The sequence below is a fragment of the Frisingicoccus sp. genome, assembly GCF_048388605.1.
GTDB lineage: Bacteria > Bacillota > Clostridia > Lachnospirales > Lachnospiraceae > Frisingicoccus.
In genome coordinates, this window is the sequence record NZ_DBGCTU010000040.1 from 57,672 (window position 1) to 98,069 (window position 40,398).

Here is a 40,398-nt window from a genome sequence, read left to right on the forward strand (position 1 = left end):
GTCACCATCTTGGGAAGGAGATTGCCGTGCTGAATCAGTATGGATATTCGGGCTTTCTCGGACAGGAAATTACCGATGGGCGTTATTATGAGGATCCAGCGGCTGCGGATTTCAGGAATATGAAAAATTTTGAACGATATATCAATGAATGACAGGAGGCACATTATGGACGCAAAAAGTGTGATCAAACAGGTGAAGGAACAGAAAAATGAGATCCGCCAGGTTTACTGGGTAGCCTGCGGGGGCAGTTTGGTGGATTTATATCCGGCCCATTGCATGCTCATGGCTGAAAGTACTCTGGTGGAATCCGGCATTTATACAAGTAAGGAATTTATTCTTGCCACACCGAAAAAATTGGGTGAGCATAGTCTGGCGATTCTCTGCAGCCATTCCGGCGGCACGAAGGAAACGCTGGATGCGGCGGAGCTTGCCCTGTCCAGAGGGGCTGCGGTCGTTATGATGACGAATCATCCGGGCAGTGCGGCGGACAGCGACAAATGGATTTCCTGGATCTATCCGTGGGGAGAAAATTTAAAAACTTCTGAGATTCCGAGCGGGATCAGCCTTTCCCTTGCGGCGGAGCTTATGGCGGCCCAGGAGACTTTTGCGGCTTATGATGCGTTGATGAAAGGCATTGAAAAGATGGATGAAATTGTGGCGAAGGCGAAGGTGCGCGTCCGCGAAGAGCTTTGCGGCAGATTTGCCGAAATGTGCAGACAGCACGAATTTTTATACATTCTCGGAAGCGGCGCCAGTTTTAGCCAGACTTACGGTTTTGCCATCTGCAGCCTGATGGAAATGCAGTGGCAGCATTGTGCCTATATTCACAGCGGCGAATATTTCCATGGCCCGTTTGAAGTGACAGAAAATGGCGTATTTTATTTCCTGCAGAAGAGTTCGGGAAAATGCCGTCCGATGGATGAGCGGGCTGAGGATTTCTTAAAGACCCATACGGATTGCCTGATGATATTGGATGCGCTGGATTATGGCATGGACGTCATCGACCCGGCAGTGCGGGATTATCTGGACCCGGTACTCTTTTATCCGATGAATTGTGAACTTCGTTCGGCCCGCGGCAAGGTTTTTGATCATGATGTGGATTATCGGAGATATATGGGTAAGGTTTCCTATTAAAAAGAGAGGTGCGTTATGATATATCCGGTAAAAGTATTGGGCTTCGGCGATAATGTTGTTGATAAATATGAACATATAAAAATGATGTATCCCGGTGGAAATGCGGTCAATTTTGCGGTATATGCAAAGCAGTTCGGCGCGGAGAGAAGCGCCTATATGGGTATTTTCGGCAGTGATAAGGAGGCTGAGCATGTCATTGCATCGTTGGAAGCGGAGCAGATCGAGCTGGTGAAATGTCTCCAGGTGATCGGGGAAAATGGCTGCTCGAAAAATACGGTGATTAACGGCGACAGGGTGTTTCTTGAAAGCAACGAGGGCGGAATCCGCGGGGATATGCGCTATGCGCTGAATCGATTTGATCTGGCGTATATCCGTCAGTTTGATGTGGTTCATACGGGAAATTACTGTTTTACGGAAAGGGAACTGCCGAAAATCAAGGCGGCCGGCGTGCCGGTCAGTTTTGATTTTTCTGATGATTCAGAGGACGCTTATTTTGAAGCGGTGGCCCCTTGGGTCACTTACGCCTTTCTTTCCTGCAGTGATCTGGAGGAGGAAGAAATCCGGGAAAAGCTGAAATGGATCGCATCTTTGGGGCCGGCCTTTGTCTGCGCCTCCCGGGGAGCGGAGGGATGCGTTGCCTTTGACGGAGATCAATATTATGTGCAGCCGGCGATGCCGGTGGAAAAAATGGCGGATACGATGGGCGCCGGGGACAGTCTTTTGACGTCCTTTTTGGTGGGCTATCTGTCGGCTAAAAAAGCAGGTCAGCCGAATGATACGGCAATCGCGGCATCCCTGAAAGCGGCGGCGGCCTTTGCCGCCCGGGTTTGCGGGATCGACGGCGCCTGGGGATATGGGGTGCATTATGATGACTGAGAAAAAAGTTGCGGCAGTGGGATTTTGCTGCGTGGATGTTTATGAAAATATAAATGAATGGTATGCGACGGGAAACGGCATTGACTGGGGAATTCATTTGCGGAGAATGGGAATTCCAGTCAGTGCGGTGAGTGTGGTTGGAAATGATCGTTATGGCGAGGCGATGAAGGAGGCGTTGTCCGCAGAGGGAATCGATATTTCCCATCTTCGGACAGAAGTAGGGGATACTTGTGTTATGCGTATGGAGCTTCGAAATGGCGTTGACCGGGTACATCTGGGCTCCATCGACGGCGTTATGGCGGATTATGCGCTGACCGATGAGGAATTTCAGTTTGTTGCGAAGCATGACTTACTGCATACGGATTTATTTGGAAATGTGCTGTCCTATCTTCCGGCATGGAAAGCGGCCGGGGTTAAAATTCTTATGGATTTCTCTGTTTTTACAAAAGATGCAGACTACCATTGTATGGATATTTTTCCATATGTAGATTATGTGTTTTTTTCGGCGGACGGTATCGAAAAAGAGAAACTGAAAGACTGGATGAAAGAAATTTATGCCTGCGGTCCCACATTGGTGACGGCAACTTTGGGCGAGGAAGGCAGTCTCTGTTATGATGGCCGGCAGTTTTATTCCCATGGCATCGTACCGGCAAAGGTGGTAAATACCGTCGGCGCCGGGGACAGCTATATTGCCGGATTTACCTATGGCCTGCTTCAGGGCGAAACAGTTCCCGAGTGTATGGCCCGGGGCGCAGAACTTTCGGCAAAGGTTATTTCCGGTTTTAAACCCTACTAAAATTGAAGGAGGAAACTTAAATGGTTATAGATATGCACCTTCACCCGATTTTTTATAAACCGATTTGTCAAAATGCGGATGAACTGGAATTTCGAAAAAACAGTTTCGGTGTCTGGAAGCAGGGGCCGATGGACTGGGATGAAGTATTTGTCGAAATGGATTACGGCGGTATTGAGAAATCGGCGCTGCTTCCTCTGGATATTACGACAACAGAGGGCGGATATATAGTGACAAATGAGCAGGTGGCAGAACTTCAGTCGATTTATCCGGATCGCCTCATCGGTTTTGCCAGTGTGGATCCGCACCGCGCCGATGCAAAAGAGGTGTTGATCCATGCTTTTGACGATTTGGGGCTGCAGGGGTTAAAACTTAATCCGTCGAAACAGAAATTTTATCCGACAGAGGATTTTATGGAGCCGATTTATGAAATATGCGAGAGCCGGAATAAGCCGATCATTTTTCATGCGGGAACATCCTGGGAGCCGAATACGCCGGCCGAATATTCCCATCCGCTGGCGTTTGAGAAAGTATTTATCCGCCATCCGGAGCTGCGCTGCTGTCTGGCCCATTTTGCCTGGCCGTGGGTGCGGGAGATGGTCATGCTGATGATCAAATATCCCAATGTGTATACAGATACTTCGGTTTTATATATGGACTCTCCGGAGGAATCCATGGAACGGTTGTTTACGATAGATATGGGGCCTCACTGGTATGAGCGGGGATTTGGCAGACAGGTGATGTTTGCATCCAATACGCCGAGATTCCGGGCGTTTAAGTTGAAACGGGCGCTGGATAAAATACCGATGCGGGAAAAGGCGCGCAGAGACCTTTATTCCGGAAATGCAATTCGGTTTTTGACCGGGGAGAGGTAGGAAACTATGGTTGTTTTAAAGAAAATTCATCGATTGAGTCAAAATGTGGAAGAATATATAAATATTACCGAAGAGGTGCACCGCATTGTGGAAGAGAGCGGCGTTAAAAACGGCCATGTGGCAGTGATGACCGCTCATACGACAACAGGGATCATGGTTAATGAGGCCCTGCCATGTGTGGAGACCGATATCAGTGAGCTGTTGGAGAAAATCGTCCCGCTGAATGAGCCCTATGCCCATGCTCATTTCCTGCCGGATTACGGTGCGACGGGCAACAACTCCCAGGGACATTTAAAAAGCATGCTCATGGGAAATCACTGCATGTTTCCTGTTATTGACGGGAAAATTGTCTGCGGCGGCGCCCAGGAAATCTATTTGGTTGATTTTGACGGGCCGCAGGCCCGAACGGTTTATGTGGAAGTTATGGGCGAGGCCTGAGAAAGCACGCTTTGCACGATAAAGGATAAGAACAGGATAGCATCAATAAAGCCCGGAAAGGGCTTTGATGCTATCCTGTTTTATCTTTTGTATACCTTATCGCGCAGAGCTTGACGAAGCGCGCCATGCGAAGCATTTGACATACGGGATGCCCGAATGGGTATGACATATGAGATTACCATGAATATTTCTCCTACACAAAAAGCGGTTGACGAATATGCTTCAGACGGTTATCCGCATACAGGAGATTCCGGGACAGATGCCCCTGACGTTGCTGAAGCTAATTATACCTCATCGGGGAAAAAGGGATTTTATTCAAATAGTTCTGCAACAGTGGAATATACTTATAATGACGCACCTGCTGAAAAACCTTATTATATCGATGAATATGACAAACCGGTAGTGCAGGTGTCGACAACAAAATCGATTGAGATTGTAAAAAAATGGGCGGATGCAGATAACGCATATAACACCAGAGATGGCGTTGAGCTTGAGTTTAAAGTACAGCAGTGTGTACCGCAAGAAGGTGTGGTTGAAGCAAACTGGGAATGGACAGATTATAAAACCGAAACAATGACAGTTGCTAAAGCCGATTCAGACCCATCTATTTGGAAACTTACAGTTTCTGACTTGCCGCTGAAGAATGAGCAAGGAGAGAGCTTTGCATATAGGATAGTGGAAGTAAATTGTCCGGATGGCTATACAGAAAGTCATACAGGTGATTATCAGAAAAATGTAACAAATACATTGAACTGGAAGATTATTAAGCAAAGCACGAGTGTTGAAAACGGAGAACATGTAAAAGTTTCCGGAGCAATCTTCAGTGTGACAGCAGAATCCGGAAACGTTGTATATTATGGAAAATCAGGCGATACCGGCGAAGTGGTATTCTATAAAGCGGATCAGTATGATTCGACGAAAAAGGATTTAATAGAGAATCCACAGTCAACAACGCTTGATGATGGTAAATATACATTGCAGGAAATTAAGGCCCGGCCGGGATATGCGCTGGATGACACAAAATGGGCATTGGAAATTATTGACGGTGTTGCAAGTATCAAAGTCAATGGCGCAGAAAAAGGAGCATATGATACGGAAGAAAAATGCGTCATCATTGCAATTGATAACACCCCGCTTTATGAACTCCCGAGTGCAGGAGGCCCGGGCATTTACTGGCATTTGATTGGCGGTATATTGCTCATGATAGCGGCAGTAGTGATATTGTATAAAAACAAACGCAGGGAAACATATTGACTTTAATTGAATCAAAAGCGCTGTGGTTAAAAAAACCATGGCGCTTTTTTATATAAATGATAAAAAAACATAGCGGGAGTACAGATTGAGATTGGATTAAGATTTGCGTATAGTATTCTGTCTCCAGAATATAGATAATACCGTGTTGAAATGTAAAAGTACATGAAATAGATAAAGGAAATTCATCTATTGAATGATGGGGGTTGACTGATATATGCCAGGAAAGAACATAAGAACATTTATTATACAAGTCAAAGGGACTGTCAATGGTACATGGCAGGGAACGGTAGACTGGGTAGAGGAAAATGAAAGGGTTGCATTCAGAAGCGCCCTGGAATTGATTCGGCTGATGGATTCATCAATTAGTATTCAGGAAGAGAAAAATAGAGATGAAAAGAATAAGTTTTTTGAACGGGAGGAACAAGTATGAAATTATTGAAGCGGGTACTGTCTATATTGTGTGCTATATTGTTGGTTACAGATATATGTCTTGCCAGCTGCTTGAATGTTTATGCGAGAGAATACTATAGAGCGGATGATGTGATCGTGGATGAGAGTCAGCCGGAAGCAATGTTATTGAATGCGGAAAAAATGGTTCCTGAGAGTGAAGCGGCGGCCGTTCAGCAATTAGAAACACCGGCAGCTGAAACCGTGCAGACGGAGGCAGTAACCGAGTCTGAGAGCGCAGAGACTGCGAAGGAAACAACGTCAGGCGAAACGCAGAACAGCGCTGAGACGGAAACGGATGACAAACAGAGTTCATCTGAAAGCCAGGATGAAAATATTAAAGAGACTAAAGAAACAAAGGAAACTAAAGAGACAGAAGAACCTAAGGAGACAAAAGAAACTGAAGGTAAAGAATCGGAAGAAGAATTCGTTCCGACGATGGAATATGAAGACAGTGATGTAAAAGTTCATGTTGCAGCGGTTGCTCCGAATGCAATTCCGAAGAATGCAGCACTGAAGGTAGTTCCGATTGTTGAGAGAACGCCTGCAGCAGGAATGACTGCAGAGGAAGTTGCAGAAATCCAAGACATTAATAATCAGTACAAAGAAGTTGAGAGGAAACTTGCAGAAAAATCTGAGAATGAAGAATATGATATCACCGGCTTCCTGGCATATGATATTACCTTTGTAGATAAAGACGGAAATAAAGTAGAGCCAAAGGGCGAAGTTAAAGTTTCCATGGATTATAAAAAGGCAATCATTCCGGCAGAAGCAGCAAAGGCAGATGCGGAGGTTACCGATGTCACCGATGTTACAGTAATGCATTTTGAAGAGGATGCCAACGGACAGGTTAAAGATATCGTTGATATGGTTGCAGATGAAACCGAGGAAGCGATCGTTCAGACGACGGAAAACGCAGAAGTGCAGAAGACAGAATTTGTGACAGACAGTTTTTCTACGTTTACTATTACATGGAGGGAATACTGGGGCAATGTTAATATTACTGTACATTATGTAAACACGGAAGGTAAAGAGATACCTAATGTTACTGGGGTTTCTCCAAATTTAAGTGATGAAACAGGTGAAATTGACTTAAACAATGATGTTTATAAGATAAATATTTCTAATTACACTTTTCAAAGAATATCCGTAGGTTCTTTTAATGGAACAGCCATACAGAAAATAAGACGGAGTCCCGGTCAAAAATATCAAGTACAATATCTTGCGGATGGCGGAACGGTGTGGACGGATTGGATATACTTTGGGTATTCTTATCCGGCGGAAGGTGATATTTATTTTGTTTACGAAGGACCAAAAACCGGCCCAATCACGCCAACTGACAAAACACTTATTAATGAAAAATATGTAAATGCCAACTCTGATGGTACATATGATTTAACGCTGGACGTATCTGCGCAGATTGGCCGTCCGGAGGACAGGGCAAAACTGGATGTTTTGTTTGTGTTGGATATATCGGGTTCCATGGAATATTCTATGACCGAAAATAAAAATGATCATTGTGCAAGATTAAAGGCGGCAAACGCGGCAATTAAAGCGGCGATTGACAAAATAAATGAACATAATCCGGATGTACAATATTCTTTGGTGACTTTCAGCGAAAAAAGGGCAGAAAAGGATTATTGGGGTAATCCGGCGGATCCTACTGCGGGAGAAAATGATTGGACACATAGTATAGATACTCCGTGGAATGATGCAGATATACGTATTGGCTGGACAAAAGATGCTGCTACATTACTCTCAAAATTGCCAGACCCTGAGAAGCATACCGCCACAGATGCAAGCACTAGTTGGCAGCATAGGGAGGTTTATTTAGGAACCAATTATGAGGCGGGATTGATGAAGGCGAGAGATGTTCTTAATAGCGAGGGCACACGTTCAGATGCAACACAAGTTGTAATTTTTGCTTCAGATGGTGATTGCTCAATGTATTATGATACGGAGGGTAAATCAACAGGTGTAGGCAGTGGATACGATTCTAATGGTATGACGGCAGCACAAAATGTATTCAAAACTCTGAAAACGGATTATTTCTATACGGTTGGAATTGGCCCGAAGGACAGCTATAAGAATTTGTCGACATTGACATCTCCAACGATAGTTCCGGCTGGAATGGGTACAGGAAATTATATTGGAACGAACGATACGCAGCTGGCAAAAGACTTCGAGGAAATTGCTGAAAAAGTTGTTAGTTATGCAAAAAGAGTTCCTTGCTCAAATGTAAAAATTACGGATAAGTTGAGTGATAAAGCAGTAATAGCCGGTGATGCTGTGGAACTTGAGATTTTTGTAAAGGAAAAAAATACGAGTACTTCGTTGACTCCGGTTCCGGCGGCTGATTCTTCCAAGAATACAAACTATGCTGAGTTGACTTTGAATCCAACGACATTGAATCCGGCTGAGTATGAGAATAAGGATGGAACTAAGACTCCGGCAGATTTGACATTAAAAGCATATTATTATCCTGAGACGACCACGATTGAACTGGTTTTTCCGGAAAAATATCAGTTGGAACCGAATTATTTCTACTATATTAAGACGCGGATTAAACCGTCGCAGGGCGCTTATGATTATTTTAAAAATCATGATGGTGTATATCCGGATACAGGAAGTGAGAACACGGATGAAAATCCGGATCCTGAGCATACGGGGGAAAATACAGTCAATGAGGGGACTTCATCAAATGAGAAGGGCTTCTATTGTAATGATGGTGCAACTGTAAGTTATAAATTTAATGACACGACACCATGTACTGAGGAGTATCCAAAGCCTGTTATTCAGGTTAAGACGACCAAAAATATCACAGTTACAAAGGTATGGCAGGATGGGGACTATAACAGCAGTTATAACATTCGCCCGGATAAGATTAGCTTTACTTTGGAATATTCTAAGGATGGCGGAGAAACTTATAGCTCGTATCCGAATGAGGCAAATCCAACTACTTATACCATGGATATAGCGGATGCTGCAAATCCGGATTCCGGCATGAAAGTAGAAGGTAACTGCTGGTATTACGAAGTTAAAGATTTGCCTGTTCAGTATACATATCGGGTAAAAACGGAAATTGGCGTTCCGGGCGGCTATAATGCAAGCATTAATGATACTACCATAACAAATACATTAGATTGGAAAATTATTAAGCGAAGCAGTGAAGTGGATGCGAATGGAGATTATCAATTGCTTGATGACACGGTTTTTTCCTTGACAAAGACTCATGAGCTGGATGGGACAACCGTAACAGGTGAGACCCTTGAATCAAATGCGCCGGACGGTAAATATTTTGGCGTATCTCAGCCAACAACCGGAGAACTGAAATGGTTTGACTCCTATAGTTCGGCTTCGGGCGCAAGTTCGCCATTGAATGACCCTATTCCGGATGGCATCTATGAGTTGAAGGAAATAAAAGCCCATGTTGGTTATGCTTTGAGTAGCAAGACATGGACATTGCGAGTGAGAAATGGTGTTCTGGAGGAAGTAAAAGAAGATGGTAAGTCATTGACACTTACGGCTTCAAGAGAAGACGGAGTCAAATTATATATTGAAAATGAACAACTATATGAACTCCCGAGTGCGGGAGGCCCGGGCATCTACTGGCATATGATCGGCGGTATGCTGTTTATGATGGCGGCAGCGCTGATCGTATATAAGACAAGATGCTTAAGGAGACTGTGAAGCAAGAGATAAAAACAGAGAAAGAGGTGGCCGAAGCGGCATTTGATTTCAATTTAAATAATTTCAAAAAAATCCGTGAAAGTGCAAATTGAGATTGGATTAAGATTTTTGTGTGATATTCTGATCCCAGAAAAAAGATAGTACTGTGTAAACAAATGTATTTTGTGAAGCGCTCTGCATATTAAATGATGGAGATGAAGATATATGGCAGGAAAGAATACAGAGACATTCGTTATACAAGTCAGAGGAACTGACAACGGTACATGGCAGGGAACTGTAGAGTGGGTGGAGAAACAGAGAAAGATTGCATTTAGAAGCGTGTTAGAGCTGATTCGGCTTATGGATTCGTCTATTAATTTTCGAGAAGATAGGAAATAGATGAGAAAGCCCATCGATCTTTTGCACACAAAGCGGAGGAATGGGTATGAGACCATGGAAGAGAGTGCTGGCCATGGTGTGTGTCATGGCGTTGACTGCAGAGATAAGTCTTAATAACAGCGTGGCTGTTTATGCAGAAGAATATAATAAGGTGAATGATACGACTGAGGAGGTAGCTCAGCGGGAAGCAGAGTCGTTGGATGACGGCAATGCGGTTGGCTTAAGTGAAGAAACTGTCGTTCAGCAACCGGAAACACTGGGCGAAGAAACAGCGCAGACAGAATCGGAAGCGACGAAGGCGACAGAGGTTAAAGAGACAATATCTGAAACCGAAATTCCGGAGTCGGCATTGGAAACACAGCCGGAAACCTCGGAAAAGGAAACAGCAGAAAAAGAAACTGCGGATAAAGATAAGGAAAAACAGGAAGTCACAAACATTGAGCTTAAAACCAACATCGATGGTGTGGAGATTACGATGGCAGGTTTATCTACTTCCTTCCCGCAGGGAAAAAAATTAAGCATTTCCGCAAAACATATTGATTCAGCGACAAAGGCTGTAGTTGAAGAAGCGCTGGAAGCCGAGGCTGAGCAGAATGATTTTAAAGTAAAAGACTATCTGGCCTATGATATCACACTTCTGGCAGACGGCCGGGAGGTACAGCCGGAAGGCCCTGTGGAGGTAATATTTTCCGGAACAGAATTCACCCGGGATGCGGATGTGAAGGATGAGGATATTGCGGTATATCATGTGGCTGATCAGACTGCAGCTGTCAGTGATATGAATGGAGAAGTAGCTTCCAACGGCGATGTAATTATGGAGACGACCCATTTTTCCACCTATGTCATTGTTAAAAAGGTTCCGCAGGAAGTTAAAGTAACCATACAGCACTACCTGTGGAAGGATGGAAAGGGAAGTAAATTATATACAGATAAAGAATATGTTCTCAATACCATAAAGGATGGCGATGAAGTCACATTATCGGATTATACAAGAGAAGATAGCGGATATAAAATTTTCAAAGTTGTACAGGTAAAGGACTCTGAAAAAGATAATGAATCCGAAGAGGCAATCTCAGAACAGCAATTAGCGAACTATGAAGTTACAGGAGATACCACGATCCGTGTTTATTATGAAGAGCAGGAGGCCGGAACCGTTCAGGATGGCGTGACATTCTTTGATTATACGGTGGGAACTTTAGATATTAATGCAACCTACGGGATATCAGATGCAGACAGAACAACGAAAATTCAGCAGGCAGCGAATGGCGGTATTAATGCCGAATCGAATTATCCGGCCGGCTCGGGGAAAAATCAACGTCTTGCAATGGGGCAGAGCCCGTTATGGCCTCAGAATGAGAAGGATGAAGCAGTTGGACTGGAGCTACATGAATATGAGACTTATAAAGGAACAGTTGATAACAATGAAAATCCTGTAATAGTTAAAACTCCGGATGGCAAAACCTATAGCTCCTTCGATATTAATAAAGATAATTCATCTTCCGGCGAGATTAAAGGCGCACCGATTATAACAGGTATTATAAAGAATTTGACAGGCAGTGCGTACAGCGAAGTCAATTTCGCGGACGGCATTGCGGAGCCTGGATTTTTTACCAGGGAAAATAAGATAGGAAAAACGATTTATGATGATTTTACATTAGAGTTTAAGCAGAGTGGAAACAGCTATGAACTTCAGAGTGTTAAGAATGGTTCGGATACAGTTGCAAATGCAGGGGTTAATTTCTGGCCGCTGGATAATGTTTCATCTGCCAAACAAAATTGGATATGCAAGGCGGATGATCCAAGCGGAGCTGCTCATAACTGGTTTTTCGGAATGCGGTATGACTTCAAGTTTAAACTGGGCGACTATGTGAATGACTTGTATTTTGAATTCACCGGCGATGATGATATGTGGGTTTTCATGGATGGTGAATTGATACTTGATCTTGGAGGTATCCACACATCATATCCGAATAAGAATCTTGAGTATAAAGATAAATGGCGAAATGATGTAAATCTCTGGTCCTATCTGAATGGAGAGACAAGCTATAACGCGGATGCCGCTTATGATCCGAGCAAGGCAGACAGCCCGATGTATACGGAGGAACATACGATCACCGTATTATATATGGAGCGGGGAGGTTATGGCTCGAACTGTCATATGAAATTTGCAGTTCCTTCACTGGAAGTAGTTGAACCGGTTATTTCCACAACCCCGAAAACGAGCCTTACCTTCAGCAAGGTGGACAGCGAGGATCCAACGAGGAAATTAGAGGGTACAGAGTTTACACTTTACAGACAGTATCAAAACGGCGAGTTGTCCGATGAGATAACAAAGGCTGTTTCAGATAAAAATGGCGAAGTTACATTCAATAATTTGCGGCAGGGAACCTATTACCTGCAGGAAACGAAATCAACCGATGGGTATTATCGTACAAGAGCAGTCTTTACGGTGGAGGTTATTGATGAAGGAGGAACACTCAAAGCTTATTTGAAAAAGAGCAGCGGCGCCACTATTACATATATAGAGAATCATAAACTTGAAAATATGGTGACGACAAGCAAGACCGCTGAAGTACTAGATTATGATAAACGTACCTATGAAGTTAATTTGCAGGCTTCGGTACACTCCTTCATTGATCAGTATTCAGAACCTGTTGACATTGTGCTGATTACGGATGTTTCCGCTTCCATGCTGTTCCCCGGCAACCTGCAGTCGACTGGGAAGACAATCACACTGAATGATTGGAAGTTGAATCAATTAGGTGGAAACGGTCCCTACTATGTTATCAGTGATCCGGAAGGAACAGCGACTGTTTATAGGCTGGAAAAATCCGGAGCCAATTGGTACTACACAGATGCCTCATTAGCGAATCGGGGAAATGACCTTGTTGGTAATCTACCGGAAGGCAAGCAGATACGTTCCGGAGATAAGGCGGATGGTTGGGGAAATTATAAGTATACCATTTATACGGATCCGGATTCGACGAGAAACCGTTTATATTACCTGAAAAATTCGGTGAATGATTTTATAGAACAATTGGGAGAGTATTCCCCTGAGAGCAGAATCGGGCTGGTCACCTTTTGTGCAAGCGCAACAACTCATTTTAATGGACAGTTGTTGGAACTCAGTTCTTCAAACATAGGCCGCATTACAAACACAATAAGTAATATCAGTACAGCAACCGGTACACGGCAGGATCTTGCACTTAATCAGGCAAAGACGCTGTTGGAAAATAACCGCTCCGAAAGAAAGAAAATCGTTATCCTGATCACCGATGGAGCGCCGAATCCGTATAGCAATGAGGTGCTAAATGCGATAGAAACAAATGCCCAGACAATAAAAAACAGCGGTGCGACTTTGATGACTGTTGGATTGAGTTTGGATCAGGTTGTCAAAGCGAAAAATTTGCTGCGAGGTATTTCATCAAAAGATGAAAATAATCAGCCTTACTTTTACGATGCGAAGAACGGTGCATCACTGGAAAGCACGCTGCAGACTATTTTGGAAACGATTTCCGAAGTACCGCTTGTAACGGGAGTGTTCAGGGATTATATCAATGACAGCTTCTATTTAATAGATCAAAATGGAAACAAACTGGATGTTGGCGCCAAAGCCTATGGCGGCACGGTTGGCAAGGACAGCAATGGTTATTACATTGAATGGCCGAGCGAGCCAATCGTAGAGGATCCGGGAAATATACATACAATTCATGTGAGGGCAAAGGATGACTTTATAGGCGGCAATGTCATAGAAACCAATAAACCGGGTTCAGGATTGACTACAGAGGATGGCCATATTGAATTTGATGAACCATCTGTCAATGTAAAGCTTCTGGATTTAACAAGTGTCAATAAAGAGATGACGGTATTTTTAGGTGACGATGTAACCACGCCGGAATTGATTAAAGAACTTGCGGACGAAGCTCCTGAGATCATTGAGATTGCCACGACACCGGATGGAGAAAATATCCGGGCAGCTTTGCCAAAAGACTGCAGATTGGATGCCGATGATATTGCTTCATTGATCAATAAGGAGTCAGTAACAAAGGAGTATTCATACAGTGGTTCCAATGGTGCGGTAGGAACATTTACATATACAGTAAAGCAGGTTACACAGGCCGGAGACCTTGAAAAACATCCGGCGGAAAAAGAAGGAGAAAAAGTAGAGCAGTATGTTTTAGAGGTTGTTTATACGCCAAAGACAATTGCGGACAGAGGACTTGGTGATCCGAAAAGCGAAAAGCCCGGCGATGAAGTGAAGAATTCTATAAAGAAGGAGAATAATTACTATGTTAATGTCATTGCCGGAAGCTTAGAGATCATAAAGAAGATAGAAACTTCGTCAGATTCAGATCAGAAGTTTAAATTTGAGGTAACGAAAGAAGGGGATGCGAATTTCAAAAAGGAAATCGAAATTACGGTAGATGCCGGACAAACAGAGGGCAGACTTACCGAAGAGCAGAAGGAACAATTGAATCATCTTAGCCGCGGTACATATAAGGTTACAGAAAAGGATTCTAATGTTAAATACGAACTTGATCGTATAACTGAAGCAGAAGAGAACCAATGTAACGTAGTATCCGGCGGTGACGATAAGAGCATTTCCTTTGTTGTTGGCACAGATAAAAATAATAAGGATTCTTTGGATACAGTCGATAACAGTAAAACTAATTTATCAGATAAATATCCAAACGGAAGACTTGCGGTGGCAGAGGTTATAAATAAAGCGGCCACATACAAATTAAATATTCATAAAGTCAGTGCGAGTGACGGCACATCTCCTTTATCCGGAGCAGAATTTAAATTGAAGAAAAATGGCTCGAATGAAGAGAGAACAGTCACAACCGATAAAAACGGCAATGCAGCATTTGAAAATTTGCCGGAAGGGACATATGAACTCGTTGAAACAAAGGCTCCTACAGGCTTTGCCCTCTCAACTGAAAAGTATACGGTGACATTTCCTTATGAAGTGCCGGAAAAAGCAGATGGCAGGATTACAGTAGGAAAGACGAAGGCCGATGAAGCCGGAAAAACAATCGCTTATGAAATAACGATAACGGTTGAAAATGAAGTTCTTTATGAACTTCCGTCCGGAGGAGGCCGGGGAATTTATTGGTATTCGATTGGCGGTATGCTGATTATGATGGCAGCAGCGTTGATCTTATATAAAAACAAACACAGGGAGGTGCTGGAAAGATAGGGCATGTAGACACTTTTCAGCGGACCCCGTTCCGCGAAAGATGTACAGTATTTAAAATAAGAAACAAAAAATGAAATCTAAAAACTAAAATTATGGGGGAACCCAAAAAAGAAAGAAAGGGAGAAAGAAATGAAAAAATTAAAACGAATTTTAGCTATTTTAATGACAATGGCTATGGTTTTGGGAATGACAGTGACAGCTTCTGCTGAAACAGGAAAAACACCTACTGCAGCAGATACAACAACCGCATCCGTTACGAATGTTGAGGCAGGCGCTAAAGTAACAGCATATAGAATTATTGCGCCAAATTATAATAATGGTTTTACAGGATATAGCATTGTTTCGGACGTAAAAACTTATTTAAACGGTGTCGATATGACTGCTAATGGCGAGAATCCAGCTGAACCTACACAGGGCCCATCTGCTGAACAGATCCAGAAGATTGCTAAGGCTATCAGTAATGACTCTGCTCTTGCTGGAAAATTAGATCATGTATCTCTGTCAACTTACACAAAAACTAGTGATAAAACAGCCACAGAAGTCGAGTTAGGTACATATTCTGCTGATTTGGGTGCAGGTTACTGGGTTGTTATCATTGAGAGTACAGGAGAGGTTATTTATAACCCTATGTTACTCGGTGTATATTATTCCACAGCGGATGGTACTTTAAATAATGATATGACAGGCGGAATTATTGATGCAAAAACTAATTGGACTTTAAGTACTGAACCGGGATATGCAAAGTCTTCCAGACCTTCAATTGATAAGAAAATTGTAGATGCTGCAGGAAATCCTGTTGGAAGTACTACTGCTACAGGAAATACTAATAATGGAGTTGACGTTGCCGCAGGCGATACAGTTTATTTCGAAGTTGATGCAAAAATTCCGGCATATAGTGATTCCTATGAACAAGTTACATATAAAATCACTGATACATTATCTGATGGTCTTACAAGAACTGATGCCGCTCCAGTAGTAAAAGTTGGCGATGATACAGTGACAGCAGGGGACAATACGTTTAAGGTAAGCTATAACGGGCAGACCATGACAATTGAATTTGCTTCTGCTTATGCACTTGCAAATGCAGGTAAAGATGTTGTTGTAACTTATTCTGCAACATTGGATGCGGATGCTGGTCAGAACTTTGATATGAACAGCAATACTGCAAAATTAACTTATTCAAATAACCCTTCAGATTCCAGTGACGTAAAAGAAATCGAAGATAAAACATATACCTATACATTCGAAATCGATGGTAACCTGAATGGAGAAGATGGCGAAAACGAAGAATGGGTTACTAAAGAACTTATCAAAGTTGATGCAGATAAATTTGTGGAAAAAACAGAAGATGGTGTAACAACCAGGACATATACGACACCGCTGGCAGGTGCAGAATTCAAACTTGTAAATAATGATACAAAAAAAGAATATAAGACAACAAGCACGACTGATGGTAAAATTCACTTCAGTGGCCTGGACGCAGGAACTTATACTTTGACAGAGACAAAAGCGCCGGCAGGTTATTCTGTTAATACAGCAGAAATTCCAGTTGTAATATCAGCAACTTATAATGAAGACGGAACTTTAGCAAGTTATGAAATTAAAATAAATAATGAAGTTACCTCTACTTATACAGCAACTTATGAAGGTACCACTGTTACAACTAAAGAAGTAAAAGATGTAACAAACGGTAGCAATACATACGATTTCCTGAACACCAAACTCGCTAATCTGCCATCCACAGGTGGTATCGGTACATACATTTTCACGATCGCCGGTATCATTATCATGGCAGCAGCAGCAGGCTTCTTCTTCGTAAGCCGCAGAAAAGCAGAAAAATAAACAACATAGTGAGTGACATAGTAAATGATATTGTCCGGGGCGGTTTTCCGCCCCGGATATAAGAATGATTTGGGATACCTAAATGAAAATACAACAGTAAGGAGAGGCCAGATGAAGAAAAAACTAAACATAATATTTGTGATTTTATTCTTTTTAGCTGGATTGTCCCTGCTGCTGTATCCGTTAGTAGCAAATGAATGGAATAATTATCGGCAGAAGCGGCTCATTTCCAATTATGAGACGGCGGTTACACAGGCCGCGGATACCATTGATTATAAGGCGGAGTGGAAGAAAGCCCATGATTATAATGAAGCGCTGCTTCCGAGTATACTGCCGGACTCTTTTGCCATCGCGGCGGCGGAGGATGTGGATGAAATCTATCTGTCCTGCCTGAATCTTACCGGAAATGGAGTGATGGGATATGTTGAGATTCCGAAGATTGATATCAAACTCCCGATTTTCCATGGCACGGATGAGGATGTGCTGGAACAGGCGGCCGGACATCTGGAAGGAAGTTCCCTTCCTGTCGGCGGTGAGAATACCCACGCTGTGATTTCAGCCCACAGGGGTCTGCCGAGCGCGGCGCTCTTTACGGATTTGGACAGGCTGAAAGAGGGAGACCATTTTCTTCTATATATATTAGATGATATTCTCTGCTATGAGGTGGATAAGATATCCGTGGTGGAGCCGAAGGAGACAGAAGAATTGTCTGTCATCGACGGTGAGGATTTGGTGACCTTGCTGACATGTACACCTTATGGTGTCAACAGTCATCGGCTTCTTGTTCGAGGACACCGGGTGGAATATGTGCCGGAGGTTGTTAAAGAGGAGGAGGCCGGCGTATTCGGTGCGGTGAGCCTTCATACGAATTACCTGCTCTGGGTCATCATCGGACTCGGTGTGACGGCGGCTTTTATTGCCTTTCTGTATCTGTACGATAAGAAAAAGAGGAAGGAACTGGCACAGAACAGGGAAAATCAGGAGGGATAAAACAGAATGGCAGAAAAGAAAAAGAGGCCATTGAAAAAGAGAATACCGGAAATACTGATGGGAGTTGTGTTCCTGATCGGATTTCTGATATTTGCCTATCCCACCATATCGGATCAGTGGAATAATTACCGGCAGAGTCGGCTGATTTCTACCTATGAAAATACCATGGGCGAAATGACTGCGGAGGATTTTTCACTGGAGTGGGCCAAAGCGGAAGCTTACAATAAAACGATTACATATAACGATTTTACCGGGGATGTTTTTTCTGAGGATGAGGCTGATCTGAAAGGCACCGAGTACTGGGATGTGCTGAACATAGGGAAAGACGGCATTATGGGCTATCTTACGATTCCGAAGATAAATCAGACGATTCCCATTTATCATGGAACATCCGATGAGATTCTGCAGAAAGCGATCGGCCATTTGTCAGGCACCGGTCTTCCAATCGGCGGAGAAGGGACTCACAGTGTTCTCGCAGCCCATAGGGGACTGCCGAGCGCCAAGCTTTTCACCGATGTGGATCAGTTGAAGGAGGGCGATAAGTTTTATGCCCATATATTGGATAAGACTCTTGCCTATGAGGTTGATCAGATTCTGCCGATGGTGGATAAGGACGACTTGGATACTCTTACCGGGGCAATGCAGATCGAAGCGGACAAGGATTATATCACACTGCTTACCTGTACGCCTTACGGGGTGAACAGCCACAGGCTTTTAGTCCGGGGCCATCAGGTGGAATATTTTGGAGAAAATGAAAAAGAGGCGTTGACGCCGTTTGAATCGACGCTGCAGTCTGTACAGAATTACTATATGTTATATGGCATTTTGACAGCGGCAATATTAATTGCCCTCTACCTCATTATCCGGAAGGTGATAAAGAAGCGCAAAGATTCTAAATAATAAATTAGTCAATCATATATGTTTAGCTAGGGAGGAAAGAAGATGGAGAAGATAAAGCTGAAAAAAAGTTATATCGCCGGTGTTCTGGCATTGATTTTGATTGTGGCAACTCTCGGGCTGCCGCCGGCATACGGGGCTGAGGCGATCAACACACAGGCAGAGTGCTCATTGACTTTAAAGGTTGGCGATGGTAATCAGTTTAAAGAAGAACTTTCCGAACTGACGCTGCAGGCATCCCTGTACCGGGTGGCGGATATATCCGAGACGGGAGCTTATACAGTGCGCAGCGCCTATGGCGGATTGGACGTGTCGGATATTGATGAAACAACGACAGCGATGGTCTGGCAGGAGAAAGCGGAAACAGCCGATAAAATTGTGGAAGAAAAAATGCTGGCAGAGGATTATTCGGTGGCGATGACCGACGGAATCGGAACTCAGTGGGGTATTGCGCAGGGAATGTATCTGGTTAAGATGGCAACGGCTCAAAATGATCTATATGAATACAGTTTTATGCCATTTCTCATTTCGGTGCCGAACAACCAGTTCTATCAAACCGGAGATGACAGCTGGATTTATGATGTGACGGCGGATATCAAGCCGGAGCGGACTCCAAGGCTGGGAGCGGTTGAAATCGTAAAAACGGTGTCTGCCCATAATGCCAATATGGGGACTGCAATGTTTGTATTCCAGATAGATGCGGTAGATATAAACGGGGAAAAGGTATATAACAATGTGGCAGGCATCAGTTTTGACACGGCAGGGACAAAGAGTGTCCGGGTTGATGGAATTCCTGCCGGAAGTACCGTTACCGTGACAGAGATTTACAGCGGTTCCAGCTATGAGCTGGCAGCGGGAGCGCTGACGCAGGATACTGTGATCATTGCGGACGAAACACAGCAGCTGAGTTTTGTCAATACTTATAATGATGAATTGAAGCCGGGAACAGGAACCGTAAACCATTTTGATAAAGATGATGCGGATGTTCAGAATAACGGATGGAAATGGGTACAACTTTCGGGCTCCCAGGACAGTTCTCTCAAAACTGAGACGGGAACAGAGACAGAAGAAACAGAAGCTGAAGAGACAGCACAGGAGTAAGGAGGGGACGATATGAAAAAAATATGGAAACAGAAGATCGTCTGGCTGGCGGCAGCGGCGCTCCTGCTGGTGGGAAGTATTTCTCTTCCGAAAGCCATGGCCTATTTTACGACCTATGCCTCAGCGGGCGGCGGAGTGGAGATTAACATTTCGAATACAACAAATGAAGTGGAAGAGAAAGTGGATGGACTTATAAAGGAAATCCGGCTGGAGAACACATCTGCTCAGGAAGAATATGTGAGAGTCAAGGTGTTCTGCGGATCGGAGTTTTCATTGGCCTACACCAATGATTCCGGCAAATGGAGCCAGGGCGAAGGCGAGTACTGGTATTACAGCGATATCGTAAAACCGGGAGAGATCACTGAGCCGCTTCTGGCGGCGATCACTGTGCCGGATGGCCATAAGGATAACTTTGATGTCATTGTTGTGGAAGAGTCTGTCCCGGTATTATATGCTGAGGACGGAAGCCCGTATGCGGATTGGAGCCTGAGGGCAGACAGTGACATCATGGGAGAGGAGGCTGAATAATGATAAAGAAGAAAAAGAAAGTCTCCCGTTCAACAAAGATAACGGCAGTTCTGATGGCCGCATCCGTTATACTGTTATTGTCAAGCGCGGTGGGCAGTACCAGGGCCGCATTGGTTTATCAAAGTCAAAACTATACCGCGGAGATTGAGATATCCCAGATCGGCGTTTCTCTTTTAGAAAATGGAAATATCGTCGGCAGCCGGGATTATTCCGGAAGCGGTGATGTATGGAACGGAAACCCGGAAGGAAAGCTTTTGACGGGTCTTTTGCCGGAGGGCGAGAAGTTTGTGATCGGCAAAAAATATGATGAGGTCCTCTCTGTAAAGAACACGGGGACAATCGATGAATATGTGCGCGTGCGCCTTTATAAGAGCTGGCAGTATGCGGATGGGACGAAGGAGACAGCACTTTCCCCGGATTTGATCAAGGTTAATCTGCCGGGAAACGGATGGATTGAGGATACGAATGTGCAAGATTCCAAAGAACGGACTGTCCTTTATTATCCGAATATTCTTCAAAGCGGGGAAGAGACTCCGGCATTTGCAGATTCGGTCCAAATTGATAATAAGATTATGACGAAAGTCAAAGAGACTCGTACCGAGGAAAACGGAGTAACAACGATCACCCAGGAATTTTCTTATAACGGTGTGAATTTTTATCTGAAGGCGGAAGTGGATGCGGTGCAGACCCATAATGCACAGGATGCAATTAAAAGCGCCTGGGGTGAGGATGTAAATATTGCATCCGATGGCACTCTGAGCCTTATACAGTAAACAGGAGGGATATTGATGAAAGGAAAGCTTATAAGTATCGCAATGGCAGCTGTCTTGCTGATGGTTTCTCCGATTACTGTATGTGCAGAAGATTATGAAGGAGGCGATGGTTGGGTCGTCACCTTTGATGGGGAAAAGATGAGCAGCACCTTTGACAGGGCGGACATTGATGAGGAAATTTATGAGAAGCTCCAGCCCGGAGACAGCGTCGAGCTGCATGTCGAACTGAAAAATACATATAACGGAGAGACGGATTGGTATATGTCCAATGAGGATTTGAAGTCGCTGGAGGACAGCCAGAGTGTGGCGGAAGGCGGAGCCTATACCTATCAGCTGAAATATATCAATGCATCCGGAGCGGAGATGATACTTTATAACGAAAATGTCGGCGGAGATGATACAGAAGGAGGCGAAGGACTCCATCAGATAACAGAACCTCTGGATGAATATCTGTATTTAGACCGTCTGGCGCCGAATGCATCCGGGGAAGTGATATTGAAGGTATCTCTGGACGGCGAGACACAGGGGAATGACTATCAGGATACATTGGCTATACTGCAGATGAATTTTGCGGTGGAGCTGGTGGATAATACACCGATTGTAACGACGGTAAAAGTGCCGGGGCAGCCGGCAACGCCTTCGGGAAATACGGTAACAACGCCGAGGACGGGCGATGATACGCCGCTGATGTTATTTTCCATGATGACATTGATATCCGGGCTTATATGTGTCGGAATGGTTATATTCCTTGCAGCTAAAAAGCGCAGGGAAGAAAAGGGGGCGGAGTAGTATGAAGCTTAAAAGAATACGAAAATGTCTCCTGGCCGCCGGAGTGGCAGCGATGATACTCCTGCAGACAATGAGTGCCTTTGCCGCGGATAAGTATACCTATACCATCACTATTTCTGCAGGTAACAGAGGCGAAATACAGGATGCGGGCGTAGAACTGGTGAGCAGCACTGCCTCTAAATTCATACAGGGCGGAAAGCTTGTCATCACAGGTCTTTCCTATAATGATAAGGTGAATGTAAGTTATTCGGATGTAGTCAAAGTGGTGGATAACAGATATTATGCAAAAGTCCTCCGGGAAAGCGGAAAGGACAATGGTATAGCAAATGTATCTTCCATTACTGTAACCGATGACAGGGATTATGTCGTTGGATATGGAATAATGGGCGACCGGGTCGCATATACGGTAAACTATGTGGATGAGAATGGGACAGCGCTGGGAGCCAGCAATACTTATTACGGAAATGTCGGCGACCGGCCGGTTATCGCATATCATTATTTTGAGGGATACCTGCCGCAGGCCTATAATCTGACAAAAACACTGGTGAGCAATGAGGCGGAAAATGTCTTTACCTTCACTTATCGAAAGATGACGCCGGAAGAGATCATCAATTATGTGACCGTGCCGGCGGAGCAGGGAACAACCACACCTGGTGGAACAACGACTCCGGAAGGTACGACAACACCGGCAGGAACAACAACTCCTGGCGGAACAACAACGCCGGAGGGTACCGGGGAAGACAATCTGACAGAGGCGCCGGAAGAACAGGCTCCTCAGGAGTTGATAGATTTGGACGATGAAGATGTACCTTTGGCGGATGTGGACCTTGGCGATAAATCGGATGAAGGTACTGCGATCCGGAATAACAGAAATCCGATGCCGTTATATATCGGGATCGGAGCAGCAGCCCTTATTGGAATCGCGATCGTTGTGGTTTTACTTCTGAAGAAAAGAAAACAGTAATAAAACGGTATGACACTCGGCATGTAATGTGCCGGGTGCCGTTTGTGTTATGGCAATATCTCCGGAGCAGAGAGATCCGGGTCAACACTCATAAATATAAGGAAGGATTTGACAGATGAAGAAGCATAGAAAACAGGAGAAAAAAAAGAAAAAAAATGCGGGAGCAATAATCCTCCGGGTACTGGCAAGTGTACTTCTGGCAGCAGTTATTTTAATGTGTGTGCCGTTGACTGTGCCGCGTTTCTTCGGATATCAGATTTATACGGTGATCAGCGGGAGCATGGAGCCTGATATCCCCTTGGGAAGCCTTGTTTATGTTCATGAAATTGATCCGGAGACAGTTATGGAAGGCGATGTTATCGCTTATTATAGCGGAACAAATGGCTCTATTATTACGCACAGGGTCGTATATAATCAGACGGTTGCGAAGAATTTTATCACAAAGGGCGATGCGAACGATATAGAGGATATGGTGCCGGTGGAATATGACCGCCTGCTCGGAATCGTCGTGAAGACGATTCCGAAGCTGGGACAGCTGATGACCGTGTTCACTGAAACCAGAGGAAAACTTCTGGCGGCAGGCCTTTTGGTGGTGTCCGTTTTATTGCATGTCATTGCGGGAGCATTGGGAGAGAAAAGAGAATAAAGAGATTGTCGACCGCTTGCTGGAAAAAATATTATTTACTTTGAAGATATTTATGTTATGATTAAAGAAAATGTACAAAGTATATAAAGACGGTTTTTGCCAGGAATATTGGTATAGGAGGAGACATACATGTTTCTAAACTCAATGGTTCTCCACAATTTCAGATGCTTTTCTGATTTGGAAGTAAACTTTAATAATAGACTTACGGTTGTTGTGGGAGACAACGGGGCAGGAAAATCAACAATTCTTGAGGCGGCAACGATTGCGGCAGGGACATTGACCTCTGCAATGGATGGGCTGACGAACTATGGAATTAAGAAGAGCGATGCACATTATAAATGTTTCGACTTAGGGAGTAATGTAGATGTACAGCCACAGTTCCCGGTTGAAATAACGGCAACCGGAGATGTCGATGGACAGGAAATAACCTGGAGTAGGAATCTAAAATCTGCAAAAGGAAGAGGAGGCCTGGCATCTGCGAAGGAGTTAACCGCAATTGCTGAAGCGTATCAGGAGAGAATGAGAAATGGAGATAAAGAATTAAAACTTCCGATTATTTCTTATTATGGAACAGGGCGTCTTTGGGCTCAGCATAGGGAAAAAAAGAATAATACATTTGAGAAAAATAACAGAAGCAATGGCTACATTGACAGTCTTGATGGTGCTGCAAATGATAAATTGATGATGAAATGGTTTCAGAAAATGACGATGCAGCAATTTCAGAGAAATCAGGAGATTCCGGAATTTATGGCAGTAAGGATGGCTATGGAGCAAGTGTTTGCGTCTATTACCGGTCTTTCTGATGTGAAGGTACAGTTTAACCTGGATACGGGTGACATTGATATCATTTATTTTAACAAAAATAATGAACATGTCAGGATTCCGGTTTCATTGCTTAGCGATGGATATAAATGTACAATCAGCTTGATTGCAGATATTGCATATCGTATGGCGATTCTTAATCCTCAGCTTTTGGATAAGGTGTTGACTGAGACAGAGGGTATTATTTTAATTGATGAAATTGATTTGCATTTGCATCCAACCTGGCAGAAGCGTATTCTGAAGGATTTGATGAATATTTTCCCGAAAGTACAGTTTATCGTAAGCACACATGCGCCTGAGGTGATTAATTCGGTAAAAAGAGATGCTATTGTTATATTGAAGAATAATGCAGTATTGGCTGCTGCGGATGAAACCTATGGTAAGGATGCAAACACCATACTTAGAGAAGTAATGGAAGTTTCTGCGAGACCGGATGATGTAAGAATTTTATTTGAACAGTTTTATAATCTGCTTGATAAGGAAGAATGGAATCAGGCTGAGTCTGTTCTTGAAAAACTGGAATTTAAAATCGGAAATAATGATGCGGAAGTAAATTCGTGCCGTGTACGTCTTGAATTGGAGCAGATGTGAGGTGAATGCCATGATTGAAATAAAGAAAGGCAGGGAACCGGGTAAGCTGCTTTGGTATCGTCAGCAGGTTGGTGCTTCTTATGAGCAGATGGACAAAGAAGTGAAGGAAGAACTTTTGGAGAAATTGCTTGAGGAGCAAGGCCATATTTGTGCTTATTGCATGAGACGAATTCCAGAGAGAAGAGTATTGCCGATTGGCGCGCCTTCGGTTACAATTGAGCACTGGTTTCCGAGAAATCCGGAGAGTAAAGAAGATGTTGGTCAGGGCTTGAATTATAGAAATATGTTTGCCGTGTGCTCCGGCAATAGAGGTTGTGGCAATGAGGATGGCCTGACATGTGATGCCCGCAGGGGTAATCAACGGATAAAAGTTAATCCATGTGATGCAGATACATTGCGTGGAATTACATATACATCCTTCGGTCGAATACAGTCGTCGGATCCGGAAATTGATGAAGATATCAATGAAAGACTTAATTTAAACAGTGAAAGTATCTCCTTACCGGAGAACAGAAAGCAGGTATTACAAGCGCTGATTGATGATGTAAGAAAAAATCATGGTACAGGAGATATATCTCTGTACTGTAGAAGAAAGTTAGAGCAGATACGAAATGCGGGTGATCCGAAAATGCCTTATGTTGGAATCATGATTTGGTGGTTGGAAAAGCACGCATGGAAAAGAGAATAAAGAGATAAAAATTACCCCTTTGGATGATTGAACATCCAGAGGGGTTTTAGCTTTCGTAAATTATATCTCGTCTAAAATTTTCTGCACCTCATCTAAAGTTATGCCCTGACTTTCAGCGATTGCATCCTCAGATTTTCCCCGGAGCTTTTGTCTGAAAATCTCTGCGCGAAGTCGTTCTTTTTCCGCGCTTTTAAGGCCTTCGAGCCGACCTTCCTCGAAACTGATCTCTTTTTCTGAAGCGATGTGAAATGCCTCATCATATTCTTCCAGACACATGTTTGTCACCTCCGCTTTATTAGCCCGCAAAATGTCTGCCAGTATGTCGTGTGCGATACAGTGATCCACGGCTTCTTCGATGGCGTCTCTTAATGGCCTGTTTTGAGTCGTGCGTTTCCGAACCTCTGCCACGAACAGTGAGTATTCATAGAGAAGCGGACACCGCTGCATAATCCTGGCGCTGCGGCCCTTATTGATATTAACCATGTGGGCGCTAAACTGGGCGCAGGACTTTTCGACGCCGTCTGCAGCCTCCATGCTGTCGGTTAGATATAGGATTTCTTCATCTGACATTTCTTTAAGACCGTTATAGAAAACATAATACCTCGGCACGGGAAGGCGAAGCTGTTTGCTTCCGTAAAGGTCAAGCCGCTGCAGTTCGATGTACCTTTTAAAGGCGGCGGCCATATAGAGGAAGCCACGTAAAGGCATGTTGGGATTGTATGTACGCTGGCATTCATTTGCATATCCATTTAATTTTCTCCTTTACATTATAATTCAAAAATCATTTGTTATGCAATGATTATAGAGCAATATTAAAAAAAACCTGTCGAACCCTGACAGGGAAAAGACTTTTTTTATCGACAAAAACAGTAGAAAGATAAGTTGCGGTAACAGAAGACCTCTTCGAAATTTTTTTCAAATTTTTTTGTACAAAAAATAAAAAAAATCAAAATGTAATGAAATTTGTAATGCTCGATTTTTTATTATATATAATCATATGGAAGCTTAAGAAGGTGGGAATTGTATGGGGCGAAGTCAGAAGAAGCAGGGAACATTTATTGTAAAGATAATGAGTACACAAAATTCTACATGGCAGGGGAATGTTACCTGGGTAGAGCAGAATAAAGTACAAAATTTCCGCAGCGCCCTTGAATTGATGAAAATGTTGGACGCGGCGATTAGCGAAAATAATGGAGAGAGTTTCGTATGACAGATAGAGAGTTAAGAAGAATAAAAAGAGATGAATTACTTGAGATAATGTTGAAGCAGCAGGATGAACTTGAACAGCTCAGAAAACAGCTTCAGGAAGCAGAAGAGAAAATAGAGAGTCAGGAGGCCGAACTTCAGAAGCTGAGTTCGATTGCCGATGGAGCGTTAAAGCTCAGTGAACTCTTTGAGACGGCCCAGGCGGCAGCAGACGCCTACATGGAAGAGGCAGAGAGGAAAGCCTCCGAAAGTCAGATGACGAAACTCTACAGAGAGCTTCAGGATCAGGGAACAAAGCTTTGCAGAGAATTTCAGAGCAGGGGAACAAAGCTTTATAAAGAGCTTCAGAGTCAGGGAACAAAGCTTCGCAGAGAACTCCGGAATCGAAGTAATAAGAAGTAGAACAGATTAGAGGAGAAGATATGGAACAGGAACAGAATTATTCTCCGCCGACCAGAGAACAGTTGGAACGGGAATTGGAACGTGTCAAATACAGAAAAGGGTACTTAAAAGCCCTCCGGGGAACGGTTGCTATACTGGTTGTTGTGGCAGCGGTTGCCGTACTTGCGGCAACGATGATGTTTCCGGTTCTCAGGATATATGGAAACAGTATGACGCCTACATTAGAAGAGGGAAATATCGTGGCTGCGTTAAAAAGCACCAATTATGAGCGCGGTGATTTAATTGCTTTCTACTATAATAATAAGATACTTGTTAAACGAGTGATAGCGCTGCCGGGTGAGTGGGTGAATATCGACGATAAAGGCAGAGTATATATAAACGATATTCTTCAGGAAGAAGAGTATTTGGCGGAAGGCGAAAAAGATATGGGAGAATGTGATATAGAGCTTCCTTATCAGGTGCCGGAAGGAAGAGTGTTTGTGATGGGCGACCATCGAAGCGTATCGATCGACAGCCGGAGCAGTACCATCGGCTGCGTGTCAGAAGAACAGGTTGTAGGACGGTTGTTATTTAAAATATGGCCATTTACCGGTATAGGACCGGTTCGATAATAGATGTGATTTTGGAAAGGGAGGCATTCTGATGAAAACTTCATTTTGGCAAAAACTGAAGAAATTCATAATGGAATATAGTAAATACAGTCATTGGCATAAAGCAGCAGTCTGTATGGCAGCTATTGTTGCGGTACTTACAGTGTCTGCGCTGATTCTTCCGGCGGTTACTATGGGACGCGATACCTACTGTGGATTGGAAGAACATGAGCACACGGCAGAATGCTACGAAAAACAGTTAGTGTGCGAGAAAGCGGAAAATAAAGAAGAAGGCGAAGCGGCAAAGAAAGTACTTTCCTGCCCGCTGGAATTACATCAACATAAGGAAAGCTGTTATAACAGTAAAGGAGAGATCATCTGCGGTTATGCGGACTACGTTGTACACCAACATTCAGAAAAATGCTACGATGAAAATGGAACGCTTGTCTGCACACTTCCGGAAGTAAAGGAACATACTCATGATGCTTCCTGTTATACCGAAGAGAAACAGCTGGTATGTACGATCGCTGAGACAGCAGGGCATACCCATACGGAAGATTGTTACACAATGGTAGAGACCGGCAATATCAATTGCGTTGCCCCGGAAGAGGAAGGGCATGTTCATACCGAAGAATGTTATGAAAAAGTGAAGACGCTTACCTGTGGGCAGGAGGAAGCACCGGCCCATGTTCATACCGATGAATGTTATGAGACAGTAAGACATTATGTGTGCGGCAAGCCGGAGGTTATTCTCCATAAACATGATGAGGTGCATTGCTACAGCACAGATGAAAATGGCAATCGGTATTTAAGCTGCGGCATGTTGGAAGTTCTTTCCCATGAGCATGATGATAAATGTTTCCAGGAAGTTCAGACTGAGAATGAAGAGCATGTACATACAGAAGAATGTTATGAGGATGCGCTTATCTGCGAAAAGACAGAGCATACTCATGAAGACAGTTGTTTCGATAAAAAATTGGCAGAAACAGAGACAGCAAAGCAGTCCGAGGGTGAAAGCGGTGCAGAGACAGAAGAAACTTCAGAGACAACGGAAACGGAGCAGACTGTATGGACTACGCAGGACAATATATCTGAGGTAAATGCTTCAGAAACAGAATGTGGAAAAGAGGAACATATCCATACGGAAGCATGCTACAGCAATAGCGGTGAGCTTATCTGCGAATCAGAAGAGCATACTCACGAACTGGCCTGTTATTCGGAAGAGGTTCAGAATACGGTAAATGAAGTGAATCAGGCCATCGAAGCATTGCCGACTTATGATGAGTTGAGCACAAACTTTGCTGCCTATGAAGATGCAGGGGATGAGGATGGATATAATGCCTATTATCAGGAGATTGCGGCTCAGGCGAAAGCTGCTTATGAGGCTTATGACGCTTTAGATGTAAAGCTTCAGAAATTTATCCCGGCAGAAAATGTGGAGACAGTGATAAACTATATGTCCTTCTGGGCGATTGATACGCTGGAAAATACAGACACAAGTCTGGATGTTTATCTCCAGTCAGTAACGCTTAAAGATAAGGACGGTAATTCGGTAAGCGACACGGTTTATGTCGGAGAAAACTACAAAATCGCCCTTGGCTTTGCCGAATCTGAAGGAAAACAGTTCAATACGGCAGTAAATACATGGACTTATCAGTTGCCGTCAAGCCTGAAAGTCACCGCTGCGCAGAGCCAGAAGATGACGATAACAATTACTGAGAATAATATCCCAAGAAGTTATGAGGTGACTTATGATATCAGTACAAATGGTCTGATTACGATTCATCCTACGGATGAGTTGAAAAAAGGAGTCAATGATTCTCCGAATGTTTCCTTCAATGTTGAACTAGATGCTCAGGTGTCCGGCGAGAATGTCGGCGAGAATGGAGAAATTGTGTTCCAGGGATTCGGTACTGGAATTAAATTCCATACATCAGTCCGGCCGACGATCTCTGTTGAAAAGAACGGAGATAAAACAGAAAGTAAGGATGACAAAGGAAATTCAACCGGCGGTGAGCTCACATATACTCTTACCGGCCATGTGCTGAACGGTCCGATCAAGGGAATGACCTTTGTAGATAAGGGTGGATATGCGGAAGCTTATTTTGGAAATGCCGAAAAAGTACAGCAAAGTCTCACAATTGATTCTGTTGAAATTATCTGTGAAGATGATGCGAGCGGCCATGGCAAGACATTAAGCGAGGATGAGTATGGACTTACCTGGGGCCAGGGCATCGATGAGGCCACTGGTGAAGGTATGGCTAAAAATACCTTTGAGTTGAAGGTTGATGACACTGTTCAGTTGAGGGACTGCGATACGATAGTCGTGACATACCATATACCGTATAAGGCGGCTCAGGGAGTAAACTATTACTACTTTGATGTGGAGAATACAGTCACCTTTAGCGGAACATCCGTACAACCAACAAATCCGACAGCTCCGAGAAAAGATAATCCGGAATCGGATACGGTGACAAATTTAGTTAATGTTAAAGGCGGTACAGCCGGTCTTAAAGGTATCGTCAAAAAAATAGATGATACGGATTATGAGGAGAAAGGTGTATTGCATTATACAATAACGGTTGATGTAGAAGCTTTGGATTATAAAACATTTTATATCTCTGATGAGTTAACGGTTCTTCTGGATGGAGAAACTTATAAGGTGGATGCCGTACCAAAGAATTTGAAAGTAACGATTGAGGATGAGGACGGAATAAGAACTCTTGATGATCTTTCAGTTGTTAATCCAAATTGGATTGCGGATATACAGAAATCCGAGTACCAGCTGCCTGCTAAAAATTATTATGCATATTATGGCAAAGGGTTGAAAGGTCACTGGAAGTCTCCTGGTACGTTTGATATTCCATTTAATCCAACAACTACAGGATATTGGGCTACAGTTAATCATACATCTCTGAATCTTCAGAAGGATTCTCAGATTGAGGTGAGTTATGATATTAATGTCAATGAAAATGTCGATTTATATCAGACAGATGGAAAAACTTATGTAAAGACAGTTAATCTTAAAGAATATTTGGCTGATAATGATGGGGCAGCGATTCTTCGCAACTATGCACAGATGAGTGCCGGTGGTCAATGGGGCGGAAGTAAAGTAGATTACAGCCGCGGAGATAAACTGAGGAAAACCGCGGTTGTTCAGGAAGATGGAACTATCGATTATTCCGTAACTTTTTTGGTGGATAACGCGGTACGAGAGGTAATAAAGAATAACAAACAAACTCATAGCGGCACCAGCTACGTTGGTCTTAATATTGATTTTTATGATGAATTCCAGGAGGGGTGGGAATATGTAGAAGGGTCTCTTAAAGCCACTCAGAATTTGGGAACATGGACGCAGACATTCTACTACTTGGATAGCTTTGATCAGGAACAATGTAGCGATACGACTTTCCTGGAAAAAATTACAGGCAATAAGATATCGCCGATAACTACAAATGGAAATGCAATATGTGCTTCCTGGAATGGATTTGCTCAACGGCTTGACGGCGGAATATTGAATTCCTGGTGGAATCTTGCAACTTGTTCACTGTCAACCGATAAAAATAGTGGAATAAAGAATCTGGATAGATTTGTCAGTGTTACCTTTAATTATACTCTGAGACCGACGGATGCGGTAGGAAAAAACAGTCAATTTAAGGATACCGATGGCGATGGCAAGGGCGAGATGCCGACAGTTTCAGTGCACAATGATGCAGCAATTAAGTGTGGAAATGGAACTGAATATAGTGCGTTCCATGATTTATCATATACACCGAAGGCATTATCCAAAACAGCGAAGCAGAATGTGGCAGGCAGCAATGTGATTTCCTTTGAGGTGGAGATCAATCCGGCCGGAGTCGATCTGAATCCGAATGGAACGACGATTAAGGTGACGGATACAATGGGAGAAAATCTGACGTTAAATATAAATACACCATTGTCCGTATTAGACAGCAATGGAAATGACGTTTCGGGCTATGCGCTGAAAACGGATGTGACAACGGATGAAGCGGGGAAAGAGCATGAACAGCTCATTCTTACAGGTCTGCCGGATAACAGGTATTTAAAAATCTGTTATGAAGCCCTGGTAACCGAACAGGGTGACAATATCGAAGTCAGCAATACGGCTTCCATTGAAGGCGTGGCGGAGACAAAACTGGATGATGAGACCAAGTTTGATGTAAGTAATACATCGGGAAGCGGCCAGGGAAGTATCGATTATTTTACAATACACAAAGTCGATGAGGATAACGTGCAGAAATATCTGCAAGGGGCTGAATTTAATATTTATAAAGCGGAGCCGGATGAAAACGGCACATACACATTTGATGAAGGAACCGGTGAAACAAAATATTCTGCTGTGTTAATTGGAAATTATGCAACCGATGCAAGCGGAAAGATTGAAGTGAGAGATGAAAAAGTGCAAACCGGACAGTACTATATTCTGGAAGAGACAAAAGCGCCGCAAGGCTATATAAAGCCTGAAGTTCCGACTTTGGTTTATTTTGCGGGCGCAAGTGAAGTTCCGGCAGATGTAGACAAAAATGCGCATGTTATTGGTATCGGATATGCTTTTAGAGTTACAAATGAAGCCTACAAGGTAGAACTTCCTGAGACCGGCGGCACCGGTACAATTCCATACACAGTGGCAGGAATCACATTGATCTTGACGGCAGCCCTGATATATGTAAATAAAAACAAAAGGGCAAGAACAAATAAAAAATAAAAGGGGAATGAGCAATGAAACATGTAAAGAAATTATTGAGTGTTATTCTTGTGATGATAATGGCGATGACATTGGCGCTGCCGGCAGCAGCGGCAGGTGGAAGAACCCTGACAATTAACTCTAAGACGTCAGGCCATACTTATCAGGCCTATCAGGTATTTTCAGGAAGATTGGATAGTACAGGAAAACTTCTGGCGGATATTGATTGGGGTACAAATATTACCAATAAAGATACGGCTTTAGCCGCAGTAAAAGCTTTGAAGGTGACAGTGGATGGAACAGAAAAAGAAATTTTTTCGGAGTGTGTTACAGCGACAGATGTAGCAGATGTTTTAGGCGCTAATAAGAACAATTCAGAGCTGCTTGATAAGTTTGCATCAACCATTTCCGAATATGTAGGCGGAACTCCGGCAATAAGCGGAACTCCGACAGGAAATGCGGAAAATGGATATGTCTATACGATTTCCGGATTAGCTGATGGATATTATTTTGTGACAGAAGCACCGCAGGAAAACACAGAGGCAAATTGGGAACCGAATAATTCTTATACAAAATACATGCTCCAGGTTGTAGGCGATACGACAGTAAACGCAAAGACAGATGTTCCGAGTGCAGTGAAAAAGGTACAGGAAAATGTAAAGTATCCTCAGAATGATACGTATGTTCAGAATTACACTTACGGCCAGGGTTATAATGATGTGGCAGATTATAACATTGGTGATACAGTTCCGTTTTCGTTTTATTCTGCAGTGCCGGATATGACCAACTTTAAGACGTATAAGTATATCTTCCATGATAATATGTCTTCCGGGCTGACTTTTAATGCGGATAGTGTTGAAGTTTGGATCGGCGGCATGGAATTGGATAAGGATGACTATAGAGTAGTCACAAGCGAGTCATTAGGAGACGGTCATGCTCATACTCGGGGATTTGATGTTGTAATTGATGATTTGAAGCTTGTAGCAGCAAGACTGAGAACAGCTTATGGTTCAGATATTCGTGTTAATTTTACAGCAACACTGAATGATGGTGCAGTGATTGGTTTGGATGGTAATCCGAACACCCTGACTTTAGAGTACAGCAATAACCCTAATGATGAAGCCCAGACAACAACAGGAACTCCGGATACGGTTATCGTATTTACCTATGAACTGGATGTCACCAAGGTTGACGGAAAAACACTTGATGCCAATGGAAAAATCATTGATACGACCAAAATGCTGGGTGATGTAGAATTTAAACTGTACAAAAAAGTTACAGAGAATGGCAAGGAAGTCACAAAGTATGTAACGGTAGCTGATAATGGCAAGGTGACCGGATGGGTTACTGAAACCGATGATACAGAGGGAAAAGTAGGAAGCGTTTTAAAAACAGCTGCGGATGGGACATTTAAGGTAAGCGGTTTAGATGACGGAGTTTACTATCTGGAAGAGACAAAGCCAAAGGATGGTTATAATACGATTAAAGATCCAATTCAAGTGGCGATCAGCGCAGTGACGGCAAATGGCCAGAATTGGACAGATGGCACGGCGGCAAATGCACTGACGGCATTGAATATTACTATCGGCGAAGGCAATAAGGCTTCAACAACCCCTGGTGATATTAACACAGGTATCGTATCTACAATCGTAGAGAACAACAAAGGTATTCAGCTTCCTGGCACCGGTGGAATCGGTACAACAATCTTCTATGTAGTTGGCGGTATCCTGGTAGTTGGCGCGGCTGTCCTGCTCATTGCAAAGAAGCGCACAAAATAATATATGACATGTAATTTATTGACGTAATGTGATATACCGGGAGGGCGGTCACGCCTTCCCGGCATACAACGGTAAGGAGAACCCTGAATGAAGAAGCATTTATCTACAATAATCTTAATAGTGATTTTAATTGCAGGGCTGTCCTTGCTGCTGTATCCTACAGTCAGCGATTATTGGAATTCTTTTCATCAGTCCAGGGCAATTTCAGCTTATACAGAACAGGTGGAGCAGATCGACACAAGGGAGCAGGAAGCGGCACTTGCGAGAGCGCGGGCATATAATGAGGAACTCTGGAATAAGAGCAATCGTTATGAGTTTACTGAGGAAGAAGAGGAAGAATATGAGAATCTGCTGAATATCTCAGACACAAACATGATTGGCTACATTGAGATTCCAAGTATTAATTGTCATCTTCCAATCTATCATGGCATGAGCCAGGAGGTGCTGCAGACCGGAGTCGGTCATATGAAGGGCTCATCCCTTCCGGTGGGCGGCGAGGGAACCCACAGTGTGCTCACGGCTCACAGAGGACTTCCGTCGGCAAAGCTGTTTACGAATCTGGATAAAATGGAGGAGGGCGATTATTTTGTTCTCCATGTGCTGGGAGAGACGTTGACTTATGAGATTGACCAGATTCATATCGTTCTCCCGGATGATGTGCGGGATCTGGAATTGGAAGAAGGAAAGGATTACTGTACGCTTGTAACCTGTACGCCATACGGCGTTAATTCCCACAGGCTTCTGCTTCGGGGGCATCGGACAGAAAATCAGGCCGAACATTTGGTGAAAGAAGACGCCGAGCAGTTAAATTCAACGATGATCGCCCTGATTATAGCGGGAACGATACTTTTGATTTTATTTATTGGAACACTGATTCGACATAGAAAATAACAGAGATTTCTGGGAGGAATGGATATGAAAGCTGGAAAATATAAGAAAGGCTGGATATGCGGAGGATTGGCCCTGATGATGGGCGCTGCGCTGATGCTTTCGCAGTTGGAGGCATTTGCGGGCGATCGGATCGATACATCGAAGGACTGCAGCCTGACCATAACGGTGGCAGAGGATATCGGAATCCAGTATCCGGAACTTATGAATGCTGAGATCCCTGTGACCCTCTATAAGGTGGCGGACATGGACAGTAATGCGGACTACATGCCGTTGGAGGGATTCAGCGAGATCGGACTTTCGGATATCGGCAGCGATACGACAGCGGGCGATTGGGCTGCGATTGCTGAGAAGGCATGTCAGGCTTTGGGACGGCCATATGGGTCGGAGGAGGATAAAACAGAAGAGTCGGAGGAACCACCGGGGGAAGAGACCGGTGAAGACCCGAAGGCGCCGGTAGTTGAGGCGCCGGTGGAAACTGGGTTTACCGTCCGGCTCGCGGACGGGCCGGATACCCTGGAGGGCCTTGGATGTGGGCTGTATCTGGTCTATGCGGAAGAAACGCCGACGGGGGATCATGTCTATCATTTTACCCCGTATCTCGTATCCCTTCCAACCAGTGATTATACGATAGAAAACGGCGGCACGGACACCTGGACATATGATGTGGTCATGGGGCTCAAGCCGCAGCAGAGCACCCGTTATGGGGACCTGGTTATTGAAAAGACCTTAAGTACAGTGAACACCTCGATGGGCGGCGCAAGCTGTGTCTTCCAGGTGGAAGCTGTAAAAGAGGATAAGATCGTATACAGCAATGTAGTGTCCCTGAGCTTTAAAGAGCCGGGAACGAAGCGGATCGTTATCGATGAGATCCCGATGGGAGCCTCGGTGACGGTGACCGAGATCTATGCGGGCGCAGGCTATACGCTGACATCCGCCCCTTCCGTGGATGTGACGGTGGTCACCCCTGAGACGGAGGGGTATCCGGCCACGGCAGAGTTTACCAATGATTACGAGTATCCCGGCTATGGCACGAGTGTCGTCAATCATTTTGAACATATCGGCGAAGGCTGGGAATGGAACCCGCAGACGGACAACGCAGGAAATATCGGGGAGGAGTAAGCCATGAAGATGAAGAGATCGCGGGATCGGATCGGTGCACTGCTGGCAGTCCTTGCCTTTGTGGCGGTGCTGGGAATATCAGTGAAGGATTCGATGGCCTATTTTACAACCTATGCGAGGGCCCGGGGCGGCAAGGAGCTGACCCTGGGGAATACAACGGAGATCGAGGAAGAGTATGACGGACAGAAGCATATCCGGGTGGCCAATCAGGGCAATGCCGACTGCTATGTCCGGGTGAGAGTGTTTACGGGCAGCCTGGTAGAGCTGACCTACAGCGGCAGCGGCCAATGGGCGCCGGGGGATGACGGCTATTATTATTACAGTGATGTTGTGCCGGCGGGCGGCATGACGGAAGAACTGCTCGTGTCCATCCATGCTTCCGAGGAGATCAGGGAACTGGGCACGGATTTTGATGTCATCGTCATCCAGGAGTGCGCCCCGGTGATGTATGATGAGAGCGGCGCTCCATATCCGGCTTCCGATGAAGCCGTGTGGGCACAGGCTTTTGAAGTTGATACGGAGGGAGGCGCAGGCAATGAATAAAAACCGCAGGGATATAACGACAATGGTCTTATTTGGACTGGCGGCGGTCCTGCTGGTGCTCGGGACTGCGGGAACAAGCCAGGCGGCGCTGACCTATTTCAGTGAGAATTATACGGCCCAGATCCAGGTGTATGATATCGGCGTCACGCTGACGGAAAACGGCAGCGATATCAGCTGGAGGAATTATACGGGCAGCGGCGACGTGTGGAATGAAAACACGGGCGAGCTGCTGACGGGGATGATCGACGAGGCGGCCGGTGAGAAACTTATCCCGGGCAAAGCCTACCCGGAGGCCCTTTCCGTGAAGAACAGCGGGACGATCGACCAGTATGTGCGGGTGATGGTCTACCGCTATTGGGTGGATGAAGAGGGCCATAAGACAACGGAACTGTCGCCGGAGCTGATCGACCTCAGCCTGACAGGCAATGGCTGGGTGAAGGATGAACAGGCGTCCACGGATGAGAGGACCGTTTTATATTACACGGGCATACTTGCTCCGGGAGAGACGGCGCCGGCCTTATCCGATACCCTTACGATCGACAGTTCGGTGGCGAAAAAGTTTAAGGAAACGAGAGAGACCACCGGCAGCGGAACTATTGTTACGACAACCTATGAATATGACGGATATCAGTTTGTTTTGGAAGCTGAGACGGATGCGGTGCAGACCCACAATGCGGCAGCGGCGATCAAGAGCGCCTGGGGCGTTGACGTTGCCGTCAGCCCGGGCGGCGGCCTGAGCCTGCAAAATTAAGAGGGAGGCAGTGGAATATGAAGAAGAGGATACTTTGCTTTACTACAATGCTGCTCCTGATGGCGGGCAGTGTGCTGACAGTTCAGGCGGAGGAACATCAGGGGGACGCCGGATGGACGGTCGAATTTAACGGGGAGAAGATGGAGAGCAACTTCAGCACGGGCAGCTTATCCGATGTGATCCTGGCGATGCAGCCGGGGGATAAGGCGACGGTCTCGCTGAGCCTTAAGAACTCCGCGGATTATACCACCGATTGGTATATGACCAATGAGGTGCTCTCAAGCCTTGAGGACAGCCAGTCCGTGGCAAACGGCGGCGCCTACACTTATATCTTAACCTATACAAACAGTGCCGGGGAGGCGACGACCCTGTACAGCAGCGAAGCCGTCGGCGGCGAGAAGACGTCGAATGCCGGCGAGGGCCTTCATGAGGCGACGGATTCCTTAAAGGATTATCTGTATCTGGAGCGGCTGGATGCGGGAAAGAGCGGAAGGATCTCGCTGGAAGTGGCGTTGGATGGCGAGACCCAGGGAAATGCCTATCAGGATACCCTGGCGGACCTGCAGATGAACTTTGCGGTGGAGAAGGTGACCGCGCCGACAACGACAACAACAACACCGACGGGTGAGAAGAAGAAACCCGGCGAACAGGGGACGGTCGTCCAAACGGGCGATACAAGCCGCCTGGGACTGTGGTCGGCCGTGGCGCTGATCAGCGGTGTGGTCCTATTGATCTTAGCTGTTATAAGATGGAAGAGCGATCGACGGGAGAGGAGGATGCATCATGAATAGATTTCGAAAGATCATGCTGGCCGTCCTCACGGCATGCGTTGTGCTGCAGGCCGGAAGTCTCCGTGCTCTGGCAGCAGATAAATATACTTATGTAGTAACGATCTATGCGGGAGATAAGGGAACTCTTACCGGCGCGGGCGTGGATGTCAGCAGCAGTTCCGGCAATGCCCGGGTGAGCGTTGAAGGCTCAAAGATCACGATCACGGGGCTTGAGCTTGGTGACCGGGTAGGGCTTCAGGCAGCCTCCGGCGGAGCGGTAGCCCTGAATGACGGCGGGAAATATTATGTCAAGGGCATCCGGAAGAGTGGTTATGACAATAATACGGTATCGGCAGCCTCCTTTGAGGTCACCGGGGATGAAGATTATGTGGTGGCCTATGGTATTCAGGGCGACATGGCGGCCTACACGGTCAACTATCAGGATGCGGATGGGAATGCCCTTGCGGCCAGCCAGACTTATTATGGCAATGTGGGGGATAAGCCGGTCGTCGCATTTTTATATGTGGAAGGCTATGTCCCGGACGCCTATAATCTGACAAAGACACTGGTGAGCGATGAATCCCAGAATGTATTTACGTTTATCTATTCGCCGATCCCGGCGGCAGCGGCGCCGGCCCCGGCAGAGACCACCGCACCGGCAGCGGGTGAAGGTACGGGCACAGGTACGGGCGGCGAAGGCGGAACTGCGGAAGGCGCCGGTGAAGAAGGCGCCGGAAACGAAGCGGCGGCAGCGGAAGCGGGCGAGGCAGAGGATCAGGAGCTCCAGGAACTTGAGGATGAAAATGTTCCTCAGGAACTGGTAGACCTGGATGATGAGGAAAAGCCGCTGGCGAACGTGGAGCTTCCGGGAAGTGCGGAGGAGACAGCGCAGGAGAAGGCGGGGATGACGCCCGTCCATGTTTTGATCGGCGCGGTATGCGCGGCAGCCATCGGAGCGGCCTTATATTTCTTCTTTATAAAGAAGAAAAAGAGTTCGGACCAGTGAAACATGGGGGAATAGAAAAGTGAGATTTGGAAAAAGAATCGCAGCAGCCTGTAACATCATCGGGCTGCTGCTGCTCATAATAGTTGTTATTATGTGTATCCCGCTGGCAGTTCCCAGGTTGTTTGGTTTTCAGACCTATGCGATCGTGAGCGGGAGTATGGAGCCGGAAATTCCGGTGGGAAGTATCGTGTATGCAAAGGCGGCGGAGCCGGAGGCGGTGACGCCGGGAGATGTTATTGTCTTTTACGGGGGACATGACTCGGCGGCTGTTGTGACCCACCGGGTGGTGGAAAACCGTAAAGGTGAAAAAGAATTTGTGACAAAAGGCGATGCCAATGCGGATAATGATGTTACCCCGATAGCTTATAACTATTTAATCGGAAAAGTCGTATTTCATCTGCCTGTCATTGGAAAATATCTGCCGGTTCTCACGGGGATTCAGGGCAAGATTTATATGATCTGCATTATCGTGGCAGGGGTATTGATCCGGATTGCGGGAAAAATCCTTTCGGAAGAATCCTAGAGCAGGATTTCGAAAAAACAGACAGATTCAGACAAAAATCAACATTTAAATGAGATATGATCACATTTAGATGTTGATTTTTTTAATGATAAGAATTGAAACTCTTGATACAGGTAGATTTTTCCAAAAGGATGCGATAAACTAAAATTATCCCCGAGGAAGAGAGGTATTTTTCCATTGTGGATGTGATTTCTGTTCTAACCGATCAGAAAACAACGCGCGGTGCAAGTAATTATTGGGCCAAATTGAAACAAAGACTAAAAGATGAGGGCGCAAATGAAGGGGCTGTAAAAAAAGTCCCATAAATGAAAAATCGCTGAGGTCGTGAGACTTCAGCGATTTTTTGGTATAATTAATTTATGCTACTAAATAATAATACCAATGGTAATTATACTACT

Annotated in this window: 34 protein-coding genes (1 of these 34 cut by a window edge); 33 read left to right on the plus strand and 1 reads right to left on the minus strand. The window is 44.9% G+C overall.

Annotated elements, in window-relative coordinates:
• The 21 genes from ACMN7X_RS10905 to ACMN7X_RS11005 all read left to right on the plus strand — a co-directional run.
• Positions 1-152: the 3' end of a sugar phosphate isomerase/epimerase family protein gene (locus ACMN7X_RS10905; protein WP_418747496.1), read on the plus strand. Its footprint begins 691 nt before the window's first position; only the last 152 of its 843 coding nucleotides appear in the window; its start codon lies beyond the left edge, outside the window; it ends in the stop codon at positions 150-152.
• A 13-nt stretch (positions 153-165) separates the two neighbouring features.
• On the plus strand, positions 166-1,134 hold the full coding sequence (locus ACMN7X_RS10910; RefSeq protein WP_418747497.1) for an SIS domain-containing protein: 969 nt from the start codon (positions 166-168) through the stop codon (positions 1,132-1,134).
• A 15-nt stretch (positions 1,135-1,149) separates the two neighbouring features.
• Positions 1,150-2,010: a PfkB family carbohydrate kinase gene (locus tag ACMN7X_RS10915; protein ID WP_418747498.1), complete on the plus strand. Its 861-nt coding sequence runs from the start codon at positions 1,150-1,152 to the stop codon at positions 2,008-2,010.
• Positions 2,000-2,806: a fructoselysine 6-kinase gene (gene frlD / locus ACMN7X_RS10920; RefSeq protein WP_418747499.1), complete on the plus strand. Its 807-nt coding sequence runs from the start codon at positions 2,000-2,002 to the stop codon at positions 2,804-2,806. The genes ACMN7X_RS10915 and frlD overlap by 11 nt, the downstream gene beginning before the upstream one ends.
• A 20-nt stretch (positions 2,807-2,826) precedes the next feature.
• A complete protein-coding gene (locus ACMN7X_RS10925; RefSeq protein WP_418747500.1) occupies positions 2,827-3,678 on the plus strand; it encodes an amidohydrolase family protein in 852 nt (283 codons plus the stop codon).
• Between the two features lie 6 nt (positions 3,679-3,684).
• Positions 3,685-4,116 carry a secondary thiamine-phosphate synthase enzyme YjbQ gene (locus ACMN7X_RS10930; RefSeq protein WP_418747501.1) on the plus strand — a complete coding sequence of 144 codons (432 nt, stop codon included), beginning with the start codon at positions 3,685-3,687 and terminating at the stop codon, positions 4,114-4,116.
• Positions 4,117-4,272: 156 nt separating this feature from the next.
• Positions 4,273-5,370 (plus strand): DUF7604 domain-containing protein, encoded by a 1,098-nt coding sequence (locus ACMN7X_RS10935; protein WP_418747502.1) that lies wholly within the window; start codon positions 4,273-4,275, stop codon positions 5,368-5,370.
• Between the two features lie 214 nt (positions 5,371-5,584).
• Positions 5,585-5,800 (plus strand): hypothetical protein, encoded by a 216-nt coding sequence (locus ACMN7X_RS10940; protein WP_418747503.1) that lies wholly within the window; start codon positions 5,585-5,587, stop codon positions 5,798-5,800.
• Positions 5,797-9,507: a DUF7604 domain-containing protein gene (locus ACMN7X_RS10945; protein WP_418747504.1), complete on the plus strand. Its 3,711-nt coding sequence runs from the start codon at positions 5,797-5,799 to the stop codon at positions 9,505-9,507. Before ACMN7X_RS10940 ends, ACMN7X_RS10945 begins: the two co-directional genes overlap by 4 nt.
• A 424-nt stretch (positions 9,508-9,931) precedes the next feature.
• Positions 9,932-15,085 (plus strand): SpaA isopeptide-forming pilin-related protein, encoded by a 5,154-nt coding sequence (locus tag ACMN7X_RS10950; protein WP_418747505.1) that lies wholly within the window; start codon positions 9,932-9,934, stop codon positions 15,083-15,085.
• Between the two features lie 129 nt (positions 15,086-15,214).
• Positions 15,215-16,927: an isopeptide-forming domain-containing fimbrial protein gene (locus ACMN7X_RS10955; RefSeq protein WP_418747506.1), complete on the plus strand. Its 1,713-nt coding sequence runs from the start codon at positions 15,215-15,217 to the stop codon at positions 16,925-16,927.
• Between the two features lie 111 nt (positions 16,928-17,038).
• Entirely contained in the window at positions 17,039-17,917 is an 879-nt protein-coding gene (locus tag ACMN7X_RS10960) for a class C sortase (protein WP_418747507.1), read from the plus strand.
• 6 nt (positions 17,918-17,923) lie between these two features.
• Entirely contained in the window at positions 17,924-18,817 is an 894-nt protein-coding gene (locus ACMN7X_RS10965; protein ID WP_418747508.1) for a class C sortase, read from the plus strand.
• 42 nt (positions 18,818-18,859) lie between these two features.
• Positions 18,860-19,915: a DUF5979 domain-containing protein gene (locus ACMN7X_RS10970; RefSeq protein WP_418747509.1), complete on the plus strand. Its 1,056-nt coding sequence runs from the start codon at positions 18,860-18,862 to the stop codon at positions 19,913-19,915.
• Between the two features lie 12 nt (positions 19,916-19,927).
• Positions 19,928-20,443, plus strand: coding sequence for a hypothetical protein (locus tag ACMN7X_RS10975; protein WP_418747510.1), 516 nt, complete (start codon positions 19,928-19,930; stop codon positions 20,441-20,443).
• On the plus strand, positions 20,443-21,216 hold the full coding sequence (locus ACMN7X_RS10980) for a hypothetical protein (RefSeq protein WP_418747511.1): 774 nt from the start codon (positions 20,443-20,445) through the stop codon (positions 21,214-21,216). The genes ACMN7X_RS10975 and ACMN7X_RS10980 overlap by 1 nt, the downstream gene beginning before the upstream one ends.
• A gap of 15 nt (positions 21,217-21,231) precedes the next feature.
• The gene (locus tag ACMN7X_RS10985) at positions 21,232-22,005 is read left to right on the plus strand and encodes a hypothetical protein (RefSeq protein ID WP_418747512.1); all 774 of its coding nucleotides are present in this window, start codon (positions 21,232-21,234) and stop codon (positions 22,003-22,005) included.
• A gap of 1 nt (position 22,006) precedes the next feature.
• Positions 22,007-22,969, plus strand: a complete 963-nt coding sequence (locus ACMN7X_RS10990) for a hypothetical protein (protein ID WP_418747513.1) — start codon at positions 22,007-22,009, stop codon at positions 22,967-22,969.
• Between the two features lie 115 nt (positions 22,970-23,084).
• Complete coding sequence (locus ACMN7X_RS10995) at positions 23,085-23,615, plus strand: signal peptidase I (protein ID WP_418747514.1); 531 nt, start codon at positions 23,085-23,087, stop codon at positions 23,613-23,615.
• A 129-nt stretch (positions 23,616-23,744) separates the two neighbouring features.
• The gene (locus ACMN7X_RS11000) at positions 23,745-25,028 is read left to right on the plus strand and encodes an AAA family ATPase (RefSeq protein ID WP_418747515.1); all 1,284 of its coding nucleotides are present in this window, start codon (positions 23,745-23,747) and stop codon (positions 25,026-25,028) included.
• 10 nt (positions 25,029-25,038) lie between these two features.
• On the plus strand, positions 25,039-25,716 hold the full coding sequence (locus tag ACMN7X_RS11005; RefSeq protein WP_418747516.1) for a hypothetical protein: 678 nt from the start codon (positions 25,039-25,041) through the stop codon (positions 25,714-25,716).
• Between the two features lie 60 nt (positions 25,717-25,776).
• Here ACMN7X_RS11005 and ACMN7X_RS11010 read toward each other — a convergent pair whose 3' ends face one another.
• Positions 25,777-26,400 carry a hypothetical protein gene (locus tag ACMN7X_RS11010; protein WP_418747517.1) on the minus strand — a complete coding sequence of 208 codons (624 nt, stop codon included), beginning with the start codon at positions 26,398-26,400 and terminating at the stop codon, positions 25,777-25,779.
• 340 nt (positions 26,401-26,740) lie between these two features.
• Here ACMN7X_RS11010 and ACMN7X_RS11015 point away from each other — a divergent pair, with 340 nt between their 5' ends.
• The 12 genes from ACMN7X_RS11015 to ACMN7X_RS11070 all read left to right on the plus strand — a co-directional run bounded on the left by ACMN7X_RS11015 (position 26,741) and on the right by ACMN7X_RS11070 (position 40,000).
• The gene (locus ACMN7X_RS11015) at positions 26,741-26,926 is read left to right on the plus strand and encodes a hypothetical protein (RefSeq protein WP_418747518.1); all 186 of its coding nucleotides are present in this window, start codon (positions 26,741-26,743) and stop codon (positions 26,924-26,926) included.
• Entirely contained in the window at positions 26,923-27,324 is a 402-nt protein-coding gene (locus tag ACMN7X_RS11020) for a DNA repair protein (RefSeq protein ID WP_418747519.1), read from the plus strand. The genes ACMN7X_RS11015 and ACMN7X_RS11020 overlap by 4 nt, the downstream gene beginning before the upstream one ends.
• Positions 27,325-27,344: 20 nt before the next feature.
• Entirely contained in the window at positions 27,345-27,935 is a 591-nt protein-coding gene (lepB, locus tag ACMN7X_RS11025; RefSeq protein WP_418747520.1) for a signal peptidase I, read from the plus strand.
• A gap of 31 nt (positions 27,936-27,966) precedes the next feature.
• A complete protein-coding gene (locus ACMN7X_RS11030) occupies positions 27,967-32,640 on the plus strand; it encodes a SpaA isopeptide-forming pilin-related protein (protein ID WP_418747521.1) in 4,674 nt (1,557 codons plus the stop codon).
• Positions 32,641-32,654: 14 nt separating this feature from the next.
• The gene (locus ACMN7X_RS11035; RefSeq protein WP_418747522.1) at positions 32,655-34,397 is read left to right on the plus strand and encodes an isopeptide-forming domain-containing fimbrial protein; all 1,743 of its coding nucleotides are present in this window, start codon (positions 32,655-32,657) and stop codon (positions 34,395-34,397) included.
• A gap of 87 nt (positions 34,398-34,484) precedes the next feature.
• Positions 34,485-35,288, plus strand: coding sequence for a class C sortase (locus tag ACMN7X_RS11040; protein ID WP_418747523.1), 804 nt, complete (start codon positions 34,485-34,487; stop codon positions 35,286-35,288).
• Between the two features lie 24 nt (positions 35,289-35,312).
• Positions 35,313-36,407 carry a DUF5979 domain-containing protein gene (locus tag ACMN7X_RS11045; RefSeq protein ID WP_418747524.1) on the plus strand — a complete coding sequence of 365 codons (1,095 nt, stop codon included), beginning with the start codon at positions 35,313-35,315 and terminating at the stop codon, positions 36,405-36,407.
• A 3-nt stretch (positions 36,408-36,410) separates the two neighbouring features.
• The gene (locus ACMN7X_RS11050) at positions 36,411-36,950 is read left to right on the plus strand and encodes a hypothetical protein (protein ID WP_418747525.1); all 540 of its coding nucleotides are present in this window, start codon (positions 36,411-36,413) and stop codon (positions 36,948-36,950) included.
• Positions 36,943-37,701, plus strand: a complete 759-nt coding sequence (locus ACMN7X_RS11055) for a hypothetical protein (RefSeq protein ID WP_418747526.1) — start codon at positions 36,943-36,945, stop codon at positions 37,699-37,701. The genes ACMN7X_RS11050 and ACMN7X_RS11055 overlap by 8 nt, the downstream gene beginning before the upstream one ends.
• Before the next feature lie 17 nt (positions 37,702-37,718).
• Complete coding sequence (locus ACMN7X_RS11060; RefSeq protein ID WP_418747527.1) at positions 37,719-38,492, plus strand: sortase B protein-sorting domain-containing protein; 774 nt, start codon at positions 37,719-37,721, stop codon at positions 38,490-38,492.
• Complete coding sequence (locus ACMN7X_RS11065; protein WP_418747528.1) at positions 38,485-39,477, plus strand: MucBP domain-containing protein; 993 nt, start codon at positions 38,485-38,487, stop codon at positions 39,475-39,477. Before ACMN7X_RS11060 ends, ACMN7X_RS11065 begins: the two co-directional genes overlap by 8 nt.
• 19 nt (positions 39,478-39,496) lie before the next feature.
• On the plus strand, positions 39,497-40,000 hold the full coding sequence (locus ACMN7X_RS11070; RefSeq protein ID WP_418747529.1) for a signal peptidase I: 504 nt from the start codon (positions 39,497-39,499) through the stop codon (positions 39,998-40,000).
• The last annotated feature ends 398 nt before the right edge of the window (positions 40,001-40,398 follow it).

Excerpts from the sequence above, each read along its gene's own strand:
- ACMN7X_RS10955 (WP_418747506.1), top strand. The coding sequence starts at position 15,215 with ATGAAAAAATTAAAACGAATTTTAGCTATTTTAATGACAATGGCTATG.
- ACMN7X_RS11055 (WP_418747526.1), top strand. The coding sequence starts at position 36,943 with ATGAATAAAAACCGCAGGGATATAACGACAATGGTCTTATTTGGACTG.
- lepB (WP_418747520.1), top strand. The coding sequence starts at position 27,345 with ATGGAACAGGAACAGAATTATTCTCCGCCGACCAGAGAACAGTTGGAA.
- ACMN7X_RS10960 (WP_418747507.1), top strand. The coding sequence starts at position 17,039 with ATGAAGAAAAAACTAAACATAATATTTGTGATTTTATTCTTTTTAGCT.
- ACMN7X_RS10970 (WP_418747509.1), top strand. The coding sequence starts at position 18,860 with ATGGAGAAGATAAAGCTGAAAAAAAGTTATATCGCCGGTGTTCTGGCA.
- ACMN7X_RS10935 (WP_418747502.1), top strand. The coding sequence starts at position 4,273 with ATGGGTATGACATATGAGATTACCATGAATATTTCTCCTACACAAAAA.
- frlD (WP_418747499.1), top strand. The coding sequence starts at position 2,000 with ATGATGACTGAGAAAAAAGTTGCGGCAGTGGGATTTTGCTGCGTGGAT.
- ACMN7X_RS11065 (WP_418747528.1), top strand. The coding sequence starts at position 38,485 with ATGAATAGATTTCGAAAGATCATGCTGGCCGTCCTCACGGCATGCGTT.
- ACMN7X_RS10910 (WP_418747497.1), top strand. The coding sequence starts at position 166 with ATGGACGCAAAAAGTGTGATCAAACAGGTGAAGGAACAGAAAAATGAG.
- ACMN7X_RS11045 (WP_418747524.1), top strand. The coding sequence starts at position 35,313 with ATGAAAGCTGGAAAATATAAGAAAGGCTGGATATGCGGAGGATTGGCC.
- ACMN7X_RS10980 (WP_418747511.1), top strand. The coding sequence starts at position 20,443 with ATGATAAAGAAGAAAAAGAAAGTCTCCCGTTCAACAAAGATAACGGCA.
- ACMN7X_RS10930 (WP_418747501.1), top strand. The coding sequence starts at position 3,685 with ATGGTTGTTTTAAAGAAAATTCATCGATTGAGTCAAAATGTGGAAGAA.
- ACMN7X_RS11000 (WP_418747515.1), top strand. The coding sequence starts at position 23,745 with ATGTTTCTAAACTCAATGGTTCTCCACAATTTCAGATGCTTTTCTGAT.
- ACMN7X_RS10995 (WP_418747514.1), top strand. The coding sequence starts at position 23,085 with ATGAAGAAGCATAGAAAACAGGAGAAAAAAAAGAAAAAAAATGCGGGA.
- ACMN7X_RS10990 (WP_418747513.1), top strand. The coding sequence starts at position 22,007 with ATGAAGCTTAAAAGAATACGAAAATGTCTCCTGGCCGCCGGAGTGGCA.
- ACMN7X_RS11060 (WP_418747527.1), top strand. The coding sequence starts at position 37,719 with ATGAAGAAGAGGATACTTTGCTTTACTACAATGCTGCTCCTGATGGCG.
- ACMN7X_RS11020 (WP_418747519.1), top strand. The coding sequence starts at position 26,923 with ATGACAGATAGAGAGTTAAGAAGAATAAAAAGAGATGAATTACTTGAG.
- ACMN7X_RS10915 (WP_418747498.1), top strand. The coding sequence starts at position 1,150 with ATGATATATCCGGTAAAAGTATTGGGCTTCGGCGATAATGTTGTTGAT.
- ACMN7X_RS10925 (WP_418747500.1), top strand. The coding sequence starts at position 2,827 with ATGGTTATAGATATGCACCTTCACCCGATTTTTTATAAACCGATTTGT.
- ACMN7X_RS11010 (WP_418747517.1), bottom strand. The coding sequence starts at position 26,400 with ATGGCCGCCGCCTTTAAAAGGTACATCGAACTGCAGCGGCTTGACCTT.
- ACMN7X_RS11030 (WP_418747521.1), top strand. The coding sequence starts at position 27,967 with ATGAAAACTTCATTTTGGCAAAAACTGAAGAAATTCATAATGGAATAT.
- ACMN7X_RS11035 (WP_418747522.1), top strand. The coding sequence starts at position 32,655 with ATGAAACATGTAAAGAAATTATTGAGTGTTATTCTTGTGATGATAATG.
- ACMN7X_RS10965 (WP_418747508.1), top strand. The coding sequence starts at position 17,924 with ATGGCAGAAAAGAAAAAGAGGCCATTGAAAAAGAGAATACCGGAAATA.
- ACMN7X_RS10945 (WP_418747504.1), top strand. The coding sequence starts at position 5,797 with ATGAAATTATTGAAGCGGGTACTGTCTATATTGTGTGCTATATTGTTG.
- ACMN7X_RS11015 (WP_418747518.1), top strand. The coding sequence starts at position 26,741 with ATGGGGCGAAGTCAGAAGAAGCAGGGAACATTTATTGTAAAGATAATG.
- ACMN7X_RS11050 (WP_418747525.1), top strand. The coding sequence starts at position 36,411 with ATGAAGATGAAGAGATCGCGGGATCGGATCGGTGCACTGCTGGCAGTC.
- ACMN7X_RS11040 (WP_418747523.1), top strand. The coding sequence starts at position 34,485 with ATGAAGAAGCATTTATCTACAATAATCTTAATAGTGATTTTAATTGCA.
- ACMN7X_RS10950 (WP_418747505.1), top strand. The coding sequence starts at position 9,932 with ATGAGACCATGGAAGAGAGTGCTGGCCATGGTGTGTGTCATGGCGTTG.
- ACMN7X_RS10985 (WP_418747512.1), top strand. The coding sequence starts at position 21,232 with ATGAAAGGAAAGCTTATAAGTATCGCAATGGCAGCTGTCTTGCTGATG.
- ACMN7X_RS10940 (WP_418747503.1), top strand. The coding sequence starts at position 5,585 with ATGCCAGGAAAGAACATAAGAACATTTATTATACAAGTCAAAGGGACT.
- ACMN7X_RS11005 (WP_418747516.1), top strand. The coding sequence starts at position 25,039 with ATGATTGAAATAAAGAAAGGCAGGGAACCGGGTAAGCTGCTTTGGTAT.
- ACMN7X_RS10975 (WP_418747510.1), top strand. The coding sequence starts at position 19,928 with ATGAAAAAAATATGGAAACAGAAGATCGTCTGGCTGGCGGCAGCGGCG.